At 61.2% G+C, this 41,145-nt stretch carries 31 protein-coding genes and 2 pseudogenes (1 of these 33 only partly in view); 18 read left to right on the plus strand and 15 right to left on the minus strand.

The features are described from left to right. On the plus strand, window positions 1-1,495 hold the 3' portion of the coding sequence (locus OXH74_RS26310; protein ID WP_375739548.1) for a BatD family protein. The gene continues 146 nt to the left of window position 1, outside the view; the window shows 1,495 of its 1,641 coding nt (coding positions 147-1,641); the start codon falls outside the window, past its left edge; it ends in the stop codon at window positions 1,493-1,495. Window positions 1,496-1,867: 372 nt separating this feature from the next. On the opposite strand, the gene OXH74_RS26315 is transcribed toward OXH74_RS26310, so the two are convergent. The 4 genes from OXH74_RS26315 to OXH74_RS26330 all read right to left on the minus strand — a co-directional run bounded on the left by OXH74_RS26315 (window position 1,868) and on the right by OXH74_RS26330 (window position 8,780). Further along, window positions 1,868-4,243 carry an RND family transporter gene (locus OXH74_RS26315; protein WP_375739549.1) on the minus strand — a complete coding sequence of 792 codons (2,376 nt, stop codon included), beginning with the start codon at window positions 4,241-4,243 and terminating at the stop codon, window positions 1,868-1,870. Window positions 4,244-4,261: 18 nt separating this feature from the next. Then, complete coding sequence (locus OXH74_RS26320) at window positions 4,262-5,350, minus strand: WD40/YVTN/BNR-like repeat-containing protein (protein WP_375739550.1); 1,089 nt, start codon at window positions 5,348-5,350, stop codon at window positions 4,262-4,264. 377 nt (window positions 5,351-5,727) lie between these two features. Further along, complete coding sequence (gene cysS, locus OXH74_RS26325) at window positions 5,728-7,113, minus strand: cysteine--tRNA ligase (RefSeq protein WP_375739551.1); 1,386 nt, start codon at window positions 7,111-7,113, stop codon at window positions 5,728-5,730. Beyond that, window positions 7,113-8,780: a glutamine--tRNA ligase/YqeY domain fusion protein gene (locus OXH74_RS26330; protein ID WP_375739552.1), complete on the minus strand. Its 1,668-nt coding sequence runs from the start codon at window positions 8,778-8,780 to the stop codon at window positions 7,113-7,115. Before OXH74_RS26330 ends, cysS begins: the two co-directional genes overlap by 1 nt. 121 nt (window positions 8,781-8,901) lie before the next feature. Here OXH74_RS26330 and OXH74_RS26335 point away from each other — a divergent pair, with 121 nt between their 5' ends. Together OXH74_RS26335 and lpxH are read left to right on the plus strand one after the other, a co-directional pair. After that, on the plus strand, window positions 8,902-9,396 hold the full coding sequence (locus OXH74_RS26335; RefSeq protein WP_215381646.1) for a peptidylprolyl isomerase: 495 nt from the start codon (window positions 8,902-8,904) through the stop codon (window positions 9,394-9,396). Then, entirely contained in the window at window positions 9,393-10,115 is a 723-nt protein-coding gene (lpxH, locus tag OXH74_RS26340) for a UDP-2,3-diacylglucosamine diphosphatase (protein ID WP_375739553.1), read from the plus strand. The genes OXH74_RS26335 and lpxH overlap by 4 nt, the downstream gene beginning before the upstream one ends. Window positions 10,116-10,281: 166 nt before the next feature. Here lpxH and OXH74_RS26345 read toward each other — a convergent pair whose 3' ends face one another. Next, a complete protein-coding gene (locus tag OXH74_RS26345) occupies window positions 10,282-10,884 on the minus strand; it encodes a tRNA isopentenyl-2-thiomethyl-A-37 hydroxylase MiaE (RefSeq protein WP_215381648.1) in 603 nt (200 codons plus the stop codon). Window positions 10,885-11,088: 204 nt separating this feature from the next. Here OXH74_RS26345 and OXH74_RS26350 point away from each other — a divergent pair, with 204 nt between their 5' ends. Beyond that, window positions 11,089-11,952: a universal stress protein gene (locus OXH74_RS26350; RefSeq protein WP_375739554.1), complete on the plus strand. Its 864-nt coding sequence runs from the start codon at window positions 11,089-11,091 to the stop codon at window positions 11,950-11,952. 48 nt (window positions 11,953-12,000) lie between these two features. Here the strand turns inward: OXH74_RS26350 and OXH74_RS26355 are convergent, their stop codons facing one another. Further along, the gene (locus OXH74_RS26355) at window positions 12,001-12,477 is read right to left on the minus strand and encodes a DUF1289 domain-containing protein (RefSeq protein ID WP_375739555.1); all 477 of its coding nucleotides are present in this window, start codon (window positions 12,475-12,477) and stop codon (window positions 12,001-12,003) included. A 401-nt stretch (window positions 12,478-12,878) separates the two neighbouring features. Between OXH74_RS26355 and acnB the strand changes: the two genes are divergently transcribed. The 14 genes and pseudogenes from acnB (at window position 12,879) to cobA (ending at window position 32,082) form a co-directional block, all read left to right on the plus strand. Continuing rightward, a complete protein-coding gene (gene acnB / locus OXH74_RS26360) occupies window positions 12,879-15,488 on the plus strand; it encodes a bifunctional aconitate hydratase 2/2-methylisocitrate dehydratase (protein WP_375741691.1) in 2,610 nt (869 codons plus the stop codon). 216 nt (window positions 15,489-15,704) lie between these two features. Beyond that, window positions 15,705-15,914, plus strand: coding sequence for a YgdI/YgdR family lipoprotein (locus OXH74_RS26365; protein WP_375739556.1), 210 nt, complete (start codon window positions 15,705-15,707; stop codon window positions 15,912-15,914). A 198-nt stretch (window positions 15,915-16,112) separates the two neighbouring features. After that, window positions 16,113-17,327, plus strand: coding sequence for a CmpA/NrtA family ABC transporter substrate-binding protein (locus tag OXH74_RS26370; protein ID WP_375739557.1), 1,215 nt, complete (start codon window positions 16,113-16,115; stop codon window positions 17,325-17,327). 21 nt (window positions 17,328-17,348) lie between these two features. Further along, window positions 17,349-17,927, plus strand: a complete 579-nt coding sequence (locus tag OXH74_RS26375; RefSeq protein ID WP_215378452.1) for an ANTAR domain-containing response regulator — start codon at window positions 17,349-17,351, stop codon at window positions 17,925-17,927. Between the two features lie 162 nt (window positions 17,928-18,089). After that, on the plus strand, window positions 18,090-19,463 hold the full coding sequence (locus OXH74_RS26380; protein WP_375739558.1) for a pyridoxal phosphate-dependent decarboxylase family protein: 1,374 nt from the start codon (window positions 18,090-18,092) through the stop codon (window positions 19,461-19,463). Between the two features lie 135 nt (window positions 19,464-19,598). Continuing rightward, entirely contained in the window at window positions 19,599-20,837 is a 1,239-nt protein-coding gene (gene alaC / locus OXH74_RS26385) for an alanine transaminase (protein ID WP_375739559.1), read from the plus strand. A gap of 460 nt (window positions 20,838-21,297) precedes the next feature. Then, entirely contained in the window at window positions 21,298-21,951 is a 654-nt protein-coding gene (locus tag OXH74_RS26390; protein WP_215378459.1) for a hypothetical protein, read from the plus strand. Between the two features lie 286 nt (window positions 21,952-22,237). Then, window positions 22,238-22,924 (plus strand): polysaccharide lyase family 7 protein, encoded by a 687-nt coding sequence (locus tag OXH74_RS26395; RefSeq protein ID WP_375739560.1) that lies wholly within the window; start codon window positions 22,238-22,240, stop codon window positions 22,922-22,924. A 189-nt stretch (window positions 22,925-23,113) separates the two neighbouring features. After that, entirely contained in the window at window positions 23,114-23,557 is a 444-nt protein-coding gene (locus OXH74_RS26400) for a thioesterase family protein (RefSeq protein WP_375739561.1), read from the plus strand. A 419-nt stretch (window positions 23,558-23,976) separates the two neighbouring features. After that, on the plus strand, window positions 23,977-25,188 hold the full coding sequence (locus OXH74_RS26405; RefSeq protein ID WP_375739562.1) for an MFS transporter: 1,212 nt from the start codon (window positions 23,977-23,979) through the stop codon (window positions 25,186-25,188). A gap of 94 nt (window positions 25,189-25,282) precedes the next feature. Next, window positions 25,283-26,953 carry a protein kinase gene (locus OXH74_RS26410; RefSeq protein ID WP_375739563.1) on the plus strand — a complete coding sequence of 557 codons (1,671 nt, stop codon included), beginning with the start codon at window positions 25,283-25,285 and terminating at the stop codon, window positions 26,951-26,953. A gap of 262 nt (window positions 26,954-27,215) precedes the next feature. Then, window positions 27,216-28,415, plus strand: a pseudogene (locus OXH74_RS26415) (NAD(P)/FAD-dependent oxidoreductase); the annotation flags it as partial. A gap of 186 nt (window positions 28,416-28,601) precedes the next feature. Further along, on the plus strand, window positions 28,602-31,334 hold the full coding sequence (locus tag OXH74_RS26420; protein WP_375739564.1) for a molybdopterin-dependent oxidoreductase: 2,733 nt from the start codon (window positions 28,602-28,604) through the stop codon (window positions 31,332-31,334). A 10-nt stretch (window positions 31,335-31,344) separates the two neighbouring features. Continuing rightward, a complete protein-coding gene (gene cobA / locus OXH74_RS26425; protein WP_375739565.1) occupies window positions 31,345-32,082 on the plus strand; it encodes a uroporphyrinogen-III C-methyltransferase in 738 nt (245 codons plus the stop codon). Window positions 32,083-32,481: 399 nt separating this feature from the next. On the opposite strand, the gene OXH74_RS26430 is transcribed toward cobA, so the two are convergent. From OXH74_RS26430 to ppsA, 9 genes and pseudogenes are all read right to left on the minus strand, one after another. After that, window positions 32,482-33,534: an OmpA family protein gene (locus OXH74_RS26430; RefSeq protein ID WP_215378472.1), complete on the minus strand. Its 1,053-nt coding sequence runs from the start codon at window positions 33,532-33,534 to the stop codon at window positions 32,482-32,484. 109 nt (window positions 33,535-33,643) lie between these two features. Continuing rightward, complete coding sequence (gene sigX, locus OXH74_RS26435; protein WP_215378474.1) at window positions 33,644-34,234, minus strand: RNA polymerase sigma factor SigX; 591 nt, start codon at window positions 34,232-34,234, stop codon at window positions 33,644-33,646. 96 nt (window positions 34,235-34,330) lie between these two features. Continuing rightward, a complete protein-coding gene (locus tag OXH74_RS26440; RefSeq protein WP_215378476.1) occupies window positions 34,331-35,155 on the minus strand; it encodes a mechanosensitive ion channel domain-containing protein in 825 nt (274 codons plus the stop codon). Between the two features lie 2 nt (window positions 35,156-35,157). Continuing rightward, the gene (locus tag OXH74_RS26445) at window positions 35,158-35,409 is read right to left on the minus strand and encodes a CrfX protein (protein WP_215378478.1); all 252 of its coding nucleotides are present in this window, start codon (window positions 35,407-35,409) and stop codon (window positions 35,158-35,160) included. Window positions 35,410-35,457: 48 nt separating this feature from the next. Beyond that, window positions 35,458-36,452: pseudogene (locus tag OXH74_RS26450) on the minus strand (zinc transporter ZntB). A 46-nt stretch (window positions 36,453-36,498) separates the two neighbouring features. After that, a complete protein-coding gene (gene rraA, locus OXH74_RS26455) occupies window positions 36,499-36,987 on the minus strand; it encodes a ribonuclease E activity regulator RraA (protein ID WP_375739566.1) in 489 nt (162 codons plus the stop codon). A 20-nt stretch (window positions 36,988-37,007) separates the two neighbouring features. After that, window positions 37,008-37,307 (minus strand): Rieske (2Fe-2S) protein, encoded by a 300-nt coding sequence (locus OXH74_RS26460; RefSeq protein WP_375739567.1) that lies wholly within the window; start codon window positions 37,305-37,307, stop codon window positions 37,008-37,010. A gap of 79 nt (window positions 37,308-37,386) precedes the next feature. Then, window positions 37,387-38,370, minus strand: coding sequence for an alpha/beta fold hydrolase (locus tag OXH74_RS26465; protein WP_375739568.1), 984 nt, complete (start codon window positions 38,368-38,370; stop codon window positions 37,387-37,389). A gap of 127 nt (window positions 38,371-38,497) precedes the next feature. Beyond that, window positions 38,498-40,867 carry a phosphoenolpyruvate synthase gene (gene ppsA, locus OXH74_RS26470; RefSeq protein ID WP_375739569.1) on the minus strand — a complete coding sequence of 790 codons (2,370 nt, stop codon included), beginning with the start codon at window positions 40,865-40,867 and terminating at the stop codon, window positions 38,498-38,500. Window positions 40,868-41,145: the final 278 nt, after the last annotated feature.

Below are 41,145 nucleotides of genomic sequence, written 5' to 3' on the forward strand. Positions count from 1 at the left end.
CGGCAAGCCCGATCTGACACCGCTCAATGAGCAGTTCGAAGTGCTCGGCACCCGCCAGATCAACCAACTCGGCACACTGAATGGGCAGAACGAACGGGCAACGCGCTGGATCGTCACCCTACAGCCGAAGCAGACCGGTTTTGTCGTGATCCCGCCGCTCCAGCTGGGAGATGCCAGGACCCAGCCCATCACCCTGCACATACAGAAGGCCAGCAAAGACACCAAGACCAACCTGGCCCCAGTGTTCATCGACGCCAGCCTCGACCAGGAAAGCGTCTACGTGCAGGCCCAGGCCGTCCTCACCCTCCGCGTCTACCACTCGGTATCGCTGTACGACGACAGCAGCCTCAGCCCGCTACAGATGGACGACGCCCGCGTCGAACAACTTGGCGAGCCGCGCACCTACGAAAAGGAAATCAATGGCGTGCGCCATGGCGTGATCGAAGTCCAGTACGCAATATTCCCGCAGAAAAGTGGACTGATCACGCTTCCGGCCCAAGTCTTCAGTGCAACCCTGGTCGATCGCGGCAAGACGGGGACTTACCAGCCATTCGGTCCGAAGCCAGGTCGACTGACTCGGGTCCTATCTCCCCAGATTCCGCTCACGGTTAAGCCGAAACCCGCGGACTACCCCGACAACGTGCCCTGGCTGCCGGCCCGAAACCTGACCCTGACTGAAGCCTGGAACCCCGATCCCAAGGGCGCCAAGACCGGCGACTCCCTGACCCGTAGTCTGATGCTTCAGGTCGACGGCCTTTCCAGCGCGCAGCTGCCCCCGCTGCCAGCCACGCAGGTCAAGGGACTGCGTCGCTACCCCGACCAACCTCAGCTGAGCAGCCAGAATGGCGAACGCGGAATGATTGGCAGCCGGGAAGAACGCGAAGCGCTGGTGCCAACGGCCAGTGGCCGCCTGGAGCTTCCGCCGGTGGAAGTAACTTGGTGGAGCACCAGGGACGACCGGCTGATGCGCAGCGAACTGCCTGCACGCACTCTGGAAGTCGCCATCAATCCCGAACTGGAGGCTGCCAACGTGCCACAAGCCGAAGCCTCCACCGACGCTCCGTCCACACAGGTCCGACTGTGGCCCTGGCAACTCGCCAGTGCGCTGTTCGCTTGCACGACCTTCCTGGGATTCAGCCTCTGGTGGCGCGCCCGCCGACAGCCGGCGATCCTGCCAACCGCCCAGACAGGACCGAGTCCTCGGACACTCCTCGATGACCTCAAACGTGCCTGCCAGTCGAACGACCCGCACGCCACACGCCAGGCCTTGGACGCTTGGGCCCGTCAGCAACCAGAAACCCTGGCCGACATGGCCGCACGCTTCGTTCCGCTGTCCGACGCCCTGGATGAGCTGAACGGAGCGTTATACAGCGAGGCAGGCCAGCGCTGGCAAGGCGAGGATTTGTGGAAGGCCATCCGGGCACTGCCTGCACAACAGACAGCGCAACAAGTTACGGTCGAGGCCAGCCAACTGCCGCCGCTCTACCCGCGTTGACCGTTGGACCGCTCCTCCCTGTGGGGCGAATTCATTTGCGAAGCAGACCGCAGGCCTGCCCTACGGGTCCCCGCCATGACTCGGAATCCCTATCCCCCGTCACGCTCGAACGCATGGCGTTCGGGCGCATCTAGACCCACATAAGCGGGCCTGCGTGCCCCTTCAGCGGGAAATCGCTGACCATGCAGAGAATGGCCTTGCGGCCGTCGCTTCTGGTGAACGAATCCATTCACCGTGTTTGCCTCAGCTGTTGCTACGACCCCAACACCTAACGCGAACAGCGCTGATCCATTCGCCAAGCGCCCCAAGAAAAAATTCAGCCATAAAAAAACCGCGGCCCAGAGCCGCGGTTTCTTCGTCGAGCTATCAGGCTCAGTGGGCGAACAGTGAACCACCGACCTTGCCCGCCAGCTTCTCGGGCTTGATCAGGAACCGTGCCAGGGCCGGCAGCAGCCACAGCGCACCAAACATGTTCCAGAGGAGCATGAAGGTCAGCATCAAGCCCATATCAGCCTGGAACTTGATCGCCGAGAAGATCCAGGTTGCCACGCCAATTGCCAGGCACAACCCGGTGAACAGCACGGCCTTACCTGTGGACTTCAGGGTCTGGTAGTACGCCTCTTGCAGCGGCAGGCCCGCGCGCAGGAAGCTTTCCAGGCGGCTATAGATATAGATGCCGTAGTCAACGCCAATACCCACACCCAGCGCAATCACTGGCAGGGTCGCCACTTTCACGCCAATACCCAGCCAAGCCATCAGCGCGTTACCCAGCACGGAGGTGAGGATCAGCGGCAGCACGATGCACAGGGTTGCAGCGATGGAGCGGAAAGTGATCAGGCACATCACCGCCACACAGATGTACACCAGGATCAGGATGGTCAGTTCAGCCTGGGCGATCACCACGTTGGTGGCCGCCTCGATGCCCGCGTTACCGGCAGCCAGGAGGAACTGCAGGCCCTCCTTGTTGTGCTCCTTGGCGAACGCCTCGACCTCTTTGACAGCGCGGGACAGGGTTTCGGCCTTGTGGTCGTTGAGGAAGATCAACACCGGCGCCAGCGAGCAGTCGGAGTTGTACAGGCCTTCTGCACGGCTGATCGAGTTGTTCAGCACGTCCTGATTGCGCGACAGGGTTTCCCATTTCAGGTTGCCCTCGTTCATCCCTTTGATCACCTGCTTGGAGACGGTGACCATGGAGATGGCGGACTGCACGCCAGGAGTGTTCTCCATCTTCCACATCAGCTCGTCCACTGGCGCCAGCGCCTCATGGGTCGAGCAGCCCTCAGGACCGGTCTTGACCATGACCACCAGCACATCGGAACTGGTGGAGTAGTTGTTGATGATGAAGTTGTTGTCCTGGTTGTAACGGGAATCAGGACGCAGCTCGGGGGCACCCTGGTCCAGGTCACCGATCTTCAGGTTCTGGCTGTACCAGAGGCCACCACCGAAAGCGATCAGCGCAATGACAACGGAGATCGGAGCCACGACCGGGTGAGCAAAGTTAGATAGCAGGCGCCAGAACGGATGATCGCGTACGGCGTCCTTCTTGCTCCGCTCGATGGCCTTCTTGCTGATGCCCACATAGGAGATCGCTACGGGCAGCAGGATCAGGTTGGTGAACACAATCACTGCCACGCCGATGGAGGCGCCAATCGCCAGCTCACGGATCACGCCGATGTCGATGATCAGCAAGGTGATGAAGCCCACCGCGTCCGCCAGGATGGCTATCATGCCCGGCAGGAACAGTTGTCGGAACGTCCGACGTGCCGCCGTCAGGGCGTTGTCGGCATCACTGGACTGCAGAGCGATACCGTTGATCTTCTGCACGCCGTGGGAAATCCCGATGGCGAAGATCAGGAACGGCACCAGCATCGAGTAGGGATCGAGACCGAAACCGACGCTGTGCATCAGGCCGAGCTGCCAGACCACCGCCACCAGGGTGGTGGACAGCACGGCGATGGTGCTGCGGATACACCAGGTGAACCAATAGAGCAGCACCAGGGTGATCAGGAAGGCGATGCCGAAGAACACCACCACCATGATCAGACCATCGATCAGGTCACCGACCTTCTTGGCGAAGCCCACCACGTGGACCTTCACGTTCGGGTTCTGCGCCTGGTACTTCTCGCGAATCTTCTCTTCCAGCTCATGGGAGAACTGGCGGTAGTCGAGCTTGAGCAGTTTGCCCTGATCGTTCGGGTCCGGGTAGGACTCGAGCAACGGCACGTCGATGATGCTGGACTTGAAGTTGTTCGCCACCAGACGACCGATCTGGCCGGACTTGAGCACATTGTTACGCAGATCTTCGAGAGTAGCCGTGGAACCATCATAGGTCTGTGGAATCACCTCGCCACCGGCGAAGCCTTCTTCCGTCACTTCGGTCCAGCGCACACTAGGACTCCACAGCGACTTCAGGCCCGAGCGATCGACGCCGGAGATGTAGAACACCTCGTCATGGATCTGGCGAAGGGTCTCCATGTACTCCTTGTTGAAGATGTCGCCGTTGACCGCTTCCACCGAGATACGCACGGTGTTGCCGAGGTTGGCCAGGTCATTGCGATGCTCGATCATCTTCTGGATGTAGGGGTGATGCAGCGGGATCATCTTCTCGAAGCTGGTCGAGGGCCGCACTTGCAGGGCCTGCCAGAATAGGAAGACGCTGACCAGCAGGCAGATGATGATCACCGCCGGCCTGTTGTTGAAGATCAGGCGCTCCAGGAAGGTCGCCTTGTCCTGGTGATGGGTACTCATAAAACGCTCCCGCCTTTCTTATAGTTGGCCCAGCTCGGCGCCGGTCGGTGATGCCACACGCACGCCGCCCTGTCCCACCAGGATCAGGTTGCCCTTGTCGTCGGCGATGACGCCGGCCAGCGACATGCGATCAGCGCGGTTGACCACACTGAAACTGCGACCGCTGTCATTGCTCTTGAGGACGCTACCGCCGTGGCCGACCACCACAAGGCTGCCATTGGGCAGCAAAGCGCCCCCGGACAGTCCGAACTCCAGCTCGCCACCGGTGGTTTTCAACGGAATGGTTTCCCAGGTGGTTCCGAAGTCGGCAGAGCGGAATAGATGGCCACGCAGGCCATAGGCAATCACCACGCCGGAGTCGGCCGCCCCCAGAACGCCGAACAGAGAGCCCTCATAGGGGCCCTGGATGCGCTCCCAGGTTTCACCCCAGTCCGCGGAGCGGAACATGCTGCCCATCTCGCCGACCACAAACAGACCAGAGTCCTTGACCGCTGTGATGGCGTTGAGGTGGTACTGGTCCTCGTTGTCGAGGCGGTCACTGACGTCATCCCAGTGCTTGCCGCCATCTGCGGTGGTCAGCAAGGCGCCGTAGGCCCCCACGGCGAAGCCGGTGTTGGCATCCTTGAACCAGACATCCAGCAGCGGGGCTTCACGCTGCAGGTCTTCGAATTGCAGCGTCCAGGTAGCGCCGCCATCCTCGCTTGCAAGAATCTGCGCGTCGTGCCCGACTGCCCAACCCTTTTTGTCATCGATGAAGTAGACAGAAGTCAGCATCTGACGAGTCGGCACCTTGGCCTGACTCCAGGACTTTCCATCGTCATCGGAGTACAGGATGTGGCCACGATCGCCTGCAGCCACCAGGCGTTTGCCGGCATGAACGACATCCAGCAGCAGGCTGCTGACGGCCTTGGGAGATTCGATTGAGGAAGACGAAGCATCGGCGGCAAGCGCGGATGCGGTGATTGGCACAGCGGCAACGGCGACGACGGACAGCACACTGAACAGCGAGAGCGCTTTGGCCAGCGGCGAGTGGAAGCGAAACGTCGGCGCGCGGAAGGACTCCACAGGCAGGCCGAACTGGGTGCGCCGCATGACGGGCTCACTCATACACCTTTCCCCTTTTTGTTATAGGTAAAGCTGCCCAGGGAGGCAGCAGCGACCTAATCCTAGCCAGCTTTGGAAAGGCTGCACAATCAGCGGGACGTTATGTTTTGTTAAGCAAGAAAGACGCTGTGTAACCGACAAGACAATTCCAACTCGGCCCGTCGGAGGCGCAAAGCGCAGGATGGGTCACGCTTCAGCGATCCATGCTGCGGCCAGTGCGAGGCGGATTGATGACACATCGCCACCCAACACTGGGGGCAAGTGATACCGGCAGCCAAGAAAAAGGCCGCTAGGAGTAGCGGCCTCTTGCTTGGTTCTGCGCGGACATCTGCCCGAGCCGCGGACCTGACAGGAACGGACTCCCGCAGGTCACACCGCACTCAATCAGCCAAACGCCAGGTTGTGCCACCCTTGCTGTCCTCCAGGACAACGCCCATGGCCGTCAGCTGATCGCGAATTCGGTCGGATTCCGCCCAGTTCTTTTCCGCGCGGGCCTGGAGGCGAGCCTGGATCAATGCCTCCACCTCGGCCGCATCCACCTTGCCCTCAGCCCCCGCACGCAGGAATGCGTCCGGTTCCAGTTGCAACACGCCGAGCAGGCCAGCCAGCTCCTTCAGCCGGGCGGCCAGGGCGGCAGCAGCTTGCAGATCGGTATCGCGCAGTCGGTTGACCTCACGCACCATCTCAAACAGAACCGCACAGGCTTCAGGACTGTTGAAGTCATCATCCATGGCCGCACCGAAGCGCTCGACGAAGGCCTCTCCGCCTGCCGGTGCCGCATCAGGCAGCCCTCTCAATGCATGATAGAAACGCTCGAGCGCACCCTTGGCTTCCTTGAGGCTTTCCTCGGAATAGTTGATGGGGCTGCGATAGTGGCTGGACACCAGCAGATAGCGAACCACTTCCGGGTGATACTTTTCCAGCACTTCGCGAATGGTAAAGAAGTTGCCCAAGGACTTGGACATCTTCTCGCCATCTACCCGAACTGCACCGGCGTGCATCCAGGCCTGGGCATAAAGCTTGCCAGTGGCCGCCTCGCTCTGGGCGATCTCGTTCTCGTGATGCGGGAACACCAGATCCGGGCCACCGCCGTGGATATCGAACGTTTCGCCCAGACAGCAGGTGGACATCACCGAGCATTCGATGTGCCAACCGGGACGCCCCGCCCCCCACGGTGACTCCCAACTCGGCTCGCCAGGCTTGGCGCCCTTCCATAGCACGAAGTCCAGCGGATCTTCCTTGGCCTCATCCACCTCGATACGGGCACCGATGCGCAGATCCTCGATCTTCTTGCGCGACAACTTGCCATAGCCGACGAATTTGCCGACCCGGTAATAGACATCTCCGTTGCCGGGCGCATAGGCGAAACCCTTGTCGATCAGGGTCTGGATCATGGTGTGCATGCCGGCGATATGGCCGGTGGCACGTGGCTCGATATCCGGACGCAATACGGAAAGGCGTGCCTCGTCCTCATGCATCGCAGCGATCATGCGCTCGACCAACGCCTCGAACGGCTCGCCGTTCTCGTTGGCACGCCGGATGATCTTGTCATCGATGTCGGTGATGTTGCGCACATAGGTCAACTCAAAGCCGCGGTGACGCAACCAGCGCGCCACCACGTCGAAGGCCACCATTACACGGGCATGGCCGATGTGGCAGAAGTCATAGACCGTCATACCGCAGACGTACATGCGCACCTGATTGCCCACCAGGGGCTTCAGCGCTTCCTTGGTCTTGTTCAGCGTGTTGTAGATCGACAGCGTCATCATTGGCCCCAGGAGTCACGCAGGGTCACGGTACGGTTGAACACCGGCTTGCCGGGTTGCGAATCCTTCAGGTCGGCGCAGAAGTAACCTTCGCGCTCGAACTGGAAGCGGTCTTCCGGCTGGGCCTGAGCCAGGGACGGCTCGGCACGACAACCCGTCAGCACTTGCAGAGACCCCGGGTTGATGTTGTCGAGGAAGCTACCGCCCTCCTCCGACTTCTCCGGGTTAGCCGAGCGGAACAGGCGATCATAGAGGCGAACTTCGCACTCCACGCTGCCCTCGGCAGGCACCCAGTGGATAACACCCTTGACCTTGCGACCTTCAGGGTTCTTGCCCAGGGTGTCCGGGTCGTAGCTGCAGCGCAGCTCGACGATGTTGCCGTCGGCATCCTTGATCGCCTCATCAGCACGGATGACGTAGCTGCCGCGCAGGCGTACTTCGCCATTGGGCTCAAGGCGCTTGTAGCCCTTGGGCGGCTCTTCCATGAAGTCTTCACGGTCGATGTACAGCTCACGGGCGAACGGCAGGACGCGAACACCCATGTCTTCCTTCGGATGACGTGGAAGTTCGAGATTCTCCACCTGACCTTCCGGATAGTTGGTGATCACCACCTTGAGCGGGCGCAGTACACACATGGCGCGCGGGGCCGTGGCATCCAGATGATCACGGATGCTGAACTCGAGCATGCCGATGTCCACCACACCGCTGGCACGGTTGACGCCGATCATCTCGCAGAAATTACGGATGGACTCGGGCGTGTAGCCACGACGGCGATAACCGGACAGGGTGGACATGCGTGGATCATCCCATCCGCTCACATGCCCCTCGTCCACCAGCTGCTTGAGTTTGCGCTTGCTGGTGATGGTGTAGTTCAGGTTGAGGCGCGAGAACTCATACTGGCGCGGTTCTGCGGGTACCGGCAGGTTGGCCAGGAACCACTCGTAGAGCGGACGATGGTCTTCGAACTCCAAAGTGCAGATGGAGTGGGTGATGCCTTCGATGGCGTCCGACTGACCATGGGTGAAGTCGTAGCTCGGGTAGATGCACCATTTGTCGCCGGTCTGGTGGTGATTCGCGTGGCGGATGCGATAGAGGATCGGATCGCGCAGGTTCATGTTCGGCGACGTCATGTCGATCTTGGCTCGCAACGAACGGGCACCATCGGGGAACTCGCCCGCCTTCATGCGTGCGAAAAGGTCCAGGTTCTCTTCTACCGAGCGATCACGGAACGGGCTGTTCTTGCCTGGCTCAGTCAGACTACCGCGGAATTCGCGTGCTTCTTCCGGGGACAGGTCGCAAACGAAGGCTTTGCCAGCCTTGATCAGCTCTACTGCCCAAGCATGCAGCTGGTCGAAATAGTTGGAGGCATAGCGCACTTCGCCGGCCCACTGGAAGCCCAACCACGTCACATCGCTTTCGATGGCATCGATGTATTCCTGGTCTTCCTTGGCCGGGTTGGTGTCATCGAAGCGCAGGTGGCAGTCGCCGCCGAACTCCTTGGCCAGGCCAAAGTTCAGGCAGATAGACTTGGCATGACCGATATGCAGGTAGCCGTTGGGCTCCGGCGGGAATCGGGTGACGATCTTCGTGTGCTTGCCGGCATCCAGATCGGCCTGGACGATCTGGCGCAGGAAGTTGGAGGCGGCGGGAGTCTCTGGCTTGCTCATGGTGTCCTTGGTCATGCTGGTGCGCGGCTCAGGGTAGGCCGGCCAAATCAAAGCGCTTATCATAGCCGAAGCTGTCAATCCCCTGACAGGCCTTGGATTTCTCGACAGAGCGAATACCCCAATGATCAAGCTGCACACCAACCATGGCGTCATCACCCTGAAACTCTTTGAAGACAAAGCCCCGGAAACCGTGGCCAACTTCAAGGAGTACGTGAAGTCCGGCCATTACAACGGCACCATTTTCCACCGTGTGATCGGCAACTTCATGATCCAGGGTGGTGGTTTCGAGCCGGGCATGAAGCAGAAGCCGACTCGCGCGCCTATCAAGAACGAGGCCAACAACGGTCTGTCGAACAAGGTTGGCACCATTGCCATGGCTCGCACCATGGAGCCGCACTCGGCTTCTGCCCAGTTCTTCATCAACGTCGCTGACAACAGCTTCCTCAACCACAGCGCACCGACTGTCCAGGGCTGGGGCTACGCCGTATTCGGTGAAGTGGTCGAAGGCATGGACGTAGTGAACAAGATCAAGGCCGTCTCCACGACCATGAAGGCCGGCCACCAGGACGTACCGGTCGACGACGTCATTATCGAGAAGGCCGAGATCGCTGAGTGATATTGCTGATCTCCGATCTGCACCTTGAAGAGGAGCGCCCGGACATAACCCGGGCGTTCCTTCATTTCCTGCAGACGCGCGCGCCCCAGGCGGAAGCTCTCTACATCCTCGGCGACTTCTTTGAGGCCTGGATCGGTGACGATGCCATGACCTCCTTCCAGCGCTCGATCGCCCAAGCGCTCCGTCAGCTTTCCGACACCGGCACCCGCATCTACCTGATGCACGGCAATCGCGACTTCATGATTGGAAGCGCCTTCTGCCGCGAGGCCGGTTGCACGCTGATCCCGGACCCGAGCCTGGTCCAGCTGAACGGCGAACCCGTCCTGCTGATGCACGGCGACAGCCTGTGCACCCGCGACGAGGCCTACATGCGCCTGCGTCGATGGCTGCGCAACCCTGTCTCGCTGTGGATACTGCGCAACCTGCCGCTGAGAACCCGCCACAAGCTGGCCCGGAAGTTACGCAATGAAAGCCGCATGCAGACCCGGCAGAAAACGACCGAGATCACCGATGTCACTGCCGAAGAGATTCCGAAGATCCTCCGCGAACATGGCGCCAGGACTCTGATCCATGGCCACACCCACCGCCCGGCATGCCACGACTTTGCTCTCGACGGCCAGCCTGCGCGGCGCATCGTGCTTGGCGACTGGGATCGACAAGGCTGGGCCCTCCAGGTAGACGAACAAGGTTTCCAGCAAGCGCCCTTCAGCCTTGCCTGATTCGCTCGATACCGCGCATTGGTGCCGACCCACGGGCAGCATTTCCGCACAAGAAAGTGCGAGCCAGAAGGACACCGTTCATCGTCAGGAATAAAGAAGCGCCCACTTGGGCGCTTCCTTTGAGCAGCTGTCGACTGTCAGCGCGACGGGCCTGATGCCCTGACCTTCAAGCGGGCACGCCGCTGTGGAAACGGAACTCGCTATCCGGCGACTCGATCAACTCTCGCTCGACCGCGCAGACCTTCTCGATCACCAGATCGACGTCAGCCGCATCCCCGTATTGATAGGCAAGCTTCAGATAACCCTGGAAATGGCGGGCCTCGGACCTCAATAGCCCACCGTAGAACTTGCCAAGGTCCTCATCCAGATGAGGCACAAGCGCCTCGAAACGTTCGCAGGAGCGCGCTTCGATGAACGCCCCCACAACGAGGGTATCGACCAGCTTCTGTGGCTCATGTGTGCGCACCACCTTACGCAAGCCAGACGCATAGCGTGCAGCGGAAACCGGCCGCAGGCCAATCTTCCGGCGCTTCATTATCCGCAGCACCTGCTCATGATGTACCAGCTCCTCGCGGGCCAGTCGCGACATGAAGTTGATCAGATCCAAATGAGTGCTGTACTTGGCAATCAGGGCCATCGCCGTCGAGGCTGCCTTGAACTCGTTGTTCTTGTGGTCGATCAGCATGGTCTCCTGATCGGCCAGCGCGGCCGCCACCCAGGCGTCGGGCGTACGGCAACCAAGAAAGTCATGAATTTCAGGCAAGGTCACTGGCGGGTCTTCCGTTATGCAGATGCGTCACTGATTCGACGGGGCGGGAGTTCTTGGCTGCTGGCCGCTCCCGCAAAGGCGGAGCATTATACGAATGCGAGTCGCAACGACTAGTCCGGCGCTCTGACATATGTCAAGAACACCAAAGCTTGATCGGTACTACATTTGCTTTGGCTATAAGCCATCGACAGGGAGATGAGGACCATGCAAGCCATTCGCAGCATCCTGGTAGTACTGGAACCGGACCGACCAGAGGGCCTGGCCCTGAAGAGGGCGAAACTGATCGCTAATGTCACCCAGTCGCACCTGCACCTGCTGATCTGCGACAAGAAGAGCGACCACAGCGCCTACCTCAGCGACCTGGCAGCCTCGCTCACAGCCGAGGGTTTCAGCGCCACCACCCAGCAGGACTGGCTGGACAACCTGCACCAGACCGTCATTGCTGCACAACAGGCAGAAGGCTGTGGCCTGGTGATCAAGCAACACTATCCCGACAACCCGCTGAAAAAGGCGCTGCTGACACCGGATGACTGGAAGCTCCTGCGCTTCTGTCCCGCCCCGGTCCTGATGGTCAAGACGGACCGCCCCTGGACCGGCGGAGTAATCCTGGCTGCTGTCGATGTGGGCAACAGTGATGGCGAGCATCGTACCCTGCATGCTGGCATCGTCAGCCACGGCTACGACATTGCCAGCTTGGCCCAGGGCACCTTGCACGTGATTTCCGCGCACCCCTCGCCGATGCTGTCGGCGGCCGACCCGACCTTCCAGCTCAAGGAGACCATTGAGGCGCGCTATCGCGAAGAATGCAGGGCTTTCCAGGCCGAATTCGATGTCAGCGACGAGCGTCTGCATATCGAGGAAGGCCCAGCCGATGTCCTCATTCCTCACATTGCCCACAAGCTACAGGCAGTGGTCACGATCATCGGAACCGTTGCGCGGACCGGCCTCTCCGGAGCCCTGATCGGCAATACGGCCGAAGTGGTGCTCGACACGCTGGAAAGCGATGTCCTGGTCCTGAAACCTGACGACATAATCAGCCATCTCGAAGAACTGGTAGCCCAACGCTGACAATATGAAAAAAAGCGCCGCCCATCGGGCGGCTCTCTTTTTAAAGCGTCATAGGCGAATTTCCATCCCTTCCCTAAGAAAGCGCGGAGCGATGTAACGCTCGTAATGTGCCTCGGAGAGCAGGAAAAACTCCCGATCAATGGCTTCGCGAAGATTTGGCAAGGCCCAGTCACGAAACTCGGGAAGCAGCGCAACCCCGTAAGCATCCAGACGATTGATCATCCGTGCGGCCCTGGCAATCAGCTGGTAGGCCCAGCAGTAAGGCGACTGTTCAGGCACGAACCGCACCTGATGCTGCTCGAGCTGCGCACGCAGGCGCGAAGGGTCGAACACTTCCAGCTTGGCGGTCATGACCTGCACCAGGAGAATCTCAAGACGTCGCCATACCGCGCGCTTCTCTTCCTCGCCATAGAGATTCCAGTTCACCACTTCGTGATGAAAGCGCTTGCAGCCCCGACACACCAGGTCGCCATAGACAGTGGAGCAGAGGCCGACGCAAGGCGTCTTGATTCGCTGGTTGGACATGGTGATGGCAGGTTCGACGGGTGAATCAGGCGCGCCATCTTAGCCCTTTGTCTAATCGGGGTCACCCATGGCGAGGAGGGGGTTTTGTCTTAACTTTGCCGAACCTTTCCAGTAGAATCAGCCCGCCATTTAAGGCGCCGATATCCGTTGGAAGCTGTTTTCAAAGCGTCACGAGCACAGTTCATCCGGCAGGAAAAATTGGCGCTGGCCCCCTCATTTGAGGTGTCCAGCGCCAGCCCTCATCAGGCCTTCCTGACGGCGTAAAACTTTGAAAACAGCTTCTCGATGGAGGCCGCCGAAACCTTGGCCAGACAGCTCACAAAGCTGTGCGGCGCATGCGTTCGGCGGATTCCTGGATGAGCGCCCTGGAAGAATCCAGGGCCACTGATGAGGGTAAAACTGTGCTTGAAGCCTATCGCAAACATGTAGAAGAGCGTGCCGCCCAGGGCGTTGTGCCCCAGCCGCTGAACGCCGAACAAACCGCAGGCCTGGTCGAACTGCTGAAGAACCCGCCGGCCGGCGAAGAGGCCTTCCTCCTCGACCTGATCACCAACCGTGTTCCGCCGGGCGTCGACGAAGCCGCCTACGTCAAAGCCGGTTTCCTCTCCGCTATCGCCAAGGGCGAAGCCAATTCCCCGCTGATCAGCAAGGCCCGCGCCACCGAACTGCTGGGCACCATGCAGGGCGGCTACAACATCGCCACCCTGGTGGAACTGCTGGACGACGCTGCACTGGCTAACGTCGCCGCCGAGCAGCTGAAGCACACCCTGCTGATGTTCGACGCCTTCCACGACGTCGCCGAGCGCGCCAAGCAAGGCAACGCCGCCGCCCAAGCCGTGCTCAAGTCCTGGGCCGATGGCGAGTGGTTCGTCAACAAGCCCGCCGTGCCGGAAAAAGTCACCCTGACCGTGTTCAAGGTCCCCGGCGAAACCAACACCGACGACCTGTCCCCGGCCCCGGACGCCTGGTCCCGCCCGGATATCCCGCTGCATGCCCTGGCCATGCTGAAAATGGCCCGCGACGGCATCGAACCGGTCCAGCCCGGCTCCATCGGCCCGCTGCAGCAGATCGAAGCGGTCAAGGCCAAGGGCTTCCCGGTCGCCTACGTCGGTGACGTGGTCGGTACCGGCTCTTCCCGCAAGTCCGCCACCAACTCGGTGCTGTGGTTCTTCGGCGACGACATCCCGTTCGTGCCGAACAAGCGCGCCGGTGGCTTCTGCTTCGGCACCAAGATCGCCCCGATCTTCTACAACACCATGGAAGATGCCGGCGCCCTGCCGATCGAATTCGACTGCACCAACCTGGCCATGGGCGACGTCATCGACGTCTACCCGTACGAAGGCAAGGTCGTTCGCCATGACAGCGGCGAAGTCGTCACGACTTTCGAACTGAAAACTCCGGTGCTGCTCGACGAAGTCCGCGCCGGCGGCCGTATCCCGCTGATCATCGGCCGTGGCCTGACCGAGAAGGCCCGTGCCGAGCTGGGCCTGGGCGCTTCCGACCTGTTCAAGAAGCCGGAGTCCCCGGCCGACAGCGGCAAGGGCTTCACCCTGGCGCAGAAGATGGTCGGCCGTGCCTGCGGTCTGCCGGAAGGCCAAGGCGTGCGTCCAGGCACCTACTGCGAGCCGAAGATGACCACCGTCGGTTCCCAGGACACCACGGGCCCGATGACTCGCGACGAGCTGAAAGACCTCGCCTGCCTCGGCTTCTCCGCCGACCTGGTGATGCAGTCCTTCTGCCACACCGCCGCCTATCCGAAGCCCATCGACGTCAACACCCACCACACCCTGCCGGACTTCATCAAGACCCGCGGCGGTGTGTCCCTGCGTCCGGGCGACGGCATCATCCATAGCTGGCTGAACCGCATGCTGCTGCCAGACACCGTCGGCACCGGCGGTGACTCGCACACCCGCTTCCCGATCGGCATCAGCTTCCCGGCCGGCTCCGGCCTGGTGGCCTTCGCCGCTGCCACCGGCGTAATGCCGCTGGACATGCCGGAATCGGTACTGGTGCGCTTCAAGGGCAAGATGCAGCCCGGGATCACCCTGCGTGACCTCGTACACGCCATCCCCTACTACGCCATCCAGGCCGGTCTGCTGACCGTCGAGAAGAAAGGCAAGAAAAACATCTTCTCCGGCCGCATCCTCGAGATCGAAGGCCTCAACGACCTGACCGTCGAGCAGGCTTTCGAACTGTCCGACGCCTCGGCCGAGCGTTCCGCTGCCGGTTGCACCATCAAGCTGCCGGAAGAGGCCATCGCCGAGTACCTGAGGTCCAACATCACCCTGCTGCGCTGGATGATCGGCGAAGGCTACGGCGATGCCCGGACCCTGGAGCGTCGCGCCCAGGCGATGGAAGCCTGGCTGGCCAAGCCGAACCTGCTGGCAGCCGACCCGGACGCCGAATACGCCGCCGTCATCGAGATCGACCTGGCCGAGGTCAAGGAGCCGGTACTCTGCGCCCCGAACGACCCGGACGACGCCCGCCTGCTGTCCAGCGTGCAAGGTCGCAAGATCGATGAAGTGTTCATCGGCTCCTGCATGACCAACATCGGTCACTTCCGCGCCGCCGGCAAACTGCTGGACAAGGTCAAAGGGGGCATTCCGACCCGCCTGTGGCTGGCCCCGCCGACCAAGATGGACGCCCACCAGCTGACCGAAGAAGGCTACTACGGCATCTACGGCAAGGCCGGTGCGCGCATGGAAATGCCGGGCTGCTCGCTGTGCATGGGTAACCAGGCGCGCGTACAGACCGGTTCCACCGTGGTCTCCACCTCCACCCGTAACTTCCCGAACCGCCTGGGCGACGCGACCGACGTGTTCCTGGCCTCCGCCGAGCTGGCGGCCGTTGCCTCGATCCTGGGCAAACTGCCGACCGTCGAGGAGTACATGGCCTACGCGAAGAACATCGACAGCATGGCGGCCGATATCTACCGCTACCTGTCCTTCGACCAGATCGCCGAGTACAAGGAAGCCGCTGCGAACGCCAAGATCCCGGTCGTTCAAGCCTAAGCCCTAACCGGCCATGAAGAAGCCCCGCCCCGTGCGGGGCTTTTTCTTGGTCGTTGTCGCAACGCCGCGTAGCCCAACAAGACCCCGAGCCACTGAACATTGGGCTTCGCTAGCCCAGTGGCAACCGGCCGCAAGCAATCACGCGCCCCGCCTTGCAGACGTACCTGCAGCAGCTATGTTCCATGTAAGGGCGGACAATCGTGACGGAGCTAAGTGATGAAACAGGCGGTGTTGATTGTGATCTTCGTGCTGGGCCTTGCTGCGTGCTCCAGCGAATACCTGATTGCCACGGCCGACGGCCAGATCATCACCACCCATGAGAAGCCCGAACTGGACCGGGACACCGGCATGATTGAGTTCGAAGACGACGAGGGCCGCACCCAACAGATTCCCCAATCCCAGGTGAAGCAGATCATCGAACGTTGAGGTAGCTCCAGCCTCAAATCCTTGACCCCGCCCTGGCGGGGTTTCTTTTTTTTGAGCCACTGGCACATCGCTTGCTTTAGCCAGTTCACCAATACTCACTCCAACAGCGGAGCGGGTTGATGACGATGGCGTCGATGCCAGTGGCAGCTCCGGCAGCTCTGGGGCGACGCCATTTTGCTGATTAGGTGGCAAGAAACCATGACCGACAAGCAGACCCCTACACGATCGGACAGCCTGGACTGGGTGGCAGGCAGCGATGCCCCGGAAAAGTGCATGCTCAACCTGGGCTTCATGCCCCTGACCGATTCGGCCTCCCTGATCGTCGCCGCCACTCAGGGATTCGCGCAGCCATACGGGCTGACACTCAATCTGCAACGCCAGGCATCCTGGGCAACCCTGCGCGACAAACTGCTGGGCGGGGAGCTTGATGCCGCGCAGGCGCTCTACGGTCAGGTCTATGGCATCCAGTTCGGGATCGGTGGCCCTACTGCCGACATGGCGATCCTGATGACCCTGTGCCAGAACGGTCAGGCCATCAACCTCTCGGAACCCCTCAAGCGCACCGGCGTGACCAGTTCAGAGGCACTGACCCGCCACGTGCTCCATGGCGGTGCACGCCTGACCTTCGCCCAGACCTTTCCTACTGGCACCCATGCCATGTGGCTCAACTACTGGCTGGCGGCCCAAGGCATTCATCCGCTGCATGACGTCGACACAGTGGTGGTGCCGCCCTCGCAGATGGTCACTCACCTCAAGGCTGCCCGCATCGATGGCTTCTGTGCTGGCGGTCCCTGGGGCGCGCTGGCCGTGGAGCAAGGCCAAGGCTTTACCCTCGCCACAAGCCAGATGATCTGGTCCGATCATCCGGAGAAAGTCCTCGCCGTTACCCAGGCATTTACCGAGCAATACCCCAACACAGCCCGTGCCCTGACCATGGCCCTGCTGGAGGCCAGCCGTTTCATTGAAGACAACCCGGAGAATCGCCGCAGCACGGCCCAGCTGATCAGTGGCAGCGACTATGTCGACGTCCCTGTTTCAGCTATCGAACCACGCTTTCTGGGGCACTACGAAGACGGTCTCGGCAACGCGTGGGAGGACGCTCATCCCTTACGGTTCTTCGACCAGGGAAGGGTCAACATGCCTTACCTATCGGATGGCATGTGGTTCATGACTCAATTCCGTCGCTGGGGCCTGTTGCGTGACGATCCAGACTATCTCGGCATCGCACGCCAGGTTCAGCGGATCGATCTTTACAAACAGGCCGCTGGAGCACTGGGCATCGAGGTGCCCGAACCCATGCGCAGCGCCACACTGCTCGACGGCAAGCACTGGGACGGTAGCGATCCAGCAGGCTATGCCCGCAGCTTCCCGATCCATGCACTGGCTGGCAGCACCCAGGCCATGGCCCTGTAGCCGCGAGGGAAGACCGACATCATGTTGCGCATTCTCCTGATCAACGATACCGCCAAGAAAGTCGGCCGCCTGAGAGCCGCTCTGGTCGAAGCCGGCTTCGAGGTCATCGACGAGTCCGGCCTTACCATCGATCTGCCGGCGCGGGTCGAGGCAATTCGCCCGGACGTGATCCTCATCGACACTGAGTCCCCTGGACGGGACGTCATGGAGCAGGTCGTACTGGTAAGCCGTGACCAGCCTCGCCCCATCGTCATGTTCACCGACGAACACGACCCCAATGTCATGCGCCAGGCCATCCAATCCGGCGTCAGCGCTTACATCGTCGAAGGCATTCAGGCCGATCGCCTCCAGCCTATTCTCGACGTCGCCATGGCCCGTTTCGAAAGCGACCAGGCGTTACGCGCCCAGCTCACAGCCCGCGACCAGCAACTGGCCGAACGCAAGCGCATCGAACTGGCGAAAGGGCTGCTGATGAAGATGAAAAGCTGCAACGAAGAGGAGGCCTATACCCTAATGCGGCGCCAGGCCATGAGTCGACAGCAGAAGCTGATCCAAGTGGCCGAACAGATCATCGCCATGCACGAGATGCTGGGGCACTGACCTCAGACTCTGGCAACTGTATCGCTCACCGGCACCGCTGTACTGCTCCAGTCACGTCGTACAGCAAAACTGTACGACTTGCGTTGTACGGCCGTGTATCTGCAAGCCGTCAACGTTAATCGCTAATGTTGTGGGCACTACCCACTGCCTGCGAGCTCCCCGATGACCACTCAGCCGCCCGAACGCCAGTTGCTCGAGGACGCCGACCAGCGCGCTCTGCGCTATCTCGACGGTACTGACTGCCGCAGGGTCTTCCCCTCCCAGGCAGCCATCGAGGCATTGCGGGGATTCGATGAGCCCATGCCACAAGAGGGACGCCCAGCCAATGAGGTGCTGCGCCAGCTTGACGAACTGGGTTCGCCGGCCACCACCGCCTCCAACGGACCACGCTATTTCGGCTTCGTCATCGGCGCGACGCTGCCGGCCGCGGCCGCGGCAGAGCGGCTGCTACTGGCCTGGGATCAATGCGCCTCGTCCTTCGAAAACTCACCGGCTGCCCACCGCATCGAGCAAGTCGCTGCCCGCTGGGTCCTGGAAACCCTTGGCTTGCCCAGAGAATGCGCCGTGGGCTTCGGCACCAGCGCCACCGCCTGTACTCTCGCCGCACTATCGGCTGCGCGCCGTAGCCTGCTCGCCCGCCAAGGCTGGGATTTCGACGCCGACGGCTTGATCGGCGCACCGGAGATTCGAGTAGTGGTCTCGGAAACCACCCACATTACGGTGAAGAAGGCCCTGCGCATTCTAGGTTTCGGAATGCGGCGCCTCATAGTCGCACCCACCGACGCCCAAGGGCGCGTAGATGCCTCCCGGCTCCCGGAGCTGGATGCCCGCACTATCCTCTGCTTACAGGCCGGCGAGGTGAATACTGGCGAATTCGATCCCTTCGCAGAACTCATTCCCCGAGCCAAAGCAGCGGGCGCGTGGGTTCATGTCGATGGCGCCTTCGGACTCTGGGTGCGCGCTTCGTCAAGCTCGGCGCTGGCGGCAGACGTGGAGCAGGCCGACAGCTGGACCACCGACGGCCATAAGTGGCTGAACACCCCCTATGACGGCGCCATGGCCATCTGCCGCGACGCCGATGCCCTGGCCAGCGCGATGAACAGCGATGCGGCCTACGCCACCGCCTCGCGCGACGCGCAGAAGAACCTGACCCTGGAATTCTCCCGCCGTGCCCGTGGCATCCCGATCTGGGCAGCTCTGGCAGCCCTTGGCCGCGACGGCCTGCGGTCGATGATCGACCGGCACCTGCGACAGGCCGCTGAGTTAGCGGCCGGGCTGCGCGCAGCAGGTTTCGAGGTACTCAACCGTCCTGTGCTCAATCAGGTGCTAGTGCGTGCCACCAGCGACGCACACACGGTGGCCATCCGCGAAGCCGCGCAGCGCTCAGGCGAGGTCTGGTTCGGGCCCACGCTCTGGCAAGGGCGTCCGGCGTTCCGCCTCAGCTTATCCTCATGGCGCACCACCGATGCCGACGTCCAACAACTGGTTAGCCTGCTGGCTGCACTGCGCCAAGCGAGCGCCTCACCCGCGAGCTGAAGCGACAGGGCCTGCCATGAAAAGGTGCCGCAAGCACTCGACAGGCCCCTGCATTGCGCTTATCTTCCCCGCCAGGCCACCGCAGTGGCCGACGTCGCTCGGACGGTTCCGGGCGCTTACGTATCCGAGGAAAGCATGGCTGACCAGCGTTCTCCGCGCCGTTTTGCGCGCATCGATCGTCTCCCCCCCTACGTCTTCAACATCACCGCCGAACTCAAGATGGCTGCCCGTCGTCGTGGCGAGGACATCATCGACCTGTCCATGGGCAATCCCGACGGCGCTACCCCGCCGCACATCGTCGAGAAGCTCGTGCAAGTCGCCCAGCGTGAAGACACCCACGGATACTCCACTTCCCGCGGTATTCCCCGCCTGCGCCGAGCCATCTCGCGTTGGTACAAGGACCGTTACGACGTGGAGATCGATCCGGAAAGCGAAGCCATCGTCACCATCGGCTCCAAAGAAGGCCTGGCACACCTGATGCTCGCCACCCTTGACCACGGCGACACGGTGCTGGTGCCCAACCCAAGCTACCCGATCCACATCTATGGCGCCGTGATCGCCGGTGCCCAGGTGCGCTCCGTGCCCCTGGTACCGGGTGTGGACTTCTTTGCCGAACTTGAGCGGGCCATTCGCGAAAGCATCCCGAAACCGAAGATGATGATCATCGGTTTCCCCTCCAACCCTACGGCGCAGTGCGTGGAGCTGGATTTCTTCGAGCGTGTGGTGGCCCTGGCCAAGCAGTACGACATCCTGGTAGTCCACGACCTGGCCTACGCCGACATCGTCTACGACGGCTGGAAGGCGCCCTCGATCATGCAAGTCCCGGGCGCCAAGGACATCGCGGTGGAGTTCTTCACCCTGTCCAAGAGCTACAACATGGCTGGCTGGCGCATCGGCTTCATGGTCGGCAACCCAGAACTGGTCAGCGCCCTGGCGCGGATCAAGAGTTACCACGACTACGGCACCTTCACCCCGCTGCAGGTGGCGGCCATCGCCGCACTCGAGGGGGACCAGCAATGCGTACGGGATATCGCCGAGCAATACCGGCAGCGTCGCAACGTTCTGGTGAAAGGCCTGCACGAGATCGGCTGGATGGTTGAGAACCCCAAGGCCTCGATGTACGTCTGGGCCAAAATCCCCGAGGCCTATGCCGAGCTTGGCTCGCTGGAGTTTGCCAAGAAACTGTTGGCTGAGGCCAAGGTCTGTGTCTCACCGGGCCTCGGTTTCGGTGATTACGGTGACGACCATGTGCGCTTCGCCCTGATCGAAAACCAGGACCGCATCCGCCAGGCAGTACGTGGTATCAAGAGCATGTTCCGGGCAGACGGCCTGCTCCCGCTCCCCGCCAGGGCACGGAAAAACGAGCAGCAATGACGCTGACCCGCGCCCCCGAGTCACAGGGGGCGCATTTTCCCTTCATTTGCCTGAAACGCCCGCCTGGCAAGGGTTTCCGCCCTCACGGACAGCCTTTCGAGTAGAACAAAAAATAACCACTCGTCGGCTTTTAGATCATTTTTTGAACAAAACAGGGCTTAATAGGTTCTCATGTAAGCCTTAGTACATCGCGCTGTTCTCATCCATGGTCGGCTTACGGCGCGCATACCTTTTTTCCCCTTGAGTCCGGAGAGATTCCCAAAGCACCCAATCTGGTGCGGGAGACTTTTTTGTCTCAAAAAGGAGGAACGGCGTATGAAGACATGAAAGCAACTGTGCGACGTGACAACAAAGAACCATGACTCAAAGCCCAAAGAGGCTCACGAGTAAGCAACTAGATCTAATCGGTGCCCTTACTGCATCAGCACACCAACTTACTTTGTAGAACAAGAGGTAAACCATGGAGCTGTACCATCTGATGACTTCCCTGTTCCAACAGGAAGCAACCATGGAACTAATGCGCATGGGTATTGTTTATGCCCACCTTATTGCTTGCTGCGTAGCGATCGGTCTTGTCCTCACAAGCGACGTCGCCATGATCAAGCAACTGGTACAAGGCAACGACGCGGCTCATAGCGACAAAACCCATCTTGATACGCTGAAGAAAACTGTACTGTTTGCACTTGCGGCACTCTGGGTAACTGGGATAGGTATCGTCCTACTGGACTACTCTGTCAAAGGCGCGGTGTATTTCCTCAACCCCAAACTCCAGGCCAAGATCCTGATCGTAATGCTCCTGACCATCAACGGCTTCCTGCTCCACAGCGTTGTAATGCCTGCCTTGGTCAAGGCTGGCACGCTGCTCAAGCTGGAAGCGAATGCTCGTACCCTCGCGGTATTCTCGGGCGTCGTCTCCGGAGTTTCCTGGTTCTATGCGGCCATGCTGGGCATCGCCCGCCCGCTCAGCTGGAAATACTCCCTTGGCGAAATCATGTTTGCTTACCCGCTGTTCATTTGCGCTGGCTTCATCATGATGACACTGCTGGTCAGTTGGGCAAGCAAGCGAGCTGAACGTGTCACTCGTGCTCGAGTGGCCCCCGCACTCGCCTCCTGACAGGAGCTGACTGGGCAGGGATGCCCAGTATTAAGAAAAACTATTTTTCGCGACATCCACTCAGTAATTCTCCGTAAGACTTTCTCCTTTCATATCCCCTGCAATAAACTTTTCTTAATGTTTCGAGTACATGCAAGTACTCCTCATAGAAAAGACCACAATCCCGCCCACGAATACTCGTACTTCCGTACCAAACTCCGCGACCATCCGTCGGTCGACTCGGTAGAACTTTCTGTCTGTCTCGCACACGAACTGCTGCAACTCCAAACAACGCTAAGGAAATGCAGTGATCGACCTGACGACCTGGAACCTGACCGTTCCCGCTTATGACTCGGCAACCCTGATCAGCACCGAGCGCCTCAATAACGGCTATGAAAGTCAGTACTTTCGCCGTAATGACGACGGCAGTATCACTTTCTGGGTTCCGGTAACCGGCTCCGTTACCGAGGATGCCCGATATCCCCGTACAGAACTTCGCGAAACCCAGGCTGACGGAACGCTGAGTTACTGGTACCACGGCAGTTCGGATAGCTACCTGAGTGCCGTCCTCTCCGTAGAGCAGGTGCCCAGCGAAGGCAAGATCATCATTGGCCAGATCCACAGCAAGGACGAGCCCGGCAGCGAGAACGACCCGCTGCTTAAATTGCAGTACCACTACCTGCGCGGCAAAGGTCGCATCGAGGCACTGCTGCGCAAACGTCCCGGTGACACCGAGGTGGAGAACATCCTGCTGGTTGATGATGTGCCGCTTGGTCAACGCTTCGGCTACGACTTCCGCCTGACGCCTACGGGCAAACTGGGTATCGTGATCACCAGCCCCGACGATGACGGCAATCACTACCGTGAACTCAGTGGCTACTGGAGCGTGCAGCAGCTCTACTTCAAGGCCGGCGCCTATATCCAGGACAACTATGGCCCCGTCAACGAGGGTGGGCGGGTAACCTTCTACTGGCTCAACGGCCTGCACCGCTGACTTCCTGCACCTCGCGCCCTTCGGCACGGAGCCCGGGCCCTCCATCCGGTGAAGTCCCGGACTGAAGCCCGGGCTACCACTGAGCGAGCCCATTGAGCAGCGGAATGAGTCATCAATCGGGCCGTGCCAGCGTAGAATCAACCTTCTGCCGCATCCCCCTTCAACACATGCCTGAAGAGTTCCTGCGCAATGGCCCGACTGTCGCTTGAATTTCCTGAAGACCAGTATTGCTACTCGACCCACCTCACCGTCCGGGTTACCGACATCAACGCCGCCAACCACCTCGGCAATGACTCGATGATCTCGATGATCTCCGAAGCCCGCGCGCGCTTCCTGTTCGAGTATGGCATCAACGAAGCGACGGAAGACGGCACGGGCATCATCGTCACAGACCTGGCCACGACCTATCGGGCGGAAGCCCATGCCCGCGACCAGCTGCTGTTCGAGGTCGGCGTCATGGACTTCAACAGATACGGTGGGGACATCACCTTCCGCATCAGCCGACCCGCCGATGGCAAACTCATCGCTATGGCGAAGTCCGGTTTCGTCTTCTTCAACTATCAAACCTCCCGCGTCGTGCCGATGCCCGACGGCTTCCGCGATACCTTTCCCAAGGTGAACTGGCTGGATTGAATCCCGCACCGGCCCAACTCGGTGCACACACGACCACCTCGCCCCCTTTTGAGCCAGCCGACTCAAGCCGTGCTTTCCCGAAACCGCTCTGAAACAGGCCTTTCCAGAATATGGCCCAGCTCTTGCTCAGCAATTGCCAAAGGTAGCCAACGTCGGCTGCCCGACTAAACGACAAAGGCGTCGCGTCACTCCGCATCAATGCGGGCAGTGATGCGGCGCCTTTTTCGTTTCAGCCCCAGCGATGGGGCCGGTGGACGGGCCGGGATCCGGACGTTCGCATGCAGCTAACTCAATCCCGCTGCGGCTCCAGCCGCAGAACGGAGCGCCACAAGCGCGACGTTTTACCGGGAGGCACGACCGCCGTGCCCACGATCACGGCGGACGCGCCTCCCGGCCCCTAACTGCAGATGAGGTGTTCGATGACTACGAGTTTCTGGAAGGCCGGCCACACGCCCACCCTGTTCTCCGCATTTCTCTACTTCGACCTGAGCTTCATGGTCTGGTACGTACTTGGCCCCCTGGGTGTTCAGATCGCCGCCGACCTGCAACTGACCACGCAGCAGCGTGCCCTGATGGTCGCCACCCCGATCCTCGCTGGCGCGGTACTGCGCTTCCTGATGGGCCTGCTGGCCGATCGCTCCTCGCCGAAGACCGCCGGCCTGCTGGGCCAAGTGGTAGTGATCTGCGCATTGTTCGGTGCTTGGCAGTTGGGGGTCCACAGCTATGAGCAAGCCCTGCTGCTCGGCCTGTTCCTCGGCTTTGCCGGCGCCTCCTTCGCAGTAGCGCTGCCGCTGGCTTCCCAGTGGTACCCGGCAGAACATCAGGGCAAGGCCATGGGTATTGCCGGCGCAGGCAACTCCGGCACAGTGCTGGCCGCCCTGTTCGCTCCCGGCCTGGCAACCATGTTCGGCTGGAACAACGTTTTCGGACTTGCCCTCATCCCACTGGTGCTGACTCTGGCGATCTTTGCCCTGGCCGCCCGTAACGCGCCCAACCGCCCGGCGCCCAAGGCCCTCGGTGACTACCTGAAAGCACTGGGCGACCGCGACAGCTGGTGGTTCATGTTCTTCTACAGCGTGACCTTTGGCGGCTTCCTCGGCCTGGCCAGCACCCTGCCCGGCTACTTCCACGACCAATACGGCCTGGCGCCTGTCACGGCTGGCTATTACACCGCCGCCTGCGTCTTCGCCGGCAGCCTGATGCGCCCGCTGGGGGGTGCCTTTGCCGACCGTGTTGGCGGTATCCGTACCCTGCTTGCGGTCTATACCGTCGCCGCACTGTGCATCGCCGCCGTGGGCTTCCACATCTCCAGCCCCACCGCAGCGCTGGCCCTGTTCGTGGTCGCCATGCTCAGCCTCGGCGCAGGCAATGGCGCCGTGTTCCAACTGGTACCGCAGCGGTTCCACAAGGAAATCGGCGTCATGACCGGCCTGATCGGAATGGCAGGCGGCATTGGCGGTTTCTGTCTGACGGCTGGCCTCGGCGCCATCAAGCAACACACTGGGGACTACCAGCTCGGTCTGTGGCTGTTCGCCAGCCTTGGCGTGCTCGCCTGGTTCGGTCTGCACGGCGTGAAAATGCGCTGGCGGACCACCTGGGGCTCGGCTGCCGTGACCGCTGCCCGCGTCTAACCCCTGCCCTGCGGCCCGGAAACGATCCGGGCCGCTTGCACGTGGTAGGTTGGCACGCCAGCCCAACAGCTCCTTCAATCCCCAGGACGCGCGCATGCCCCTGCAACTCAGCTTCGGCGAAGCCAGCGCCACCGGCCCCCGGGCCGAAAACCAAGATGCCCTGCGCGTGGTCACCCCGGCCCCGGCACTCGCAGCGAGCAAGGGCTACCTCTTCGCTCTCGCCGACGGTGTCAGCCAGTGTGCGGACGGTGGCCTGGCCGCCCGCGCCACGTTGCAGGCCCTGGCTCTGGACTACTACTCCACGCCGGAAACCTGGCCCGTCGCGCAATCGCTGGATCGCCTCCTGGTCGCCCACAACCGCTGGCTTCAGGCAAGCGGCGCCGGCCAATCGCTGCTGACAACCCTCTCCGCCCTGGTATTGCGCGGCCGTCGCTTCACCCTCGCGCATGTCGGAGACTGCCGGGCCTATCGCTGGCATGCCGGCCAACTCGAACGCCTCAGCGAGGACCATGTCTGGGAACAACCAGGCATGCAGCATGTGCTCAAGCGTGCGTTGGGGCTAGACCAGCATCTGGTGGTGGATTACCTGGATGGCGAACTACAGGAGCAGCAGCGCTTTCTGTTGGTCAGCGACGGTGTCTGGGCGGTGCTGGGGGACCGCGGTATCCAGAGCATCCTGCAGGACGAGTCAGACTTGAGTGGCGCTGCCAAGGCGCTGGTCAGCGCGGCGCACCTGGCCGGCAGTCAGGACAATGCCAGCGCCTTGCTGATCCAGGTCGACCAGTTGCCTGAGACCGGACTGGCGGACACCCTTGCCCAACTGGATCACTGGCCGCTGCCCCCTCTGCTGCAGCCCGGGCAGGATTTCGAAGGCTGGCAGGTGGACCGCCTTCTGGCCGAGTCCCGCCAGTCGATGGTCTACCGCGTGCGCGATGCCCAGGCCCGCCGCTGGTTACTGAAAACCTTGCCGCCCAGCCGTCGCGACGAGCTTCAAGCCGGACCAGCACTGATGCAGGAGGAATGGTTCCTGCGCCGCGTCGCCGGCCGGAACTTTCCGGAAGTCCACCCGCTGCCGCACCGCCAACACCTTTACTACGTCCAGCGCGAGTATCCTGGCCGGACCCTGGCCGAACACCTGCATATCAGCGGCCCGGTGGCGCTGCCGGAATGGCTGGACATCGCACCCCGGCTGATCAAGGCCCTGGGCATGCTGCACCGGCGCAATATCCTGCACCGCGACATCAAACCAGAGAACCTGCTCTGGGGCGATGATGGCGAGCTTCGCCTGCTGGACTTTGGCCTGGCCTACTGCCCCGGCATCTCCCAGGACGAACCCAACAGCCTCCCTGGAACCCCCAGTTTCATTGCCCCCGAGGCCTTCAGCGGCGCAGCCCCGACAAGCCGCCAGGATCTCTTTGCTGCGGGCGTTACCCTCTACTACCTGCTAACCGGTCACTATCCCTACGGCGAAATCGAGCCATTTCAGCACCCAAAGTTCGGCACCCCCGCCCCAGCCAGCCGCTACCGTCCGGATCTCCCGAACTGGATTGATGAATGGCTGCTCCGGTCACTCAGTGCCGATCCGGAAAAACGCTACGAAACAGCCGAAGAATGGCTGCTGGCGCTCGAACAGGATGAACGCAAGTCGCTCAACACGCGACCACGTCCCTTGCTGGAACGAGAACCACTGAAGGTCTGGCGTGGCATCGCCCTGATATCGCTGTTGGTGAACCTCGCGCTGGCCTTCCTGCTCGCCAACACCTGACGCACCAACCCAGGGCAAGCAGGCTGCAATAAGGTGCGCCAGCGGCCCCAGCAAACACTGAGCCTCTGGTGGAACCCACTAACCATGCGGCCTTGCAGAGTTGGCACAGCACCTGCAAAGACAGATTCGACAATCTACAAAAGCGCCCACCTCAACGACGAGGTGGCACTTTCCCGATCGAACGGGACTTGGACAAAGGCGTCCTGCTGGCAACAGCAGGCGCCTTTTTTGTTTGCGCGATTGAAATGCAGGAGCCTCCCGCATGAAGAAACTCAAGCTGGTGATGATCGGAAATGGCATGGCTGGGGTCCGTACGCTGGAGGAACTGCTCACGCTTGCCCCAGAGCGCTACGACATTACCGTGTTCGGCGCGGAGCCGCACCCGAACTACAACCGCATCCTGCTCTCCCCCGTATTGGCTGGCGAGCAAGCGTTCGAGGACATCGTCCTCAACGATCTCGACTGGTATTCGCGGCACGACATCAAGCTGCTGCTAGGCCGCGAAGTGGTGAAGATCGACCGAATCAAGCGCCAGGTGATCGCCCAGGACGGTACAGTCGCTGACTACGATCGCCTGGTCATCGCCACGGGCTCCACTCCATTCGTTCCTCCGGTACCGGGTAATCGCCTGGAGGGCGTGTTCGGCTACCGCGACATCGCCGATACCCGCGCGATGATCGAGGCCGCCCGTACCCACAGCCACGCCGTCGTCATCGGTGGCGGCCTGCTCGGCCTGGAAGCTGCCAACGGCCTGCGCCAGCGCGGCATGGACGTCACTGTAGTGCATCTCGGTGACTGGCTGTTGGATCGGCAGCTCGACGCAACCGCCGCAGGCCTACTGAAGGAGGCCCTTCAGGCCCGTGGGATCCACTTCCGCCTGGGAACCAACACAGAGGAACTGGTCGACAACGGCGAAGGCCAGGTCTGCGCCGTCCAGTTCAACGACGGCGACATCATACCCGCTGACCTTGTCGTGCTGGCCGCCGGTATCCGCCCCAATTTCCGGCTCGCGGAAGCAGCAGGCCTGCCCTGCAACCGCGGCATTCTGGTCAACGACACGCTGCAAACCTATGATCCGCGCATCTATGCCATCGGCGAGTGCGCCAACCATCGCGGTGTCGCTTACGGCCTGGTGGCGCCCCTTTTCGACCAGGCCAAGGTTTGCGCCAACCACCTCGCAGGCCTCGGCTTCGCCCGCTACCAGGGTTCGGTGACGTCCACCAAGCTCAAGGTCACCGGCATCGACCTGTTCTCCGCCGGCGATTTCATGGGCAGCGCGGGTTGCGAAACCATCACCTTCTCCGACCCGGTTGGCGGCATCTACAAGAAGCTCGTGATCAAGGACAACCTGCTGGTAGGTGCCTGCCTGTATGGCGACATCGCCGACGGCGCCTGGTACTTCCGGCAAATCCGCGAGCAGCAGGATATCGGCGCCATTCGCGACCACCTGATGTTTGGCGAACCGTCACCGGAATCGGCCTACGCGCAGGAAACCCGCAAGGTCAGCATCAGCCCCATGGTTCCGGCGGCCCCGGCCAGTATGCTCCTGACAGCCACCTTGACCCGGCTGCATGCCCAGCAAACCGCTCTGAGCGCGTGATTGGACGCTTCGATACCTCCTCAAGCCCAGACTTACGGAAGCTTCAACATGTCCCTGAACAGTGAAACCCAAACCACCGCCTCCACCTGCTGCTACTGCGGCGTTGGCTGCGGTGTGCTGATCGAGCACGACGGCGAGCGGATCCTGGGTGTGCAGGGCGACCCCGCGCATCCGGCCAACTTCGGCCGGCTCTGCAGCAAGGGCTCCACCCTGCACTTGACCGGCGATATCGACGCGCGTGCGCTGTACCCGGAACTTTGTCTCGCCAAGGGCCTGGCAAGAGCACGAACCGACTGGAGCACTGCCCTGGACCACGCGGCCAGCCGCTTCGCCGAAACCATCCGCGAGCACGGTCCGGACAGCGTGGCCTTCTATATCTCCGGGCAACTACTGACCGAGGACTACTACGCCTTCAACAAGCTGGCCCGGGCACTGGTCGGCACCCACAACATCGACAGCAACTCCCGGCTGTGCATGTCCTCGGCTGTAGTCGGCTACAAGCGCAGCCTGGGCGTGGACGCGCCGCCCTGCAGCTACGAAGACCTCGAACAGAGCGATTGCGTGCTGATTGCTGGTAGCAACATGGCCTTCGCCCACCCGATCCTGTTTCGTCGCCTGGAAGCGGCCAAGGCGCAGCGCCCCGACATGCGCGTCATCGTCATCGACCCGCGCCGCACTGACACCTGCGACCTGGCGGACTTGCACCTGGCCATTCGTCCCGGCACCGACGTGGCGTTGTTCCACGGCATCCTGCACATCCTGATCCAGGAAGACTGGGTCGCCCGGCGCTTCATCGCCGAACACACCGAAGGCTTCGAGGCGCTCGAAACGCAGGTTGCCGACAGCACCCCGGAGGCGGTTGCAGAATTCTGCGGTATCACCGAGAGCGACCTGCGCCGCTGCGCCGAATGGATCGGCAAGTCGCCAACCTTCCTCTCGCTCTGGTGCATGGGCTTGAACCAGTCCACTGCCGGTAGCGCCAAAAACAGCGCACTGATCAACCTCCACCTGGCCACCGGCATGATCGGTCGCCGCGGTTGCGGCCCCTTCTCCCTCACCGGCCAGCCTAACGCGATGGGCGGCCGCGAAACCGGTAGCCTGGCCAACTTGCTGCCCGGGCATCGGGAGGCTGGCAACGCCGAGCACCGTGCCGAGGTCGCTCAATACTGGGGAGTCGACTCGCTTCCCGTGCGCCCGGGCCTCACGGCCATCGAACTGTTCGAAGCGGTCCGTGACGGACGAATCAAGGCACTCTGGATTGCCTGCACCAATCCGGCCCAATCGCTGCCCGATCAGCAGAAAATCCACGAAGCGCTGGCAGCCTGTCCCTTTGTCGTGGTCCAGGAAGCTTTTTTCACCACCGAGACCTGCCGCTATGCCGACCTGCTTCTGCCCGCCGCCAGCTGGGGCGAGAAGGAAGGTACCGTGACCAACTCCGAGCGTCGCGTCAGTCATGTGCGGCGCGCGGTCCCAGCGCCCGCAGAGGCGCGACCGGACTGGGCAATCGTCTGTGACTTCGCCCAGCGCCTGGAATCCCAACTCCGCCCCGGCCTGCCAAGCCTGTTCGACTTCAACAACGCAGAAGCCCTGTTCGAGGAATACAAGCAGCTGACCTCCGGTCGCGACCTCGATCTCACCGGCATCGACTATGCCCTGCTGGACAACCAAGGCCCCCAGCAATGGCCTCTACCCGTGGGGGCCACCCAGGGCACCCCACGGCTCTACGTCGATGGCCGCTTCCCCACTGCGAGCTCACGTGCGCGATTCGTGGCCGACGCTTATTGCGCACCACAGGAACCACGTGATGATCGCTATCCGCTGACGCTGAACACCGGCCGCCTGCGCGACCAGTGGCATGGCATGAGCCGCACCGGCACCGCTGCCCGGCTGTTCGGCCATGTCGAAGAAGCCATGCTGAGCCTGCACCCGGACGAACTGCACCAGCGAGGCCTGCAGGACGGCCAGTTGGTGCGCGTCACCAGCCGGCGCGCTAGCCTGATCCTGCCGGTGCAGAGTGATGACGCAATCCAGCCCGGTGAAGCCTTCCTTCCCATGCATTGGGGCGACCGTTTTCTCAAGGGCCTCGGCTGCAATGTGCTGACACTCCCCGCCTTCGACCCGCTGTCAAAGCAGCCGGAACTGAAGCACGCGGCTGTTGCGATAGAAAAAGCCGAACTGCCCTGGCAATTGTTCGCGCTGATCGAAGGTGACGTTCAGCAACGCTTCGAAGCACTACGCCCTTTGTGCGAGGACTTCGACTATGCCAGCTTGAGTCTGGCAGGCAGGGAGCGTCCCGCCCTGGTACTGCGCGCCGCACACCATGGCGCAATCGCCAAGGAGCTGCTCGACCGGATAGACGTGCATCTGAACCTGTGCGATGGCCCTGTCATCGCCTACGACGACCCCAGCCAAGCCGTCGGCAAGCGCGCGCGCGTCGACCAGGGTCGCATCACAGCCGTACGCCTGGCAGGCGAAACGGCAGCACGGCACTGGCTCAAGGATCTCTGGCAGAGCGGGCAGATGGACGAGCAGATGCGGCGCTGGCTCCTCGCTCCGCTCAGCACCCCGCCCTCGGCCGCTGGCGCTTCAAGCGTCCCAAGCAAAACCCTGTGCAACTGCATGAATGTAAGCCAACAGGCCGTCTGCGCGGGAATCGAGCGCGGGCTGGACCTGGCCGGCCTGAAGCAGGAACTGGGCTGCGGCACCAGCTGCGGCTCCTGCGTTCCGGAAATCAAGAGACTGCTGGTGGCGCACGCGGCGCCCTCCGCAGCGTTTGCCTGAGGAGACCGTTATGAATGGCAAGGTATGGTTGGTAGGCGCAGGCCCAGGAGACCCGGAACTGCTGACGCTCAAGGCGGTACGAGCATTGAGCCGGGCGGAAATCGTGATGATCGACGACCTGGTCAACCCCGCAGTTCTTGAGCACAGCCCTAACGCACGCGTCATCCGCGTCGGCAAACGCGGCGGTTGCCGTTCGACACCCCAGGCGTTCATCCATCGGTTGATGTTGCGCTATGCCCGCCAAGGTAAGGCCGTCGTACGCCTGAAAGGCGGTGACCCTTGCATCTTCGGCCGCGGCGGTGAAGAGGCTGAATGGCTCGCGGCCCATGGCGTGGAAAGCGAGCTGATCAACGGCATCACCGCGGGTCTAGCCGGTGCCACCAACTGTGGCATTTCGCTGACCCTGCGCGGCATCAGTCGCGGCGTGACCCTGGTCACCGCGCATACCCAGGACGACAGCGAACTCAATTGGCATGCCCTCGCCCAGAGTGGAACCACTCTGGTGGTGTACATGGGTGTGGCCAAACTGGCGGACATCCGCAACGGTCTGCTGGCGGGCGGCATGTCCGACGGAATGCCAGTCGCTATGATCGAGAACGCCTCCCTGCCCTTTCAGCGCGAATGTCGAAGCACGCTTGGCCGGATGCAAGCTGATGCTTTGGTCTTCCAGCTCAAGAGCCCTGCGATCCTGGTGATCGGTGAAGTGGCAGCCGATACCTCGGCCCTGCCCCAGGCCCTGAGCGCCTAGTCCCCATCTTCGCTCCTGCGAAGTAGTGCTTGCCCGGCCTTGGCCGGGCTTGTTTATGGCCCGATCAGCCCTTTCGCCCACCAGGAAAGCACCGAGGTGAGGAATGTACTTCATCACCGGCGGTGAATTGGCTTTTTCTGGGCTAGCAATTGCTCGCCAGCGTCCGTCGGGACGAAGAGCCATCCAGAAAAACAGACACGTAGGTTGGCCGGTGCTCCGCTGAGCCCGAGAAGCCCGACGGCCCTGAGCACTGCCAATATCCCCCGCCGGACAGGGTAGCCTCCACCGGACAGGTCGCCCCCCCTGCAAGCCGACCGTCCGACCGGCCGACCTGGCTCAACCTTTTTCCAGGCAAAGAAAAACCCGGCCGAAGCCGGGTTTTCCTCAAGCGCAACCCAACTACTTGGCTTGGGCTTCTACTTCAGCCTCTACGCGACGGTTGATCGCGCGGCCATCAGCAGTGGCGTTGTCGGCAACCGGGCGGGACTCGCCGTAGCCAACAGCTTCGACGCGCTCACCACCTACACCGTACTGGTTGACCAGAACTTCACGAACGGCGTTGGCACGACGCTCGGACAGCTTCTGGTTGTAGGCGTCGGTACCAACGGAGTCGGTATGGCCTTCAACGGTGGTGGAGGTAGCCGGGTACTGGTTCATGAAGTCAGCCAGGTTCTTGATATCACCGTAGCTTTCTTCCTTGACCTTGGACTTGTCGAAGTCGAACTTCACGTCCAGCTCGACGCGAACGACTTCAGCAACAGCCGGGCAGCCATCGGCGTCAACGGTGACGTTGGCCGGGGTGTCCGGGCACTTGTCGACGTTGTCGCAAACGCCGTCGTTGTCGCTGTCAGCACAGACTTCGGCTACCGGAGCCGGAGCCGGCTCAGGCTGCTTGGTGGAGCCACCGAAGTTGACGCCGACACCTACGCCAGCCATCCACTCGGATTCCTGGGCGTCCAGGTTGTACATACCGTCCAGGCTAGCCTTGGCGAAGAAGTTCTCGGTGAAGTAGTACTTCAGACCGGTGCCAACGTTTGCGAAGGTGCTGTGGTCGCGGCCGGTGCGCGGCGGGATGTTGCTGATGTTCTGATGGGCGAAACCGGCAGAAACGTACGGACGCAGACCAACACCCGGGGTGCCGAAGTGGTAGACGGCATCGAGGGAAGCCAGGTTGCCCTTGATGTCCTTGTGGCCGTTCGGTGCGAAGGCGTCGTCGGAGGTCATGTCGTGGTATTCACCGTACGACAAGGCCAGGGCGACGTCGTCGGTCAGGTAGTAACCAACGGAACCGCCGTACAGGTTGCCGTCCTCGAGGTTGCGAGAACTGTCAGTGAAGTAACGCTTACCGAAAGCTTCCACCTCAACTGCGCCTTGGCCCTGAGCCAACGCGTTCAGCGAGATAGCGGCAACAAGAGAGCCAACGGCTACGCCCAAGGTGTTTTTCAGTTTCATCCGTAAATCCCCATCATTGGTGGTAAATAAGTTGTCAATCAATCGCTGGGACAACTTCGGGCCGAAGTCTAGCAGAACTTGCCGTCCCTTAAGAGATAATTTTCCCAAACTAAGTTTCGGAGAGGCCCGAGAATTTCTCACGCAGGCGATCCAGCGCACGCTTGTATCGCATCTTGGTCGCACTCAGGCCCATGTGCATGATGTCGGCGATTTCCTGGAACTCCAACTCTGCGACAAAACGTAGCACCAGGATTTCTCTGTCAATGGGGTTGACATGCACAAGCCAACGTTCTAGGCCGCCACGCTCCTCGACTTTGGGAGACTTTTCTTCAGAGGCTTCCTCAAGCGGATCAAGACTCAGAGCATCTAGCAGACGACGCTTTCGCCGCTCTTTCCGATACTGGGTAATGCACTCGTTGTACGTGATGCTATACAACCATGTCTTGAACTTGGACTTGCCCTCGAAGTTCTTCAGGCCGTACAGAACCTTCAGCATGACCTCCTGACAGACATCATCCGCATCACGATCGTTCCCTAGATAACGAGCGCAAACGTTGAAAAGAGTGCGCTGATAACGTCGCATCAACTCTTCATAAGCGCGCGTGACGTGAAACAGCTCGACGTGCGCACGCTCCACCAGCTCCTCGTCAGAAAGCTCGCGTGGGTCATAGCGCAAGGACAGCGATTGGGGCTTGTTCAAAGCGGGTCGGGCCGACAGTCAGGTCAAAAGCCGCCGGAGCACGAAGGTTCGCGCTCCAATTCTGGCGGCATACATTAGCAGGGAAATGCCGTCGTGTTAGCGGCTGGTTACCCGTTGATCAAGTAATGCGCGGTTCGACAGCGAAACCAGCTCACCATCCTCGGTAAGCAGGAGCGTTTTCACCGTGCCGATCTCTTCGATCTGCCCTTCGACATCGCCAATCTTGACTTGTTGCCCGACTTGATAAAGTTCTCGCACATAGATGCCGGCCAGGATCTGGCCTGCGATCTCGCGACTTCCCAATCCCAACGCCAGGGCAGCCGCCAAGCCGATGGAAATCAGCACGATAGCGATGACGTTGTTCAGCAGGTCGGTCTTGACCTCGAGCTGACCGATGGCCACTGAAATGCTGATGATGATGACCAGACCCTGGGCGAGGCGCCCAAGGCCGTGTGCGTACTCAAGGCCAACACCCTCCGCCGCACCGCGCACCACGCCGCTGAGCAGCTGGGCCAGCAATACGCCAGCCAGCAATACCAGGGCAGCGCCAAGAACCTTGGGCAGGTATAGGGCCAGCACATCCAGAGTCGCCGACACTCGATCCAGGCCCAGGGATTCGGCAGCGGACACCAGGAAGATCAGCAATACGAACCAGTAGACGATCTTGCCGATCAAGGTGGAAACCGGGACCTGGATACCGGCACGGGCAATCATCTTGGTCAGGCCGGTGCCGCCCATCAGGCGATCAAGCCCGACTTTGGCGAGCAGCTTCGACAGCAGCGTATCGAGCAGCTTGGCCACCACGAAACCGAGCAGCACTACGACCAGCGCGCCGAAAAGACGCGGAATGAAGCCAGCCACCGGTGCCCACACCGAGGTCATGGCGTTAACGAGTCCTTGGGTCCAGGGGTCGAATTCCATGTTCAATCAGCCTTATCTGCAGAGCGGTCAGGAGCATTACGGCGCGAAACAGGCGCCAGGTGAGGTGAACCATTGTTCAGGGCAATCATCATGGCCTCTAGCCAATGCCCCATCAGGCCGAACAAGTCCCCCGCGCCGACCTGGCGGTTGGCGGTCTTGAGTACCCGCCCCAGGGTCGCATCGTCATCATGATCAGACGACGGCGCCTTGAGCAGGTCTCGCAGGGATTCTTCAAACGGATCGTGCATGCGCACCTCACGTGGATATGTCGGCTAGACGCAGCCGACCTTGGGCAGGTCACATCAGAGCCAGCGCAGGCGACGGAACAACCACCACTGAAACAGAACCATTCCACCAATCAGGGCGCAAACGACATAGAACCCATAGCTCGTCCCTGCACCGGGAATTCCGGCCACGTTCATACCCAGCAACCCAGTGACGAAGCTCATCGGCAGGAAAAAGCCGGTCGTGATACCCAGCAAATACATGGTCTTGCCCATTCGCTCGCTCTGGCGGCGGCTTTCCGACTCCAGCACCAGTCCAACCCGTTCACGCGTCAGCTCTAGCTCTTCCAGATAGCGAGTAAGGCGGTTGTTCAGCTCGTTCCAGTACCCGGTATCGTCCTCGACGAACCAGGGCAGGCGATTGCGCCCCAATTGAGCGTAAAGGTCGCGTTGCGGCGCAAGGAATCGCCGCAGGGCTGCTGCACGGCGACGCACCTGGAGCATGAGGTCATGGTCCGGGCGAAAACGCTCGTCCACATCCAGGCGCTCCTCCTGCTCGTCCACCCGCTCGGCAAAATCACTGACCAGGGTGTCGACCTTGTCCGTCAGGTGCTCCGCGAGATAAAGCAGTACCTCCGAGCCGGTTTTCGGGCCAGAGCCACGACCCCATTGCTCGATGAGCGCATCAGTGGCGTGCAAGGGCCTAAGTCGCAACGAGATGACTCGCTGCGCATCGGCGAAGATGCGGACTGCAACCATGTCCTCGGGCTCAGACCCCGGATTCAGATTGATGCCCCGCAGGAACAGCAGGAGCTCGTCGCCAGGCAGGGACAGCAAACGTGGCCGCGTACTTTCCTCAAGCAACAGGTCGCAGGTGAACTCGGCCAATCCGCTGCGTTCCTCAGCCAACGCTGCGCTTGAGGATGGCTTCTGTCCCAGTGCAACCAGAGGCTCTGCCCCGGCTGCAGGTCCAGACTCTCCAACGCCAGTCGGGAGATGGGAGCTGCCCCGCCCTGGCCATCGAGCACAAAGGCATGGACCAGCCCCCATTGGGCGTTCTGCTCCTCGAACATGACGACTCCTGCCCCCAAGACTCCAGGCGATGCTGATGGACTTGCCTTACTGAGGCATCTCAAGGGCCTTGGGCGAGACAATTACGCCATTGTTGTCGGCGTAGATGAATTCGCCTGGGCGAAAGGTTATCCCGCCAAAGGTAACCGGCACATTGAGGTCGCCAATACCGCGCTTGTCGGTTTTCATCGGGTGAGTGGCCAGCGCCTGCACACCCAGGTCGGTCTGGGCGATGACATCGACATCACGGATGCAACCATAGACCACGATGCCCTCCCAGCCGTTCTTCGCCGCTTTCTCGGCCAGCATGTCGCCAAGCAGTGCACGGCGAAGCGAGCCGCCACCATCCACGACCAGGACCTTGCCCTTGCCCGGCAGGTCGACCTGCTCTTTCACCAGGGAGTTGTCTTCGAAGCACTTCACGGTGACGATTTCACCACCGAAGGAGTCGCGGCCGCCGAAGTTGCTGAGCATCGGCTCGACAACCTGCACGAGGTCGGGATAGGCGTCACACAAGTCAGGGGTAACGTATTGCATGGTCATCTCCTTGATAGCAGTTACAGGTCGAGCCCGACGCGATCACCATCGTACGCCAGCGGCAGTCGCTGAAGAGGCGCACAAGGTGCGTTGATGGCGCAACCAGTGGACAGGTCGAAGGTTATCCCATGCCGGGAACAGCGCAGCATCGTTCCTTCGAGGGTTCCGTTGTGCAGGGGAGCGCCTTGGTGTGGGCAGCGATTTTCCATGAGGATCGGCTGCCTATCAACGACGATCAACAGCAAATGACGACCCTGCACCTGAAAAGTGCCGCGATAGCCTTCGTCCAGATTGATCAATCGTTCCAACTCTACGAACATAGAGCCTCCGAACCCCTGCGGTTCTGTGCATATTTGCATATGCCCCATTGAGCCGAAATCGAAAACCTGCTGTATTCGACTAGCCCGCTGCGATTTCCGTCCCGACCTGCGCAGGCAGCTGCCGATCCTCAAGCCAACGCGCAACGAGCGGCCAGACTTCACGCTGGGCATCCTTGCCGATGAGCATTTCGACATGCCCGTAATCACCAGCGAAACCTTCCTGCCGAGACAGGCATAGAAAATGCCGACTCTCCTCAGGAAACTGCTCCAACAGCTTGCGGCAGGCCCAGACGGGATCTTGCCCGTCACCCGCAGCAGCAACTGCCAGCACAGGTACGGGCACTTCGGACAAGCCCGCCCACCAGTCGCTCTCGGCGTCACCAAAGCGGCCGAACAGCCCGTGCCAACGCAAACTCTCGAGGGCAAGCCCGATCGGTTCGTCCTCCGGACCGCGCTTCAGCAAAGAGCCGGATAGCACCTCGAAGCGCTTGAGTAGTAGACGACCGCCCCACTCCACCGGCGGCATTTTCAACGGCCAGTAGGTACGACTGACCTGACTTCCGAACAGCGCCACCGATGCGACCTGCCCTTCGCCAAGATAGTGCCCACCGAGCGCCGCAGCCAGGGTCGTTCCCCCAAGGGAATGCCCGATCCAGTGCGGAACCTCGCCCGTCTGCTCGCACACGAAATCGGCGATGGCGGGCAAGTCATAGCGCGCGTAATCAGCCACGCGATTGCGTCGATAGTGCTGGTTGCGCGGCGAAAGGCCATGCCCACGCATTTCCGCTATCCAGATATCGAAGCCCGCCCTGGCCAGGAAAGGCCCCAGGCCGATTCCCTTGGGCGAGTACCAGAATCGCCGGTTTGAAAAACTGCCATGCAACAGGATGACTGGCGCGCCACGCGCACCCTCACGGCCAAATATCCCAAGTCGGGTCAAAACCAGTTCAACACTGGGGTCCGGGCTATTGCCTGGCTTCAGACGATAGACATCCTCGGTCAGGTCGCCACGAAGTTCCGCGCTCATCAGCGCAACGGGAAATAGATCGCTACTGCTCTGCATGATTCTGCTTGCACAAAAAAGGGCGGGACTTACGCCCGCCCTTTTCGAGATGACTTCTGGAGCCTGCTTTCAGGGCCGTTGAGCGCGCCTAAGCTGCGCTCGCAAAGCCTTTAAGCCACTCCAGGTATCAGGCCTGCCCTTCAGCCAGGAAGAACCAGGTATCCAGCACGGAGTCGGGGTTCAGCGAAACGCTCTCGATGCCCTGCTCCATCAGCCACTTGGCCAGATCGGGATGGTCCGACGGGCCCTGTCCACAAATACCGATGTACTTGCCTGCCTTGTTGCAGGCAGTAATGGCGTTGGCCAGCAGCTTCTTCACGGCAGGATTACGCTCGTCGAACAGGTGCGCAACGATGCCAGAGTCCCGGTCCAGGCCCAGGGTAAGTTGGGTGAGGTCGTTGGAACCGATGGAGAAACCATCGAAGAACTCCAGGAACTCATCGGCCAGCAGGGCGTTCGACGGCAGCTCGCACATCATGATGACCTTCAGGCCATTCTCACCGCGCTTCAGGCCATTACTGGCGAGCAATTCGACAACCTGCGAGGCCTCGCCGAGGGTGCGAACGAAAGGCACCATGATCTCGACGTTGGTCAGACCCATCTCGTTGCGCACCTTCTTCAGCGCACGGCACTCCAGCTCGAAGCAGTCACGGAACGACTCGCTGATATAGCGCGAGGCACCGCGGAAGCCGAGCATCGGATTTTCTTCTTCCGGCTCGTAAAGCTTGCCGCCGATAAGGTTGGCGTATTCATTGGACTTGAAGTCCGACAGGCGCACGATGACCTTCTTCGGCCAGAAAGCAGCAGCCAGGGTACTGATGCCCTCGACCAGCTTCTCGACGTAGAAACCAACCGGGTCGTTGTAGCCGGCAATGCGCTTCTCGACGCTGTCCTTGATCTCAGCCGGCAAGCCGGCGAAGTTCAGCAAGGCCTTGGGGTGCACGCCGATCATGCGGTTGATGATGAATTCCAGTCGGGCCAAGCCAACGCCTTCGTTCGGCAATTGGGCGAAGTCGAAAGCGCGGTCCGGGTTACCGACGTTCATCATGATCTTGAACGGCAGCTCGGGCATGGCATCGACCGAGTTCTTACGAATGTCGAAACCCAACTGGCCTTCGAATATGAAGCCGGTATCACCTTCGGCACAGGAAACGGTAACGCCCTGGCCATCCTGCAGGACATGAGTGGCGTTGCCGCAACCCACAACAGCCGGAATACCCAGCTCACGAGCGATGATCGCAGCGTGGCAGGTACGCCCCCCGCGGTTGGTGACGATGGCGCTTGCGCGCTTCATCACCGGCTCCCAGTCCGGGTCAGTCATGTCGGAGACCAGCACGTCACCCGGCTGGACCTTGTCCATCTCGGAAACGTCGTGGATCACCTTCACCGGGCCGGCACCAATGCGCTGGCCAATAGCACGGCCTTCGACCAGGACCTTGCCCTTTTCCTTCAGCAGGTAGCGCTCCATGACGGTGGCGCTGGTGCGGCTCTTCACGGTCTCGGGACGAGCCTGGACGATGTACAGTTTGCCGTCGTCACCGTCCTTGGCCCACTCGATGTCCATCGGGCGGCCGTAGTGCTTCTCGATGATCAGCGCCTGTTTGGCCAGCTCGGTGACCTCGGCGTCAGACAGGGCAAAACGGGCACGATCGGCACGATCCACCTCGACGGTCTTGACCGATTTGCCGGCCTTGGCCTCCTCGCCATAGATCATCTTGATAGCCTTGCTGCCCAGGTTACGGCGCAGGATCGCGGGACGGCCCGCCTCAAGGGTCGACTTGTGCACGTAGAACTCGTCCGGGTTCACGGCGCCTTGTACGACGGTTTCACCCAGGCCATAAGCGGCAGTGATGAAGACCACGTCACGGAAGCCGGACTCGGTGTCCAGGGTAAACATGACGCCGGCGGTGCCGGTTTCGGAGCGGACCATGCGCTGCACGCCGGCGGACAGGGCGACGAGCTTGTGATCGAAGCCCTGATGCACGCGGTAAGCAATGGCTCGGTCGTTGAACAGGGAGGCGAATACCTCCTTGGCTGCGCGGATCACGTTATCCACGCCGCGGATGTTGAGGAAGGTTTCCTGTTGACCGGCAAAGGAAGCGTCCGGCAGGTCTTCGGCGGTAGCGGAAGAGCGAACGGCTACAGCCAGGTTGTCGCTGCCCTGGGCCAGTTCGGCGAAGGCAGTGCGGATTTCCGCATCCAGACGCGCAGGAAACTCGGCATCCATCACCCAGCCGCGGATCTCCGCGCCGGTCTTTGCGAGGGCATTGACGTCATCCACATCGAGCTGATCCAAGGCAGCATGGATACGGTCGTTCAGGCCGCTCTGCTCGAGGAAGTCACGGTAGGCCTGGGCGGTCGTGGCGAAACCACCGGGGACAGAAACACCGGCGCCAGCCAGATTGCTGATCATCTCGCCCAGGGATGCGTTCTTGCCCCCCACATGCTCAACATCGTGGACGCCGAGCTTATCGAGGGAAACTACGTACTCTACCAAGGTGATCTCTCCACTAATGTGTTGGAAAAGCTCAAACGGAGCAGGTCCGCTGCGTTCTGGCCTTGAGCCAGAAAAATAAGTCAGCTAATGCCGACCGGCTGGGGCCCAGGCGAAAAAACGCGGCCTATCATAGCCAAGAATTGATCCCACTCAAGGCCCTTGGCGCAAAACAAATGTACCGTTTTCTTTGCTTCTCGATGGCACTGGCATCACTGCAGAAGTTTTGGCCATTTCCTTGCGCAGTTCTGAACCATCGCCACCTTCAGCAAGATCACGCG

The sequence above is a fragment of the Metapseudomonas boanensis genome (assembly GCF_042232855.1).
GTDB classification, from domain to species: Bacteria; Pseudomonadota; Gammaproteobacteria; order Pseudomonadales; family Pseudomonadaceae; genus Metapseudomonas; species Metapseudomonas boanensis.

What these genes read in the sequence shown, in the direction of transcription:
- OXH74_RS26430 (WP_215378472.1), bottom strand. Translation starts at nt 33,534, where the DNA reads ATGAAACTGAAAAACACCTTGGGCGTAGCCGTTGGCTCTCTTGTTGCC.
- OXH74_RS26365 (WP_375739556.1), top strand. Translation starts at nt 15,705, where the DNA reads ATGAAACAGGCGGTGTTGATTGTGATCTTCGTGCTGGGCCTTGCTGCG.
- OXH74_RS26400 (WP_375739561.1), top strand. Translation starts at nt 23,114, where the DNA reads ATGGCCCGACTGTCGCTTGAATTTCCTGAAGACCAGTATTGCTACTCG.
- alaC (WP_375739559.1), top strand. Translation starts at nt 19,599, where the DNA reads ATGGCTGACCAGCGTTCTCCGCGCCGTTTTGCGCGCATCGATCGTCTC.
- OXH74_RS26420 (WP_375739564.1), top strand. Translation starts at nt 28,602, where the DNA reads ATGTCCCTGAACAGTGAAACCCAAACCACCGCCTCCACCTGCTGCTAC.
- OXH74_RS26335 (WP_215381646.1), top strand. Translation starts at nt 8,902, where the DNA reads ATGATCAAGCTGCACACCAACCATGGCGTCATCACCCTGAAACTCTTT.
- OXH74_RS26330 (WP_375739552.1), bottom strand. Translation starts at nt 8,780, where the DNA reads ATGAGCAAGCCAGAGACTCCCGCCGCCTCCAACTTCCTGCGCCAGATC.
- OXH74_RS26460 (WP_375739567.1), bottom strand. Translation starts at nt 37,307, where the DNA reads ATGTTCGTAGAGTTGGAACGATTGATCAATCTGGACGAAGGCTATCGC.
- OXH74_RS26355 (WP_375739555.1), bottom strand. Translation starts at nt 12,477, where the DNA reads ATGTCCAACCAGCGAATCAAGACGCCTTGCGTCGGCCTCTGCTCCACT.
- OXH74_RS26370 (WP_375739557.1), top strand. Translation starts at nt 16,113, where the DNA reads ATGACCGACAAGCAGACCCCTACACGATCGGACAGCCTGGACTGGGTG.
- OXH74_RS26465 (WP_375739568.1), bottom strand. Translation starts at nt 38,370, where the DNA reads ATGCAGAGCAGTAGCGATCTATTTCCCGTTGCGCTGATGAGCGCGGAA.
- OXH74_RS26405 (WP_375739562.1), top strand. Translation starts at nt 23,977, where the DNA reads ATGACTACGAGTTTCTGGAAGGCCGGCCACACGCCCACCCTGTTCTCC.
- OXH74_RS26315 (WP_375739549.1), bottom strand. Translation starts at nt 4,243, where the DNA reads ATGAGTACCCATCACCAGGACAAGGCGACCTTCCTGGAGCGCCTGATC.
- OXH74_RS26440 (WP_215378476.1), bottom strand. Translation starts at nt 35,155, where the DNA reads ATGGAATTCGACCCCTGGACCCAAGGACTCGTTAACGCCATGACCTCG.
- OXH74_RS26390 (WP_215378459.1), top strand. Translation starts at nt 21,298, where the DNA reads ATGGAGCTGTACCATCTGATGACTTCCCTGTTCCAACAGGAAGCAACC.
- OXH74_RS26410 (WP_375739563.1), top strand. Translation starts at nt 25,283, where the DNA reads ATGCCCCTGCAACTCAGCTTCGGCGAAGCCAGCGCCACCGGCCCCCGG.
- OXH74_RS26375 (WP_215378452.1), top strand. Translation starts at nt 17,349, where the DNA reads ATGTTGCGCATTCTCCTGATCAACGATACCGCCAAGAAAGTCGGCCGC.
- cysS (WP_375739551.1), bottom strand. Translation starts at nt 7,113, where the DNA reads ATGACGCTGTCGATCTACAACACGCTGAACAAGACCAAGGAAGCGCTG.
- OXH74_RS26380 (WP_375739558.1), top strand. Translation starts at nt 18,090, where the DNA reads ATGACCACTCAGCCGCCCGAACGCCAGTTGCTCGAGGACGCCGACCAG.
- rraA (WP_375739566.1), bottom strand. Translation starts at nt 36,987, where the DNA reads ATGCAATACGTTACCCCTGACTTGTGTGACGCCTATCCCGACCTCGTG.
- OXH74_RS26350 (WP_375739554.1), top strand. Translation starts at nt 11,089, where the DNA reads ATGCAAGCCATTCGCAGCATCCTGGTAGTACTGGAACCGGACCGACCA.
- OXH74_RS26320 (WP_375739550.1), bottom strand. Translation starts at nt 5,350, where the DNA reads ATGAGTGAGCCCGTCATGCGGCGCACCCAGTTCGGCCTGCCTGTGGAG.
- cobA (WP_375739565.1), top strand. Translation starts at nt 31,345, where the DNA reads ATGAATGGCAAGGTATGGTTGGTAGGCGCAGGCCCAGGAGACCCGGAA.